This is a genomic window from Haliscomenobacter sp., assembly GCF_033763495.1.
Taxonomy (GTDB): domain Bacteria; phylum Bacteroidota; class Bacteroidia; order Chitinophagales; family Saprospiraceae; genus Haliscomenobacter.
In genome coordinates this window covers 1-57,671 of sequence record NZ_JANRKL010000022.1, presented here as the reverse complement: position 1 = coordinate 57,671, position 57,671 = coordinate 1, and the positions used below count along the sequence as shown (strand labels likewise).

The 57,671-nt window shown below is 47.4% G+C and carries 40 protein-coding genes (1 of these 40 running past the window's edge); 23 read left to right on the top strand and 17 right to left on the bottom strand.

Annotated features, from left to right (window positions below; all coding sequences use genetic code 11):
- Both SFV55_RS01950 and SFV55_RS01945 read left to right on the top strand, forming a co-directional pair.
- A protein-coding gene (locus SFV55_RS01950; protein ID WP_320027765.1) for a SusC/RagA family TonB-linked outer membrane protein crosses the window boundary here: on the top strand, nucleotides 1-1,593 show its 3' portion. It extends 1,383 nt beyond the left edge of the window; 1,593 of the gene's 2,976 nt are visible here — the last part of the coding sequence; its start codon lies off the left edge, out of view; its stop codon occupies nucleotides 1,591-1,593.
- 37 nt (nucleotides 1,594-1,630) lie between these two features.
- Complete coding sequence (locus SFV55_RS01945) at nucleotides 1,631-3,190, top strand: RagB/SusD family nutrient uptake outer membrane protein (RefSeq protein ID WP_320027764.1); 1,560 nt, start codon at nucleotides 1,631-1,633, stop codon at nucleotides 3,188-3,190.
- Nucleotides 3,191-3,464: 274 nt separating this feature from the next.
- Here SFV55_RS01945 and SFV55_RS01940 read toward each other — a convergent pair whose 3' ends face one another.
- Together SFV55_RS01940 and SFV55_RS01935 are read right to left on the bottom strand one after the other, a co-directional pair.
- Nucleotides 3,465-4,070: an outer membrane beta-barrel protein gene (locus tag SFV55_RS01940; RefSeq protein WP_320027763.1), complete on the bottom strand. Its 606-nt coding sequence runs from the start codon at nucleotides 4,068-4,070 to the stop codon at nucleotides 3,465-3,467.
- Nucleotides 4,071-4,288: 218 nt separating this feature from the next.
- Nucleotides 4,289-5,131: a M12 family metallopeptidase gene (locus SFV55_RS01935; protein ID WP_320027762.1), complete on the bottom strand. Its 843-nt coding sequence runs from the start codon at nucleotides 5,129-5,131 to the stop codon at nucleotides 4,289-4,291.
- Nucleotides 5,132-5,318: 187 nt separating this feature from the next.
- Between SFV55_RS01935 and SFV55_RS01930 the strand changes: the two genes are divergently transcribed.
- Complete coding sequence (locus tag SFV55_RS01930) at nucleotides 5,319-6,563, top strand: T9SS type A sorting domain-containing protein (protein ID WP_320027761.1); 1,245 nt, start codon at nucleotides 5,319-5,321, stop codon at nucleotides 6,561-6,563.
- A gap of 125 nt (nucleotides 6,564-6,688) precedes the next feature.
- On the opposite strand, the gene SFV55_RS01925 is transcribed toward SFV55_RS01930, so the two are convergent.
- The 4 genes from SFV55_RS01925 to SFV55_RS01910 all read right to left on the bottom strand — a co-directional run bounded on the left by SFV55_RS01925 (nucleotide 6,689) and on the right by SFV55_RS01910 (nucleotide 16,686).
- Nucleotides 6,689-7,699 carry a GntR family transcriptional regulator gene (locus tag SFV55_RS01925; protein WP_320027760.1) on the bottom strand — a complete coding sequence of 337 codons (1,011 nt, stop codon included), beginning with the start codon at nucleotides 7,697-7,699 and terminating at the stop codon, nucleotides 6,689-6,691.
- 90 nt (nucleotides 7,700-7,789) lie between these two features.
- Complete coding sequence (locus tag SFV55_RS01920) at nucleotides 7,790-9,883, bottom strand: bifunctional aldolase/short-chain dehydrogenase (protein ID WP_320027759.1); 2,094 nt, start codon at nucleotides 9,881-9,883, stop codon at nucleotides 7,790-7,792.
- Between the two features lie 211 nt (nucleotides 9,884-10,094).
- Nucleotides 10,095-14,237, bottom strand: a complete 4,143-nt coding sequence (locus tag SFV55_RS01915) for a two-component regulator propeller domain-containing protein (RefSeq protein ID WP_320027758.1) — start codon at nucleotides 14,235-14,237, stop codon at nucleotides 10,095-10,097.
- A gap of 46 nt (nucleotides 14,238-14,283) precedes the next feature.
- On the bottom strand, nucleotides 14,284-16,686 hold the full coding sequence (locus SFV55_RS01910; protein WP_320027757.1) for a DUF5060 domain-containing protein: 2,403 nt from the start codon (nucleotides 16,684-16,686) through the stop codon (nucleotides 14,284-14,286).
- Nucleotides 16,687-16,923: 237 nt separating this feature from the next.
- Here SFV55_RS01910 and SFV55_RS01905 point away from each other — a divergent pair, with 237 nt between their 5' ends.
- The 4 genes from SFV55_RS01905 (at nucleotide 16,924) to SFV55_RS01890 (ending at nucleotide 22,408) form a co-directional block, all read left to right on the top strand.
- Entirely contained in the window at nucleotides 16,924-17,406 is a 483-nt protein-coding gene (locus SFV55_RS01905) for an RDD family protein (RefSeq protein ID WP_320027756.1), read from the top strand.
- 120 nt (nucleotides 17,407-17,526) lie between these two features.
- Nucleotides 17,527-18,669, top strand: coding sequence for a formylglycine-generating enzyme family protein (locus SFV55_RS01900; protein ID WP_320027755.1), 1,143 nt, complete (start codon nucleotides 17,527-17,529; stop codon nucleotides 18,667-18,669).
- Between the two features lie 103 nt (nucleotides 18,670-18,772).
- Nucleotides 18,773-19,255 carry a DinB family protein gene (locus tag SFV55_RS01895; RefSeq protein WP_320027754.1) on the top strand — a complete coding sequence of 161 codons (483 nt, stop codon included), beginning with the start codon at nucleotides 18,773-18,775 and terminating at the stop codon, nucleotides 19,253-19,255.
- Between the two features lie 306 nt (nucleotides 19,256-19,561).
- On the top strand, nucleotides 19,562-22,408 hold the full coding sequence (locus SFV55_RS01890) for a pitrilysin family protein (protein WP_320027753.1): 2,847 nt from the start codon (nucleotides 19,562-19,564) through the stop codon (nucleotides 22,406-22,408).
- Between the two features lie 187 nt (nucleotides 22,409-22,595).
- Here the strand turns inward: SFV55_RS01890 and SFV55_RS01885 are convergent, their stop codons facing one another.
- The gene (locus SFV55_RS01885) at nucleotides 22,596-23,993 is read right to left on the bottom strand and encodes a Gfo/Idh/MocA family oxidoreductase (RefSeq protein ID WP_320027752.1); all 1,398 of its coding nucleotides are present in this window, start codon (nucleotides 23,991-23,993) and stop codon (nucleotides 22,596-22,598) included.
- A 150-nt stretch (nucleotides 23,994-24,143) separates the two neighbouring features.
- Between SFV55_RS01885 and SFV55_RS01880 the strand changes: the two genes are divergently transcribed.
- The 4 genes from SFV55_RS01880 (at nucleotide 24,144) to SFV55_RS01865 (ending at nucleotide 30,000) form a co-directional block, all read left to right on the top strand.
- Nucleotides 24,144-24,494, top strand: coding sequence for a hypothetical protein (locus SFV55_RS01880; protein WP_320027751.1), 351 nt, complete (start codon nucleotides 24,144-24,146; stop codon nucleotides 24,492-24,494).
- Nucleotides 24,495-25,211, top strand: a complete 717-nt coding sequence (locus tag SFV55_RS01875; protein WP_320027750.1) for an RNA ligase family protein — start codon at nucleotides 24,495-24,497, stop codon at nucleotides 25,209-25,211.
- A gap of 262 nt (nucleotides 25,212-25,473) precedes the next feature.
- The gene (locus tag SFV55_RS01870) at nucleotides 25,474-28,665 is read left to right on the top strand and encodes a SusC/RagA family TonB-linked outer membrane protein (RefSeq protein ID WP_320027749.1); all 3,192 of its coding nucleotides are present in this window, start codon (nucleotides 25,474-25,476) and stop codon (nucleotides 28,663-28,665) included.
- Between the two features lie 18 nt (nucleotides 28,666-28,683).
- The gene (locus SFV55_RS01865; protein WP_320027748.1) at nucleotides 28,684-30,000 is read left to right on the top strand and encodes a RagB/SusD family nutrient uptake outer membrane protein; all 1,317 of its coding nucleotides are present in this window, start codon (nucleotides 28,684-28,686) and stop codon (nucleotides 29,998-30,000) included.
- Nucleotides 30,001-30,103: 103 nt separating this feature from the next.
- Here SFV55_RS01865 and pafA read toward each other — a convergent pair whose 3' ends face one another.
- A complete protein-coding gene (pafA, locus tag SFV55_RS01860) occupies nucleotides 30,104-31,723 on the bottom strand; it encodes an alkaline phosphatase PafA (RefSeq protein WP_320027747.1) in 1,620 nt (539 codons plus the stop codon).
- A gap of 227 nt (nucleotides 31,724-31,950) precedes the next feature.
- Here pafA and SFV55_RS01855 point away from each other — a divergent pair, with 227 nt between their 5' ends.
- The 3 genes from SFV55_RS01855 to SFV55_RS01845 all read left to right on the top strand — a co-directional run bounded on the left by SFV55_RS01855 (nucleotide 31,951) and on the right by SFV55_RS01845 (nucleotide 34,789).
- Nucleotides 31,951-32,352 (top strand): BlaI/MecI/CopY family transcriptional regulator, encoded by a 402-nt coding sequence (locus tag SFV55_RS01855; protein WP_320027746.1) that lies wholly within the window; start codon nucleotides 31,951-31,953, stop codon nucleotides 32,350-32,352.
- Entirely contained in the window at nucleotides 32,345-34,168 is a 1,824-nt protein-coding gene (locus tag SFV55_RS01850; RefSeq protein WP_320027745.1) for a M56 family metallopeptidase, read from the top strand. Before SFV55_RS01855 ends, SFV55_RS01850 begins: the two co-directional genes overlap by 8 nt.
- 210 nt (nucleotides 34,169-34,378) lie before the next feature.
- On the top strand, nucleotides 34,379-34,789 hold the full coding sequence (locus SFV55_RS01845) for a GldM family protein (protein WP_320027744.1): 411 nt from the start codon (nucleotides 34,379-34,381) through the stop codon (nucleotides 34,787-34,789).
- Between the two features lie 51 nt (nucleotides 34,790-34,840).
- On the opposite strand, the gene SFV55_RS01840 is transcribed toward SFV55_RS01845, so the two are convergent.
- The 3 genes from SFV55_RS01840 to SFV55_RS01830 all read right to left on the bottom strand — a co-directional run bounded on the left by SFV55_RS01840 (nucleotide 34,841) and on the right by SFV55_RS01830 (nucleotide 36,587).
- The gene (locus tag SFV55_RS01840) at nucleotides 34,841-35,509 is read right to left on the bottom strand and encodes a hypothetical protein (RefSeq protein WP_320027743.1); all 669 of its coding nucleotides are present in this window, start codon (nucleotides 35,507-35,509) and stop codon (nucleotides 34,841-34,843) included.
- Between the two features lie 58 nt (nucleotides 35,510-35,567).
- Nucleotides 35,568-36,143: a hypothetical protein gene (locus SFV55_RS01835; RefSeq protein ID WP_320027742.1), complete on the bottom strand. Its 576-nt coding sequence runs from the start codon at nucleotides 36,141-36,143 to the stop codon at nucleotides 35,568-35,570.
- Between the two features lie 78 nt (nucleotides 36,144-36,221).
- Nucleotides 36,222-36,587 carry a DUF2237 domain-containing protein gene (locus SFV55_RS01830; RefSeq protein ID WP_320027741.1) on the bottom strand — a complete coding sequence of 122 codons (366 nt, stop codon included), beginning with the start codon at nucleotides 36,585-36,587 and terminating at the stop codon, nucleotides 36,222-36,224.
- Nucleotides 36,588-36,860: 273 nt separating this feature from the next.
- Here SFV55_RS01830 and SFV55_RS01825 point away from each other — a divergent pair, with 273 nt between their 5' ends.
- The gene (locus tag SFV55_RS01825) at nucleotides 36,861-37,316 is read left to right on the top strand and encodes an RDD family protein (protein WP_320027740.1); all 456 of its coding nucleotides are present in this window, start codon (nucleotides 36,861-36,863) and stop codon (nucleotides 37,314-37,316) included.
- 151 nt (nucleotides 37,317-37,467) lie between these two features.
- On the opposite strand, the gene SFV55_RS01820 is transcribed toward SFV55_RS01825, so the two are convergent.
- The 5 genes from SFV55_RS01820 to SFV55_RS01800 all read right to left on the bottom strand — a co-directional run bounded on the left by SFV55_RS01820 (nucleotide 37,468) and on the right by SFV55_RS01800 (nucleotide 46,008).
- Nucleotides 37,468-38,154 (bottom strand): hypothetical protein, encoded by a 687-nt coding sequence (locus tag SFV55_RS01820; protein ID WP_320027739.1) that lies wholly within the window; start codon nucleotides 38,152-38,154, stop codon nucleotides 37,468-37,470.
- A 24-nt stretch (nucleotides 38,155-38,178) separates the two neighbouring features.
- Nucleotides 38,179-38,802, bottom strand: a complete 624-nt coding sequence (locus SFV55_RS01815; RefSeq protein WP_320027738.1) for a hypothetical protein — start codon at nucleotides 38,800-38,802, stop codon at nucleotides 38,179-38,181.
- A 121-nt stretch (nucleotides 38,803-38,923) separates the two neighbouring features.
- Nucleotides 38,924-40,726, bottom strand: a complete 1,803-nt coding sequence (locus tag SFV55_RS01810) for a hypothetical protein (RefSeq protein WP_320027737.1) — start codon at nucleotides 40,724-40,726, stop codon at nucleotides 38,924-38,926.
- A 163-nt stretch (nucleotides 40,727-40,889) separates the two neighbouring features.
- Nucleotides 40,890-41,960 (bottom strand): alkene reductase, encoded by a 1,071-nt coding sequence (locus SFV55_RS01805; protein WP_320027736.1) that lies wholly within the window; start codon nucleotides 41,958-41,960, stop codon nucleotides 40,890-40,892.
- Between the two features lie 271 nt (nucleotides 41,961-42,231).
- A complete protein-coding gene (locus SFV55_RS01800; RefSeq protein ID WP_320027735.1) occupies nucleotides 42,232-46,008 on the bottom strand; it encodes a ThuA domain-containing protein in 3,777 nt (1,258 codons plus the stop codon).
- Between the two features lie 116 nt (nucleotides 46,009-46,124).
- Between SFV55_RS01800 and SFV55_RS30150 the strand changes: the two genes are divergently transcribed.
- Genes SFV55_RS30150 through SFV55_RS01795 form a run of 3 tightly spaced genes read left to right on the top strand, consistent with a single transcriptional unit; the run spans nucleotide 46,125 to nucleotide 46,931 of the window.
- Nucleotides 46,125-46,367: an element excision factor XisH family protein gene (locus SFV55_RS30150; RefSeq protein WP_413776681.1), complete on the top strand. Its 243-nt coding sequence runs from the start codon at nucleotides 46,125-46,127 to the stop codon at nucleotides 46,365-46,367.
- A 7-nt stretch (nucleotides 46,368-46,374) separates the two neighbouring features.
- Nucleotides 46,375-46,596 (top strand): element excision factor XisH family protein, encoded by a 222-nt coding sequence (locus SFV55_RS30145; protein ID WP_413776680.1) that lies wholly within the window; start codon nucleotides 46,375-46,377, stop codon nucleotides 46,594-46,596.
- Entirely contained in the window at nucleotides 46,581-46,931 is a 351-nt protein-coding gene (locus tag SFV55_RS01795) for a XisI protein (RefSeq protein WP_320027734.1), read from the top strand. The genes SFV55_RS30145 and SFV55_RS01795 overlap by 16 nt, the downstream gene beginning before the upstream one ends.
- A gap of 30 nt (nucleotides 46,932-46,961) precedes the next feature.
- Here the strand turns inward: SFV55_RS01795 and SFV55_RS01790 are convergent, their stop codons facing one another.
- Entirely contained in the window at nucleotides 46,962-47,870 is a 909-nt protein-coding gene (locus tag SFV55_RS01790) for a hypothetical protein (RefSeq protein WP_320027733.1), read from the bottom strand.
- A gap of 332 nt (nucleotides 47,871-48,202) precedes the next feature.
- Between SFV55_RS01790 and SFV55_RS01785 the strand changes: the two genes are divergently transcribed.
- The 5 genes from SFV55_RS01785 to SFV55_RS01765 form a co-directional block, all read left to right on the top strand.
- Entirely contained in the window at nucleotides 48,203-48,607 is a 405-nt protein-coding gene (locus SFV55_RS01785) for a hypothetical protein (protein WP_320027732.1), read from the top strand.
- Nucleotides 48,591-51,221 carry a caspase family protein gene (locus SFV55_RS01780; RefSeq protein WP_320027731.1) on the top strand — a complete coding sequence of 877 codons (2,631 nt, stop codon included), beginning with the start codon at nucleotides 48,591-48,593 and terminating at the stop codon, nucleotides 51,219-51,221. Before SFV55_RS01785 ends, SFV55_RS01780 begins: the two co-directional genes overlap by 17 nt.
- 21 nt (nucleotides 51,222-51,242) lie before the next feature.
- On the top strand, nucleotides 51,243-53,786 hold the full coding sequence (locus SFV55_RS01775) for a caspase family protein (protein ID WP_320027730.1): 2,544 nt from the start codon (nucleotides 51,243-51,245) through the stop codon (nucleotides 53,784-53,786).
- 41 nt (nucleotides 53,787-53,827) lie between these two features.
- Entirely contained in the window at nucleotides 53,828-56,395 is a 2,568-nt protein-coding gene (locus SFV55_RS01770; protein WP_320027729.1) for a caspase family protein, read from the top strand.
- Nucleotides 56,382-57,671: histidine kinase dimerization/phospho-acceptor domain-containing protein (locus tag SFV55_RS01765; protein ID WP_320027728.1), on the top strand; the 1,290-nt coding region annotated here is incomplete at its 3' end. The genes SFV55_RS01770 and SFV55_RS01765, both read left to right, overlap by 14 nt.

The window sequence follows — 57,671 nt, the reverse complement described above, 5'->3', positions numbered from 1 at the left end:
TTTGGTGGTGGTGCTGACAGCCGTGGTATTGCCAACCGCCTTACCAACCAGCAAACGACTCAACAAGCAACTTTCACTGCTACTTATTCCAAAGATTTTGGCAAACTTGATTTCCGTCTTTTGGCTGGTTACGAATACCAAAGTGCTGACTTTCAAGGATTGGGCTCCAGCGCATTCAACTTTTTGACTGATGTGTTTGGGTATAACCGCTTGGGCGACGCCTTATCTTATTCTACAGGACAGAGTTCAGCTTATTCCTACCGCAATGGTTTTGAAGGGGTGGCAATGTTCTCTCGTTTGAACCTGAGCTTTGACGATACTTACAATCTGATGGTGAGTGTACGCCGTGAGGGTAACTCTCGTTTTGGTGAAGGCAATAAATATGCAGTATTCCCAGGCTTTGGTATTGGCGCAGACTTGGTAAAAGCTATGGGCCTTGACTTTGCCGATGCCTTGAAACTGCGGGTAAGCTACGGGGTAGCGGGTAACCTTCCTGGCGAAAGCTACCTTTCAATCCAGCGTTTTGGTCAGGCAGGTCGTTTCTTCTACAACGGAGCATTTGTACCTAGCTACGCACCTGTTTCCAATCCCAATCCAAACTTGAAGTGGGAGAAACAGGCTGACTTGAACATCGGTTTGGACTTCTCGTTCATGAACTACCGCCTGAATGGTTCTTTGGACCTGTTCAACCGTACGACTAGTGACCTGCTGTACTTCGCACCAGTTCCTGTTCCACCAAACCTCTTCCCTAACACTTGGTTGAACCTGGGTGAAATGCAGAACACCGGTTTGGAATTGGCCTTGAACTACAATGTGATCAAAAAGCAGAACTTCTCTTATGATCTATCTTTGACGCCAACCTTCTACTTCTCGAACAAACTGGTGTCTTTGTCTAGCCCAGACTTTGCATTTGGTTCTGAATTGTTCCTGGCTGGAGTTGGTTCTCCAGGTTTGAATGAAACCAACATGATCCGCGTTACTGAAGGTGGTGACATTGGTGATTTCTGGGGTCCAATTTATGATGGCGTAAATGATAATGGTACTTGGAAATTCAAGGATTTGAATGGTGATGGCAAAATTACCCGCGACGACGACACCAAAATTGGCAATGGTTTGCCCGATTTGGAATTAGGTTGGGGCAATAGCTTTAAGGTAGACCAATTGGACATCAACCTGTTCTTCCGTGGAGTATTTGGTCATGACCTGATCAACCAATACCGTATTTTCTACGAAACCCTGAACACTTTGAGCTGGAACCGTGTTAAAGCCGATGATTATTTCAATCCAAAGTTGACTGACGGTGCTCGTTTCTCTAGCTACCAAGTTGAAAAAGGTTCATTCCTCAAGTTGGATAACGCTACAGTTGGTTATACGTTCAACCTCAAGCCTGGCAGCAGCTTCAACAAGGTTCGCTTGTACTTGGCTGGTCAGAACTTGTTTGTATTGACCAAATACAGTGGTGCTGATCCTGAAATTCGTTTGGCTGACATCGAACAAGGAGGTGCAAATGCAATTTTGTCTCCTGGTATCGATCGCCGGAACACTTACTACATGACGAGAACGATGACCTTTGGTTTGAACTTGGGTTTCTAATTGTTTCATAAATCTTAATTTAAAATAAAGAGCAATCATGAAAAAATATTGGTTTAAGGCGCTTTTGGTTAGCCTTTTCGTGATCGCGTTCAATCAATCTTGCTCAGATCTTGAAGAAGAGCTGTACGACCAAATCAAGGCCGACGAGTTTTTCAAATCTGATGAGGAATTTATTGCCGCATTAGGTGCTGCCTACACCCGTTTGTACGGGTATCAAAACCATGGCAGTTACATGTCATTACAAGAAGTGTCTTCTGACGAAGCCATGATCCCCCAACGTGGTGGTGACTGGTATGATGGCGGGGTATGGCTTAACGCCCACCGCGCTGAATATAACCCTGCAGATGGTAACCTGGATAACGCCTGGAATTTCTTATTCGGAGGGGTGAGTACTTGTAATCGTTTGATCTTCCAGTTCAATGAACTGATCAATAACGGATCAGTGGATCCTGCATTGGCAACTCCCTTTATTTCGGAGTTGAGAGCTTTACGTGCCCTCTGGTATTTGTGGCTGATCGATGGTTTTGGAAACGTTCCAATCATTGATCGTTTTGACGTGCCAGAAGGTTTTGCTCCACCAAACGCTACTCGTGCTCAAGTATTCGCCTTTATTGAAAAGGAATTGAATGAAAGCGTGCCCAACTTGCCTAAAGTTAAAGGTGGTAGTGCTTATGCACGTATCAACTACTACACAGGTAAAGCCATCCAGGCCAAATTGTACCTGAACGCGCAAGTGTATAAAGGTGCTGCCGAGTGGGACAAGGCAATTGCTGCTGCTGATGAAATCATCAACTCTGGCCAGTTTGCCCTGACAAGCAACTACTTTGCCAACTTTAACTCTGACAATGCAGGTTCTTCTGAAAGCATCTTTGTGATTCCTTATGACAAAGTAAATGCAACTGGCTTCAACCTTCCTCAAATGACTTTGCACTACGCAAGTCAGGAAACCTTTGAATTGAGGGATCAACCTTGGAATGGCTATTGTTCTTTGGCAGAGTTTTACAATTCTTACGAAGATGGAGATGCTCGTAAAGGCGTACGTGACAATCAGGCTATTCGTGGTAACTTCCTCGCTGGTAAGCAGTTCAAAGCAAATGGCAAGGATCAATTGCAGGATGGTTCTGCTGATGACCCTGATGGCCCAGGCTTGGTGTTTACACCAGAAATTAACGCTCACTTCCCTAACTGTTTCCGCCAGGCTGGTGTACGTATTGGTAAGTTTGAATTCCCAGCTAAGTCTACACCCGACTTAAATACGGATTTCCAAATTTTCCGCTATGCTGATATCCTATTGGTTAAAGCAGAAGCACTCTGGCGTAAGAACAATGCAGATGCAACTGCGTTGGCTTTGGTTAACCAAATCCGTGCTCGTGCTGCGGTGGCTCCATTTACATCTTTGACTGCTGACAACCTTTTGGCAGAGCGTGGTCGTGAGATGTTTTTCGAATCATGGCGTCGTTCGGACTTGATCCGTTTTGGCAAATATGATGAGGCACGTCAATGGAAGCCTGCTTCGCAGCCATGTAAGCAATTGTGGCCAGTGCCACGTGCTCAGTTGGATGCCAACAAAAACTTGAAGCAGAACCCTTGCTATTAATCGGGTTTTGATATAAAGCTTTGGGCTTTAAAAATGGATGCAGGTACCTTGGATGTGCCTGCATCCTATTTTTTTTAGATCGGTTTTCGCTGAAAACAAAAAAGCCACCTGGCGCACTCCGCCAGGTGGTCCCATTTTCGCACACTGATTATTGCCATGATAAATATATCGTAGGGAAGTTGATGAGTTGAGGCTACCGCGAGCGATCCTTAGACTTCGGCTTCGCTCAGTGACCGGCATCGCTCGCGGTAGCCTCAACTTCTCAACATCTCAACTAAAACCGGATTCCCGCGCTCAAAGTCAGCACATTGTTCCGGCCAGTAGTATTCGCAAAGTAGTCGGACATACCAATTTCGTAGTTCAGGTCCACAGTCAGGATGGTGATGTCCATACCTAAACCCACGTTGGCACCCCAGGAGAAAGTCTTGAGGTCATCTTTGCTAAACGGAATGCCTGCTTTCTCATTCACCGCCAGCACCATCGTTGGAGTCACTCCACCTTTCAGGTACAGGTTAAGCAATTGTTTTCTTCCAGTGATGTCGAAGCCAATGTTTACAGGAGCTTTCAGAGCCTGGATAGTGGTTTCATCCTTAAAATTAACCTGAGTATCGGTATCGATATCGTTCAGCAGACGTGCCGTATAGTTGTTGAAATGTAAACCAGGACTGAGGAATAATTTTTTGCCGCCCACCCGGAAATCTACACCAGCGTTCCAGCCTACTTTTGCGGCAGCCTGTAAGTCGCCCAGATTACCATCCACGGCAGAGAGATTTACCCCCACTTTTGGGTTGATCACAGTGTTGTTTTTTTGGGCTTGGCCGTTGTCAATTGAAAAAGTCACCAGCGTCAGGACAGCTACTATTGCTTGCAAAGTTCTCATTGTTATCGTTGTTTTTTGGTTTTGAAATTGAATATGCCCCTAGAACGTTTGGGCGAATTCATTTTAGCACTTCTGAATGCCACTTAAACATAACTTTAAAGTTTCCTTCAGAAATCCTTAACGAATGGAACAAGTGACGAATTTCTCGAATAACGAATGACGAATAGAGACAACGCTTCAAAAATTCGTCATTCGTCATTCGAATAAATCGTCATTTATCAAGGACAGCTAGTCAGCCGTGGTCCTTTAAAAGGATACATGCGCCCGATGAAGCTCTTATCTTCCGCTGAAAGCTGAAAATTCCAGCGCACTTCAAATCCATCCAGGGTCAATTGTTTGGGAACGGAATAATGCATAATGGACAATGGATCGTAGCGGCAGAACTGAGTCTGGCTGCTGCTGTATTTGCGGAAGAGGTTTTGATCCACATCCTGCCGACTCCAACCCTGGGTTTGCGCATAATAGGTATAGACCTTTTCGACGTTCCACTGAATGTTTTGCAGAGGGTTTTGGTGCTCATGGATCAAGCCCAGAGCATGCCCAAACTCATGGAGCGTGGTGCGCCGGATTTCATAATCAGGTGTCCGGTCGGTAAACCAACCAAAATTCATCGTTTTGGACAAAGAATCCAGATACAAGGCGTCCCGCCCCATGTAGGACCAGGATCCTTCACGCGGGTTTAAGCCGATGCGGATTTCCGCTTTCCCCCTGCGTACAAATTGCAAGCGTACATTGGCATACAATTCCCATTCGCGCGCTGCTTTTTCGATGCGCAAGCGGAGCGTACTGCTCAAACTATCCATGAATTTTACCCGAAGCACTTGCCCTACTGGCCAGAGTTTGGTGCGTAGAGCGGCTACTCCCTGGTGGGTTTCAACTTTCAAGTCCTTTTCTACACAAGTATAAATGGCGTTTGGGTCATTGCTATTGAGATTGTTGGTTTCCTCCAGCAAGGCATCAATGTCTTTGCCCGGATCTGTCATCAATTCACAAGCAGTGCTTACAAAACAGATGATCAAAGCAAGTATCCAGGGCGCAAAAGCAGCTGTTCGATTTTTCATGGTGTTGTTCTTGATGGATGAACGATTCATTTGATTGATGGATCAAAGTTCGATCAATCCGTTGGGCCAAACATCACCGCAAAACGGGAGGGGGGAAAAATCCTTAGAAATGAGGATGAAGCCTCATGAGTACAAAACCCCAAAAACTGGCTTATCCCCATACCATTAACCCTCAAAACAAAAACCTATGCGCCAAATCCTTACACTCTTAATTACTCTATTTTCCCTTAGCCTTCAAGCCCAAAAAGACTGCTCCATCCAGCCTTCCAGCAACACCCCTCTCATCGACTTACAAGGCCAAAACTACCGAGGTTACCTCGGCGGCCTGTATGCCAATGGCCGCAACGAACGCCCTGCTGCCCAACTCCGCACCATCCAGCAGCAAATTGCTCAGGTAAAACCACTGAACCTCCAGGGACAAAGTGATGCCAAAGGAAAAATCGTGATGATCGGAGTGGGTGCCTCCAATCCCCGCACCGAGTTTGAACGTTTCAAACAAAAAGCCATGGCCTTTGCGGGCATCAACCCCAATTTGGTACTCGTCAACACCTGCATTGGCGGCCAGGGGGTACAAAAAATGAACGATGCCGCCGACAATTACTGGCAAAGCGCTGCCAATACGCTAAAAACCAGCGGCCTGAGCGACAAACAGGTGCAACTCGCCTGGGTGGAAACCGACAATACCCAAACGGGCGACACCCTCTTCCCCCGTGCTCCCCTGCAACTGATGGAAGATTACCGCTTGCTTCTGGAAGTCCTGCACGACAAATACCCCAACCTGAAACTGGTGTATTTTTCAGCCCGGGCTTTTTCGGGCTATGCCACTCCAGTGCCGGGTGGGGTAGGGAAGGGGCTGCTTTTTCCAAGGGATTATTACTCTGGTTGGGCGATCAAATGGCTGATTGAGAATGCGGATCAACAAAAGCCGGGCTACATTACCACTGGCACAGCTGCCAATATTCCCCACGTCACCTGGGGGTCTTACCACTGGAGCAATGCTGGCTTACCACGCAGTGACGGGTTCAAACTGGATTGCCAGTTTGATGTGGGCGAAGATGGCCTGCACCTGACCAGCCTGGGCGAGGACAAAATTGGGCAGTTGATGTTTGACTATTTTCAAAAAGACCCAACGGCGCAGGCCTGGTTTTTGAAATCAACCACCACGCCAACATTTTCCATCACGAGTGACCTACCCCAAATTCAGGTCTACCCCAATCCAGTTGCGGAATCCTTACACTTACGCGTGGCACAACCGTTATCGGAAGTCACTCTGATCCTGCGTAACCTGCAAGGCCTCAGCGTATGGAAAAAACAAGGAGATTTGAGCACAGAAAATGAAATCTCCGATTTGCCTGACCTGCCTGCCGGGATTTATCTGTTGGAGTGCCAATGGGAGCAAGAACGGCGTATATTGAAAGTATTGAAAAATTGAGGGCCTTGAGCAAATGATACAATGCATGATCATTCTGGCAAAACATCTTTTGGATAGGAATTAAAAAAGATGAGGACATGTATGTTGAAAATGGGGAAAGGAGAAATTTGGAATAATTAGGCGCCTCACAAACTCCCCCGGCGCACCAAATAAAACGGATTTTTCACTTTTTCCTGTTTTCTTTCCAAAAGGAGTTGTGCCGCAGTTCTTCCCATGGCCTCAAAATCAGTAGTAATCACGGTTATGTCCAATACCTCTTTGAGTGTGGTATCATTAAATGAAATCAGGCCAATGTTTTGACCCATTTGGAGCTTGGTCTGGCGGATTTTTTTGATCAATTCCGCCAGATCGGTTTCTTCAATCACACAGTACACCGTACCCACCTGAATGGGGTCATCCGTAGCTGTTTCGATGATGCGGTAGGTCTTTTTGTAGTTGACGCAATAGTTGTGGAAACCCCGGGCAATTCCGGTGGGATAGTTGCCGTCGCTGGGCATCACCAGCACCATTTGCTGGTATTTTTGCAGTAGTTCATTGGCCGAGAGCAGGGCGTTAAAAATGTCGCGTTGGAAATCCTGGAAAACCGCGCTGTGTTTGGTGGGTAAGTTGGGATAATCTTTGTCCAAAAAGAACAGCTCCTCCGCAGGGATAGTCTGCATCACCGCTTCCAGGTTCACTTTGTCCAGGTCGTGTACAAAGTGGGGCATCACCACGTAGTGATTGTACTTGCCCAGGTTGCGGTCGATGATGTCGGCAAACAATTTGGCGTTGTAATGGTGTACCTGGAGATCTACTTGTGCCCGTTCGCCCAGCTCTTGCAGGAAGGAGTAATAAATGAGTCGTTTGTAGGAGCTGAGTTTGTTAAAAATGAGTAGGATGCGCAGTTTACCATCGTTCCCACCTGACACGTAATAGCCCTTGCCTTGCACCGAGACAATGAATCCCCGTTCCCGTAGTTCGCGGTAGGCTTTTTCTACGGTATCCCGGGCCAAATCGTAGTGGGCGCTCATCTCACTGATCGAAGGCAATTGGTCGTTTTTTTTCAACAATCCCCGTTCAATATCCGTGATGATAGACTCTACGATTTGTTTGTATTTGGGCGTTTTGGACTTGTGATTGAGGTGGAGGTGGTACATACTTTAGCTATCAGCTATCAGCTATGAGCAGTCAGCTATCAGAATTTCAGGCGTAAAGCTGGCTGATAGCTGACTGCTGATGGCTCATTGCTATCTCGTAAACGCCATCGCCACGCCCCCATCCACGTTCAACATATTCCCGGTGGATTTAGAGAGACTACCATCCACAAATACGAGGACGGCTTTGGCAATGTCTTCTGGTAAAATTTCTTCGTTGAGCAGGGTGCGCGCTGCGTACATTTTGGGCAGGTCTTCCACGGCGATGCCATAGGCTTTGGCACGACCTTCGGCCCAGTCACCTTCCCAAATTTTGCTGCCGCGCAAAACCGCATCAGGGTTCACGGAATTCACCCGGATTTTGTCCTTGCCCAGTTCAGCAGCTAACAAGCGACTCATGTGCAATTGGGCGGCTTTGGCAGTACCATAAGCCACATTATTTGGTCCCGCGAACAAGCCATTTTTGCTGGCAATATTCACAATGTCCCCATCCAGGCCCTGCGCACGCATGATGGCTACAGCCTGCTGGCTTACCAGGAATTGCCCTTTGACCAACACGTCTTGCAGGATGTCCCAATCCTTAATTTCGGTACTTTCCAGCGGCTTGGAGATCGACAAACCCGCACAGTTCACTACGATGTCTACCCCTCCGAAGGCCAAAATGGTCTTTTGCAGCGAATCGGCAATCGCGTCCGGCTTCGTCACGTCGATGGCAACGGCCACTGCGGCGTCTTTGCCGTATTTTTTCTTCAGTTCGGTTTCCGTTTCTTCCAGGCGATCGCGGTCAGCGACTACGGCGACCACACCTTGCTGGATGAGGATTTCGGCGATGGCTTTGCCGATACCTCCCGTGCCCCCGGTGATGTAGGCGATTTTGGCCGAAAGGGCCTTAGGCTTGGGCATCCGCTGGAGCTTGGCTTCTTCCAGCAACCAGTATTCGATGTTGAAAGCTTCCTGTTCGGCCAGCCCCACGTACTTGGATACCGCTTCGGCGCCCTTCATCACGTTGATGGCGTTGATGTAAAACTCGGCAGCTACCCGGGCCGTTTGTTTGTCTTTGGCAAAAGTGAATAGGCCTACCCCAGGGTACAAAATCACCACTGGGTTGGGGTCGCGCATGGCCGGGCTATTCGGGTGTTTGCAACGCTCATAGTAGGCCGCATAATCGGCGCGATACGCCTCAAATTGCTGGAGGATGTGCGCCTTCAAATCCGCCGTTTCAGCCGGAACATCCAGTACCAGCGGGCGGATTTTGGTGCGCAAAAAGTGATCGGGGCAGCTGGTGCCCAGCGGTGCCAATACCTCCAAATCATTGGAATTGATGAACTCCAAAACCCGGGGGTCATCAGTAAAATGCCCCACCATCCGGCGGTAGCTGGAAGCCAGCCCCCGCAAGGTTGGCATTACTGCAGCGGCTTTTTCAGCGCGATCGGCAGGGGCATAAGACTCCCGCTTGGCCCCACCAAAGACAGGACGTTTTTTGCCGTAATTTTTTTCCAAATACAAGGAAGCCGCTTCGATTACTTCCAGCGTATTGACATAAGACTCATAGGCAGTGTCGCCCCAGGTAAACAAACCGTGTCCACCCAAAATCAAGCCGCGCAAGTTGGGATTAGCTTTAATTGCCGCTTCCAATTGCAGGCCGAGGTCAAAACCTGGGCGTTGCCAGGGAATCCAGGTCATGGTATCACCCCAGATTTCGTGCATGATGGCCTCACCGTCTTTGCTGGCCGCCAGGGCGATCAGGGCATCGGGGTGCAAGTGGTCGATGTGCTTGAAAGGCAAAAGGCCGTGTAAGGGGGTATCGATGGAAGGAGTTGCGCATTTTGGGTCAAAAAGGCAATAGTTGAACAAGTCCACCATTTCATCTTCAAACTCCAGTCCCCGGTAGCGGCGCTTGAGGGTATGCAGTTTTTCTACATAGAGATTGGCGCAGCCCGATTTGGTCAAGGTGCCAATGTCGCCACCCGAACCTTTGACCCACATCACTTCTACTTTTTCGCCCGTGAGGGGATCGGTTTCGTCAATTTTGACCGAAGTATTGCCGCCTGCGTAGTTGGTAAGGCGCAGGTCAGCTCCCAGCAGGTTGGAGCGATAAATGAACAGGTCGACCTCATTTCCTGCCAGGGATGCAGCGTGTGCTTCATCCCAGAGGTAGCTTACGTGTTTGAATGTGGTGGTGGACATCTCTTGCTTTTGTTTGTTGAGCTTTGTCCGACAAAGGTAAACAAAAGGGGAATAGTGGCCTTCCTGAACTCTCCTGCGAAAAGTGTTTTTAACCTATGGTGTATCTACGCTTAGGTGTGTCTTCGGTTTCTTAGGTGGTGAAAATCTTGCTTCGCAAGGAGCTTATTTCACCACCTAAGAAACCGAAGACACCGAAGACACATCTAAGCCATCAATTCAAGCCACTCGAAATTTTCGGAATCTGTTGCACAAACTCTGAAGGATTCATCCCAAATTGCTTTTTAAAACACTCCCGGAAATACTTCAAGTCCTGGAAGCCAACTTTGTAGGTGGTTTCTGCTACGGAGTAGCCCTTTTCCAGCAGTTGGGCCGCCCGTTTGACCCGGATGGTGCGGATAAAATGATTGGGCGATTCGCCAGTGATGGCTTTGATTTTGCGGTAGAGTTGCATGCGGCTTACCAGCAGTTCATGGCTCATTTGCTCTACGGAGTAGTCCGGGTTTTCGATGTGTTTTTCCACCAGGGCGATGCATTTTTCCAAAAACTGCTTGTCGAGGTGGTTGATGCTGAGTTCGGCGGGAGAGATGTCCACTTCGTGTTTGCGGGCAAACTCCTGATCAAAATGCCGTTGGATGCGTTCCCGGTTGTTGAGCAGGTTGCGGATGCGCGCCTGCATGAGGTCGATGCTGAAGGGTTTGCTGATGTAGTCATCCGCACCGGTGTCGTAACCCTCCACCTGATACATTTGGGATGAGCGCGCCGACAGCAAAATAACCGGGATATGCGCCGTTGCTTCTTCCTGTTTTACGGTACGGCACAATTCAAAGCCGTCCATTTCCGGCATGATCACATCCGAGATAATGATATCAGGGATGTACTTGCGGGTTTTTTCCAAACCTTCCTGACCATTTTCTGCTTCGATCACTTCGTAATCGGGATGCAGGCTGCGGCGGATGTAGGTGCGGATATCGGCATTGTCTTCTACCACCAGCACCAATGGATTATCGGATTGGATGATTTCTTCCTGTGGGGTTTCAAGCAGTACTCCGTTTTCATCGTAAGGATAATGATCGGAATCCTCTGGATCGCGGTAATTGAGTCGGATGACCTCTGCCGGGAAGTGGTCTTTACCCAGTGGCAATTTCACCACAAACACCGATCCCCGGTGGATCATACTGAAAGCCTCGATGCTTCCTTTGTGCAACTCTACAATACTTTTGGCCAGGGCCAGGCCGATTCCGGTTCCTTGTCTGCGACTGCCGTGCTGGCTCGATCGGGCCCGGTAAAACTGTTCAAAAATATGAGGCAGTTCTTCTGTAGATATCCCGATCCCATCGTCTTCTAGGGAGAAAATTACTTGTTTGCCATCGCTCTCCAGCTTCATTTGAATATTTCCTCCATCATCACTGTACTTGAAGGCATTGGAAAGTAGATTAAAGAGCACCTTTTCCAGTAGATCGCGATCCACCCAGGCCCTCAGTTCGTCTACACTGGTGACAAAATTGAACTGGATGTTGCGATGCCGTGCCAAATCGCGAAAGGCAATGGCAATGTTTTTGAAAAAACGGACCAAATCCATTTCCACCACTTCCAGGTGCATCAAACCTTCCTCAATTTTGCGGAACTCCAACAATTGATCGATCATCCCCTTCAATCGTTCGGCGTTGCGGTACATCAGGGTATACATCTCATGGGTGGAGGGATCGGTCTGTTCACGCTTGAGTAGGTCTTCCAGGGGCGAAAACAACAAAGTTAGCGGCGTGCGCAGTTCGTGCGAGATATTGGTAAAAAAATGGATTTTCATTTGCCCGAGCTCTTCCGTTTTTTCCCGTTTGAAGGTCTCCATTTTCACCTGGTTGCGCAATTTTTCCCGCAGTAGAATGCTTTGACGGTACATCAGTATGGCCCCAGCAATCAGTCCGGCATAGATGAGGTAAGCCCACCAAGTCAACCAAAATGGCGGCAGGATGCGAATTTTGAGCACTGCGGGTTCTTTGGCCCAAAGCCCGTCGTTGTTGGCTGCCTGAACTTCAAAGGTGTAGCGTCCCGGAGAAAGATTGCTGAAATGTGCAACTCGCTCCTTGGCAGTTGATGGAATCCATTCCCCGTTGAAACCCAGCAAGCGGAATTTGTATTGATTTTTATACGGTTCCAAAAAGTGCATGGCCGCGAACTCGATGGAAAACAAGTTCTCATTGTAGCGCAGCACCAATTCAGGCGTAGATCCAATATTTTGCTGAAGAATCACCCGATTGTTCACTTTGTCCCCCACCCCGATGGAATGGTTAAAGAGTCGAAAATCAACCAATTCTACGGTGGGCGCGATGGGGTTTTCACGAATCTGGTGCGGTTGAAAATACAAAATCCCGCTGTTGCTCCCAAAAAACACATGGCGATCCTGGGTGTACACACTCACATTGGAGTTGAAAAAATTAGAAGGCAATCCATCCTGAGTATCGAATACCCGGGCGTAGTCCTTTTTGTCCATTTCTGGCGAAAAGCGGCTCAGCCCCCGAGTGGAGGAAACCCAAAGATGACCATTTTCATCCTCGGCCAGCGATTGAATGATGTCGTCGGGCAGGCCATCAGCTTTGAAGTATTGTTTAAAGGTCCCTTTTTTTTGATTCCACAAATTGAGACCATCTTCAGTACCAACCCAACTACGGCCAAATGCATCTTTCCAATAACAATTGATAAAATTGCTGGAAATGGTGTTGGCCTGGGTAGGGTTATTGGTGGATTTGCGCAAGAGTTTTTGAGGAAACCCTTCCTTATCCAACAACAATTCGAGCAAACCTCCTCCACGCGTGCCCACACAGAGGACATTTTCGCCTGCTTCATTTTTGTATTCAAAAGTCAGTACTATCGGGAATTGGTCCAGATTCCCGCCACCCTTGACCTTGCGGTAGATGTGGAAGGTCCCTTTTGCAGGGTCATGCCGGATGAGTCCACCAGCCCAGGAGCCTATCCAAATCAAACCTCGTGCATCGCCCCACACACTCATCAGGTAATTGTGACTCAAGCCATTGGCTACAGTGTATTGTTTGCGTTGGGACGGGTTGTCAGCATTGAATACAATGAGGCCTTCGCCACGAGTACCCGCCCAAATGTTGCCTTGTTTATCGGCGTGTAAAGCATGGATAAAATCTGCCTGGCCGCCCAAGGAAATCCGCCGGGTGCTTACTTGTCCCTGCTTGCGAATGATTTCAAAAATGCCTTGCCCAAAACTTCCAGCCCAAACCCGATTGTTGGCGTAGGCCATACTGTTGATGCTCACATCTTCTGGAAAGTGGATGGCGGCAAAGGGATTGCGTTGGAAATTCATTTTTCCCACCCCTTTATTCGTACCTACCCAAATCTGGCCAACCCGGTCTTCACATAAAGTCAGCACCGTACTGGCGTGGAGGGAGCCACTTTGTTGGGGGATATGGAAATAACGTTTAAAAATCCCTTTCTCCGGGATGTAGTAGTTCAAGCCATAATCAGAGCCAATAAAAAAACCGCCATCGCCATACTGGGAAGGAAATACAATGCTGGTCGTCAAATTATTGGATAGCCCATTGGGGGAAGCCTGGATGTGTTGAATTTGGTTGTTGGCAAAATCCAGTCGTTTGAGCCCACCCCGGGTAGCAATCCAAAAAAGATTGTCTTTGCGGGGGTCTTCTACAATGTCGTAAACGTGGTTGTGGGCAGCCTCTTGACTAGCCTCTGCTTTTGCAGGAACGACGTCCATTCGGGTGATGGAAAACCGCCCTTTGGTACTCAATATTCCTCGGTACACGCCGTAGGTTGTAGCGAACCAATAGGAACCATCCCGCCCACGAATGGTTTTTACAATTTCTGTGTTTGAAATGGGTGAGTCTTTTTGGTGGGTAAAAGTATGGTCTTGGTTCAAAACACATAAACCGCGCCCAGTACCCACCCAGATTTTTCCCTGGTCATCCTGAAAGATGCTGCCTACCCGATTGTCGAGCAAGGAATTTTTTTGATTGTGGTCGTGTTGGTAGACTTTGAATTTTTCAGTAGTTCGATCCAGCCGATACAAGCCAGTATTTTCAGTCCCCACCCAGAGGTAAGCTTCCCGGTCTTCGTACAAGGCGATGATTTTTTCGCCCTTGATTTCGTCTGGGGAAGTGATGGTGAGTTTGAATTTTTTCAAATTGTATCCATCATAGCGGTACAAACCATTCCAGGTGCCAATCCACAAAAAACCTTGTTTGTCCTGGTACATGGCAGTGGCAGCCACATTGGACACGACCATGTCTTCGGGCAAACGACTGAAGGTGGGCTCTTGCGCAAATGCAATCCTTGCTGAAAGCATCAAAAAAAGCAGCAAAATACCTATACGTTGCATGATCGACGATGTAGATTCAAAAAATATAAAATGGGCAGTAAACCTGTTATTGCACCACAAAACGCACTACCGTAGCCCTATCCCCTTGACTCAATCGCAACAAATACGCACCTGGCATCAACCCTACTGTAGGAATTGCCTCAATTTGTCCCATTGCATTGATGATTTTTTGGCTCGTCAATTGGCCACTCACATTGAATACATCAATTCGATACTCCCCATTGGGCAAATTGCGGGTATCCACTTGTAAAACTGCGCCAATGGCTACCGGGTTAGGGTAAATGTTGATGGAAACATCGAGGGAAACTTCCAGGGTGGGAACAGTGCTGTCGTCTTTTTCAACGATGAAAGCCAAGTTCCATAAAAAATCGGGAACGCCAAAATTAAGTTTCCCCCCCTGGGTTTTGAGCCCTTTGAGGGTCGTCGTCAAATTCCCGGTAGTGCAATCGTAAAAACTGACTTTATAAGTTCCTTCGAGAATGTCGTTCAGGGTTAGCCCACCATTTATGATTGCAGTGGGAACACCCAGATCGCGCGCATAGCGCCAGTTGTACTTGGCATTGTGCACCCAACCCGCAGCCATATCCCGATTGGCAGACTGCACGGCGTATACGTTGTGGGGCGAGGTGGCCACACCTTCAATTTGGTAGGCACCGATGTTGATCCAGTCTGTACCCAGGTTATCCACCTTGATGCGGTGCGGCCCGGCTGGTACATCGATGCTAAACGTGGTATTGATGGCGGCATTGGGATTGTCTTTGATCAATTTGTCGTCGAGGTAAATGGCTACCGAGGGATTCTGCCCCTTGCCACTGCCTGTCAGCACTTTGAATTTACCTCCTGAAGGCAAAAATACTTCAAAAGTGGGCGGATTGCGCAATTGGGTGTTGTATGAGGAACCATAAAGGAAGCGCCCGAGACGGGCATTGTCGGGCTTAACCGCACCCGTTTCATCCACCACAATTTTATTGTCCGTAGCCTGTGCCCAGTCCGATACCGGGGGAATAGAGAGTTCGCCGCTACCGCCACCTGTACTGCGGGCACTGGCCGGTTTGAAGTTGCCTTGCAACAAGGGGACTTTGGCCAAAACTTTGCTCAAGGGTGTAAACAAAGGGTACAAATTGCGGGGTTCCACGTAATTGTCCCACCACCAGGTAGCGGCCGCCCCCAAAGCTCCGGAAAAAGCCGAAGCCCACATGGTATTGTGGACATGAATGCCATTGGGGTCGATATTCGACAGGCCCTCGCCGCCTACACTGATGCCGAATTCACCACCGTAAGTGGGTTTTCCAAAAGCACTCAGGTTATCGATGCCTTTGCCCGACACCGCTTTTTCGATGTTGTCTACTTCAGCATAGAGGTGATTTTGGGTAAAATCCATCGAACTCAAGCGCCACAATTCAGGGTCTTCGTCACCGCCGTAACTCGTGGTGACGAGGTGTTTGCGGGCATCGAGTTTTTTGAGGTATTGACCCATCTCATCGTGCCAGGTGCGTACGGCATTACGCACCGAAGGGGTGGTAAACTGATCGGTAAAACTCACTTCGTTGAACAACTCCCAGGCCATCACATGGGTACTGAAGCCCCAACGAGCTACGATGTAACGGAGACGGTTTTTGTGTAGGTTCTTTGCGGCAGGAAGGTCGAAAAAATTCCAGGTTTGGGCACAAGGGCCGCCATTGGCGGCATTGTAGGGGTTTTCACTCCAGTTGGGGTTCACATTGGACGAAACTTGGCCGTGGTGATTGATGCAAAACATCATGTAAATCCCCTGTCTGGCGCATTCTTCCAACATCCAGTCGATGTACCAGGCATTGTTTTGGCGGTAGCGCTTCAGGCCCTCGAAGCCATTGCCATTGCGCCACTCAATGCCTAGTCCCCAATGGGCTAGCCAGAGTCGCATAAAATTGGCTTGAGCTGCCCCCATGGAGCCCAGCCATTTTTTATAGTCCAAGTAGGCATTGCTGCGTTGCCAGCATAGGTTTTGGCCTACTGGGATGTAAGGCGCTCCGCTATCGAAGGAAAGGTAGTTGGTGGTATTTTTGCGCACAAAGCCCGGATTGTTCGAGTCAGTACATTCAAAGGTTCCGTTGACGGTTGCACTTTCGCTAGAGGGGGTTTTGATTTTTAAGCTAAAATTCCAGATACCCGTTTCGGTGGGTGAAAACCGGATCCGAAAACCAGCATTACCCATTGCGTTTAGGTTACCCGTAGAGGTGTTTAGGCTAAAATCCTGCATGTAAAAGCCGTCTACAGTATCTTGTTTGCCGCTAGGTGCTACAAAAATGCCACTCAGTACAATTTGATCGTAATCATAGGGGTTGGAAAACATTGCACTCAGATCGACCAAAGCTTCAAATTTTTGAAACTTGCCCACGCTGTTGCTCAGCGGGTTGATGCTGTTGATGATAGGTACTTGCGCACCAAGAAACATTGATGTCAGAATCATGAAAGCCAATGTAAGTATTCCTTTCATAAGCAGTGGAGCTTTTTGCGATCTTTAAGCTTGGTGTTAATCTAGGCAAAGATAACAGCTAAGCTTGTTCTTGCGCAGGGGGAATGTTGCAAGGATGAGGGGGAAATGGAACATAAAATGATCAACACGGGAATTTTTTAGCTGTTTTGTGAGTTACATTCCGTCAAAAGATAAAGTGAAATCTTATTTTTGCCATTAAAAACAATAATCATGCAAAACGAAGAACTCCTGGACGATTTTCATTTCACCCCAACAGAAGAATCAATTACTGACTTAGTATCTGCATCTGTGGGACAACGTTTAGCCAATTACATCATCGATAGCATTGTGATGCAAACATTGCTTTACTTTGCAATCATAGCAATAGATCAATCTACTTATCTCGCTAAAAATGCCGAGTCTTCATTCGTCTTTGTATTTTTAGGTTTAGCCCTACTTCCTTTTGGTTATTTATGGGGATGTGAATATTTTATAGGGCGTACCCTAGGAAAATTAATCACTGGAACCAGAGTAGTTTACGATGATGGAACTCGACCTTCTGTAATTAGTATTCTGGTGCGCACTTTAGCAAGAGCGGTTCCGTTTGAGCCTTTCTCCATTTTTTTCAATGAAGATAGAATAATGTGGCATGACCAATGGTCCCATACCATGGTGGTAGATGTGAAAAAATCTGTTTTGTCGCAAGACGTATAAGCAAATGGAACTTGGAAGAAAAGCCCAGGGAAATGCACAAATTTAAATGATTGCGCTAAAGGTTTAGTCCATATTAAAGGCGCAATTTCCTAATTTTGGGCTTTTCACCAATTGTTCATTATGCGCGTTCACCTCTTTGCAATAGTGGGTCTTCTTGGTTTTGGGGCATGCCAATCCTCCAGCTCCCCCAAAACCAACGGAGTACCCCCCATCACTGCCGATGAGCATTGCTACTCCGGTGCTTCCCCCTACGGTACCCATGCTGATTTCCTCATCGCTGATTTTTTGAAGGCCATCGACGACATCAAACCCGACCCGGAAATGGCCAAAAGCCTGGAAGGTATGGTTGAAGTCAAGGGCGGGCAATTCGACATGGGTGGCGACAATGAACAAGCACGCGCCGATGAATTTCCCAAACACCCGGTAGCAGTGCAGGATTTTTGGATGGACGCCACCGAGGTTACCAATGCCCAGTTTCAAATATTTGTGGCTGCTACGGGATACATCACGGTAGCTGAGCGGGCGATTGATTTGGAGGAACTGAAAAAACAAGTGCCGCCAGGTACCGAATTACCCAGTGCGGAAGAACTGCAACCCTTCTCTTTGGTTTTCAAATCCCCCAGCAGCGGCAACTTACAGACCCTTGGGCCAGGTGATTGGTGGCAGATGGTCAAAGGGGCCAGTTGGCAACACCCACAAGGGCCTGCATCGAATATAAAAGGCAAAGAAAATCTCCCGGTAGTACACGTTTGTTGGTACGACGCAGTGGCTTATTGCAAATGGGCAGGCAAACGACTGCCCAGCGAAGCAGAGTGGGAATACGCAGCACGGGCTGGGGAAAGCAGCAGCATTTATCCTTGGGGTAAAGAACCCGTCAGCGTAAAAATGGCCAATTTTTTCCAGGGTGAATTTCCGGTTAAACAAGTTAATGAGGATGGGTACATGCGGGTAGCGCCCGTCAAATCCTTCCCGGCCAATGCCTTAGGATTATACGACATGGCTGGCAATGTCTGGGAATGGTGCGCCGATTGGTACCGCCCGGATTATTATGCCCAAAAAACGCAGTTGTTGCGGAACCCGCAAGGACCTTCCGATAGTTATGATCCTGAAGAACCCAGCACACCTAAAAAAGTAGTCCGCGGTGGGTCCTTCCTCTGCAACGATACCTATTGCTCAGGCTATCGGGTAGCAGCACGGATGAAAACCAGCCCGGATACGGGTTTGGAACATACTGGATTTAGGTGTGTGCGGGATAAAAAATAGTGAATAAGTTGAGGAGTTGAGAAGTTGACCCCCCAGGCTTCGGCTCCGCTCAGCGACCGGAGGTTCAACTTCTCAACTTCTCAACGCCTCAACTTCTCAACTCATGACAGAAGTATCCGACCATCTTCTCTCCGTGCTCAGCGCCGCCGAACCACTCCTGCGGCAATTGAGCCCGGCCTTAGCTCAACAAAAACCTCGACCCGAAAAATGGTCGCCCAAAGAAATCATTGGGCATCTGATCGATTCTGCTTGCAACAACCAGCAGAAATTTGTGCGCACCATGGCCACGCCAAAACTAGAATTCCCTGGCTATGCGCAGGATTTCTGGGTCAGTGCACAACACTACCAGGAAGCTGAGTGGTCAACTTTGATTGATTTATGGATCGCCTACAATCGGCATCTTGCGCATGTGATCCGACAGGTGGACCCTGCCACGCTCCAAAATGCCATTTTGATCCAGGGTGCGGTTCCTTTCACTTTGGGTTTTATTATGGTTGATTATGTGGAGCATTTGAAGCATCACTTGTTGCAGATTTTCCCGGAGGGGCCTTTTGAGAGTAAGTTCGCTAATGTGTACAACGCGTAACCAAAGCGGCATTTTTTTTACCACAAAGGTCAAAAACAAGGACACAAAGGACACAAAGTTAGACGTTGACATGTCATAATCTAACTTTGTGTCCTTTGTGTCCTCTTATTTTTTCCTCTGTGATAATAAAATGTCGCTTTAGCAATTCTAGAAAACCACCGAGCCCTCCATACTTCCTTTTTTTGACAAATCCTCGTTTTCCCACTCCCTGATCATTCCCTCCTCTTCAAAAAGACTTACCTTTCCCCTCCATACATTTCTACCAAAACAACACCTCTCAGGAGGATCTAAACGCACACTTAACCAATGAAAAAAGCCATCTTACGCAGCTTGTATTGCTGTTTGTTACTGATTTTGAGCATCCAAACTTTTGCCCAAAGCAAACTAGTTGAAAAAGTAGAACGCAATGGTAGCGAGCTACTCATCCCTTACGAAAAATACGTCCTGGCCAATGGCCTGACGGTGGTTGTTCACGAAGACCATTCCGATCCAGTAGTGCACGTCGATGTCACCTACCACGTTGGCTCGGCCCGGGAAGAAATTGGCAAGTCTGGTTTCGCCCACTTCTTTGAACACATGATGTTCCAAGGCTCCGACAATGTGGCCGACGAAGAACATTTCAAACTCGTCACCGAAGCAGGTGGCACCCTCAATGGCTCCACCAACCGCGACCGCACCAACTACTACGAAACCTTGCCCAGCAACCAACTGGAAATCGGCATCTGGCTCGAAGCCGACCGCATGGGTTTTTTGTTGGACGCCGTAACGCAGAAAAAATTCGAAATCCAGCGCGCCACCGTGAAAAACGAGCGCGGCCAAAACTACGACAACCGCCCTTATGGGCTAGCGGGTGAAGTGAGCAGCAAAAACCTCTACCCTTATGGCCATCCTTATTCCTGGCTGACCATTGGCTACCTGGAAGACCTCAATCGGGTGGATGTTAACGACCTCAAACGTTTTTTCCTGCGCTGGTATGGGCCCAATAATGCCACTTTGACCGTGGGCGGCGACGTCACCCCTGCTCAGGTGCTCAAATTGGCGGAGAAATACTTTGGCAGCATTCCCCGTGGGCCAGAGGTGCTAAACATGCCCAAAATGGTACCTGCACTGGAAGGAGACCGCTACATTTCTTACGTGGACAATTACATCCGTTTCCCCCGTTTACAAATGACCTTGCCCGGTGTACCCAATTACCACCCTGACAAGGCTGCACTGGATTGTTTAGCGGCTTTGATGGTCCAGGTCAAAAGCTCCGTTTTTTACCAAAACTTCATCAAAACCCAAAAAGCACAGCAGGTCAATGCATTCAACTCGGCGTTCGAACTGAGTGGGGAATTCAACATCAGCATCCAGCCCACTCCAGGCCAAAGCTTGCCAGAAATAGAAGCCTTGATCCGCAAATCCATCGTCGATTTCGAAACCAAGGGGGTAACTGACGAAGAAGTAGAACGTTTCAAAGCACAATACGAAGCGGGGCGTATCAACGCTTTGGCTAGTGTATCTGGAAAGGTATCTCAATTGGCTGCTTACCAAACTTTTACAGGCAATCCGAACCAATTCCCTGCCGAATTGGCTAACGTACGTGCCCTCAGCAAAGCCGACGTTCTGCGCGTATTCAACCAATACATCAAAAACAAACCAGCGGTCATTTTGAGCATTCTGCCCAAGGCTGGCGAGGTTAAACCCGCAGCCGCCGACAACTATAAAATTGACGAAAGCAAATACGTTGCGCCACCTGATCAATATGCGGGTTTGACCTATGTAAAAGCCAAAGACAATTTTGACCGTAGCAAAAAGCCGGTTGCAACGACCAATCCAAGCATTACTGTACCCACCCTTTGGCGCTCCAAACTAGCCAACGGCATCCAGATCATTGGCACGCAGAATACAGAAGTCCCTACGGTCACTTTGTCTTTGAGCATCAAAGGGGGACAAATGCTCGATCCGATTGAAAAAGCGGGCTTAGCCAACTTGTGTAGCCAGATGTTGCGGGAAGGCACCGAAAACTATACGGCAGAAGTTTTTGAAGACGAACTGCGCAACCTCGGGGCCAGCATCAACGTAAGTGTCAGCGAAACAGCCCTGACTTTTTCCATGAATACCCTGGTCAAAAACCTGGACAAAAGTTTACAACTTTTTGAAGAACGATTGTTGCGGTCCAAATTAAAAGAGGAAGACTTCAACCGCATCAAACAAAACACCATGCGGGGCATCATCAACAGCTCTACCCAGGCCGCTGCTGTGGCATCGGATTTGTTCAACACCATGATTTATGGCAAAAAGGACATCCGGGGTTATGCCGTTGAAGGCACGGAAGAAACCGTTGCCAAAATCACTCTGGCGGATGTAGAACAATTCTACAAAAACAACCTCTCCGCTCCCTTGAGCAACGTGGTGATTGTAGGCGACGTGAAACAGGCGGATATCCTGCCCAAGCTGTCGTTTTTGAATAAAATGTCGACCAAAGCAGTGGCACTCCCGGTATTTAAACCAGTGGTCAAAACCGAAAAAGCCAAAATCTATCTTGTCGACCAACCCAAGGCCGCCCAATCGGAAATCCGCATCGGTTACCCTGCCATGGCCTATGATGCTACTGGCGAATACTTCAAAGCAGGTCTGATGAACTACAACCTGGGCGGTTCTTTCAACAGCCGCATCAACCTGAATTTGCGCGAAGACAAGGGTTATACCTACGGGGCTCGTTCCAGTTTTTCCGGCGATCTGGCCTGGGGGACTTTTGTGGCGAGTGCTGGTGTAAAAGCCACGGCAACCGATAGCTCGGTGGTGGAATTCATGAAGGAAATCACCAAGTTCCGCAATACAGGCATGACCGATGCTGAATTGGCTTTTATGAAAAGTTCCATTGGGCAGCGGGATGCGCTGCGTTATGAAACAGGCTTCCAAAAGGCTGGGTTTTTGAGCCAAATCGCCAAATACAACCTGCCCGTTGACTTTACGAAAAAACAAAGCGACATCATCAAGTCGATCACCAAAACGGAGTTGAACACCCTGGCTAAAAAGGTATTGAAGCCGGAGAGTGCCTATATTTTGGTAGTTGGTGACAAAGCACTAATCAAGCCAGGTTTGGAAAAACTGGGCTATGAAGTGGTGGAGTTGGACAAGAAGGGGAATGAAGTGGTGATTAAACCGTAAAACCTTCAAGTGCTTTCTTGTAATTCCTGAGGTGCCCCTAAAGTGCCTTTGGTGTCTAAGGTGGTTAAAATAAAAACTCTTGCGCGCAAGCGCGAAGAGCACATATTTTCTTCACCACCTTAGACACCAAAGGCACTTTAGGGACACCTCAGAAATGTTTCATCCAAAGGACTAAGTCGTTCTCAACTTATTTAAGCCTGATGTTCACCGGGTCCCAATTGATCACCCGCTTCTGCTCCGCGCTCATATTCGCCGCTAATGAAGGCCCGGCAGCGCGGAAACCAAACACCGCGTCTTCCAAAATTTTCCCTTGCCCACGCACCGCATTAAAGAAGACCACCATGTGATCGTAACGGTCATCGTAGCCGTCGGCAGGCATGTAGGTTACTTTTTCCTGGAATTCTACATCGTGGGTGTATTTATCCTTCGGATACTTTTCGTCGTATTGTTTCAAAAATTTCTTTTGTTCTGCTTCTGAGTAGGTGAACAACGAATCGTAGTATGGGCTGTACATTGGCGCTGTGGGCCGCTTGAGGGTTTTGAGCGTGGCGTCGTTCCAGCCCAATTCAATCACTCCGTCAGAGCCCACCAGTCGCGTCACGCCACCACCGCCACCGCCATCAGCCAGGTTGACCCGGGTCATAAAGGTGAAGGAGGCGTGTTTGTCAGTTTTAGGGTAATCCATCAGGGCCGTAACCAAATCCAGGGCATCGCGGCCATCCTTCCAATAATTGAGATCACCCGTAGCAAAAATGCGATTGGGGCCAACGGAACCGGTGATGGTATGTAAGGCTGTGATCAGGTGTACAAACAAATCGCCAGCTACTCCCGTGCCGTATTCTTTAAAATTGCGCCAACGGAAAAAACGTACGGCGTCAAATGAACGTTTGGGGGCGTCGCCCAGAAAACGATCCCAATCGATGGCTTTGGCGTCGATGTCAAAAGGCATGGTGTAATTCCAGGCCCCCAATGCGTCACAACGGTCCATGGCCGCCTCGACGTAATTGATCTCGCCAATCAAGCCCTTTTCGTACCATTCCCGGGCTTTGTGAATCCCCGCGGAACTAGCGCGTTGGCTGCCTACCTGGAAGGTTTTACCACTTTTTTTCGCCGCTGCAATCACTGCTGCGCCTTCTTCGATGTGGTGTACCATCGGTTTTTCGCAGTACACGTGTTTTCCTGCATTGAGGGCGTCGATGGAGATGCGGTCGTGCCAATGGTCTGGCGTACAGATGAGCACGGCATCGATGTCTTTGCGTTGCAGGATTTCACGGTAATCGCGGGTGGTGTAGATTTGATTGCCCCATTTTTCTTTGGCCCGCACCAGACGGTCATCGTAAAGGTCACATACTGCGGCCAATTCGGTGCCGGGCACCTTTAAGGCTGTATCGGTATCAAAATGGCCGATGATGCCACAACCGATCAGCCCGATACGGATGTTATCGAGCGGCGAAACGGGTTTGGCGTAAGGTTCCAAAATTTGGGTGGAGGTTTGTCCTTTGGCAAATGTTTGCTGGGACAATCCGGTGAGCAGCGTAGTGGCCGCTGCGGCTTTTTTCAAAAACTTGCGACGATTGGTAGACATAGACTATGCTGATTTTTTACACAATTTAAACAAATAAACGAGTGAATTCCAACGGGCACGACAAACAATTCATTTGCTTTTTTGTCTTAAAAAAACTACATTTGTACAAAAGCTAAACATCGAAGTGCCCCTTGGTGTTATTTTTGCATCATGATCAAGTTACTCACCATTTTATTGCTATTTATTGGTAACATTTGCCTGCTCCACGGGCAAAACGACTGGCGCATTGCGGGTAAATCCATTCCCGCTCTCCAGCAAAAAGTCACCACTGCTTCTACCTTATCTTTTTGGAACCGAACGCCTCTTGTCGCTGTTACAGACAAGCAAAAACGCCAAAACTTTACTTCTGCCGCCAGCTTTCCCCAATGGTATTCTGTAGAGCAGCTTCCTTTTTTTTGCAAAATGGAGGTAAAAATGGAAAAGGCTGTTAAATTTCCGGTGAAGGTCCGCCTGGGCGAAGTACAGTATGTCGAAAAAATGGAAGGTAAACCGTATTATTAGATGGCAAAGCCGCTCGGTCACAAATCTTATGGCTCTATCCCACACCTACCCGGTTCAAGACTGGGCAGTGGAGATCATCATTGTCCGGAGGGCCAGGCACGGATCGCTACCGAACAAACTCGCGATGCCAAAGACCTGGTGATCGTCCAGGAAAAACTCGATGGTTCCAATGTAGGCATCGCCAAACTACATGGCGAGATCATTCCTTTGGTTCGTTCCGGGCACCACGCCGCCTCTTCACCTTATGAGCAACACCATCACTTTGCCAATTGGGTGCAACAACGCCACAAACTATTCGATGCCGTGCTGTTGGAAGGGGAACGCCTTTGTGGTGAATGGTTGTTGCAGGCTCACGGCACCCGTTATGATTTGCAAAACCGGGAGCCCTTTGTTGCTTTCGATTTGTTGTACAACCGGCACGAACGGGTGATTTTTGCCGAGTTTCAAAGTCGACTGGCCTCCAGTGAAATTGCCCTAGTCCCAACCGTATATGTTGGCGCGCAAGCTTTACCCATCCAGGATGCTATGCAACTGCTAAGCGAAAGTCACTACGGCGCTTTGGACCCCGTGGAGGGTGCCATTTGGCGCATTGAGCGAGATGATAAGGTTGAATTTTTGGTCAAATACGTTCGTCCAGACAAGTTAGATGGTGTTTATTTGCCCGAAGTAACGGGCAATGGCCATACGGTTTGGAATCAGGCTGTATTAACTATTTAGCCACCAATTTTTTCTAAAAAGAAGTTCACAATCTGCACAGCCTTGCTTTCCTCCAAAAGCAACAGGGCATTTTTTGCAAAAATCTCAAGGGTACTTTGTGTAAATTTTGCAAATTATCGAAAAATAAGCTGCAAATTGTAGTAAATGCAGGAATTAAAACTAATTTAGCTGCAATTATTGCAAATACCAGCATCAAAACTTGCAAAAATGCTCGCAAGAAATGGCTGGATCACGATTACTCAACTATAAAAAACTTAAGCGTATGAACAAAAAGTACGTGTTCAGGTACATAAGCGGCATGGCTTTGCTCTTGCTGCTTCCCTGGGTCGGCTATGCTCAAGGCAAGGTAATGCTCAAGGTCAATGGAATGGTCAAAGATGAGACTGGGGAACCACTCATTGGTGTGAACATTCAACTGAAGGGCACCCCTGTTGCCAGTATCACCGATCTGGATGGCAATTATACCCTCAGCGGAGAAGTGGCTGAAGGGGAATACACCGTGGTGACCAGTTACATTGGTTACGCCAACAGTAGCCAAACGGTGCAGGTTTCGACCAGCAACGCTACTTTTCAATTGAATTTTGACATGTCGCCTGACATGCTCAACCTGGATGAAGTAGTGGTTACGGGTAACACATCCACAACCACTCGTAAGTCCTTGGGGAACAACATTTCCGTGCTCAATTCGGACAAGATCAAAAACTCGGCAACCACAAACTCGCTTGGTGCACTTCAGGGCAAGGTAATGGGGGCCCAAATCACCCAAAACTCGGGTGACCCTGCCGGAGGGATCAGTGTGCGTTTGCGGGGCGCGTCTTCCATCAACGGTTCCAGCGACCCGCTCTATATCGTAGACGGGATTATCGTAGACAACTCTTCCCAAAACGTGATCAACCGCAATGCTGACGCCCAAACTACCGGTTTTCAAGCGGGGCAAAACCGCCTTGTAGACCTCAATAGTTCTGATATCGAACGCATTGAAGTGCTGAATGGTGCCTCTGCCGCAGCCTTATATGGTGCTCGTGCTGCCAATGGGGTAATCCAAATTTTCACCAAACGTGGCAAATCCGAAAAATTGCGGGTTGAATTTTCAACCAGCCTTGTTACCAGTGCCTTACGCAAGGAAATCCCCATGACCACCATTGGTGAGCGCTTTGGCAAAAAAGGGAACGATCGTTTGGAAACAGCGCAGGACCGCTTGACGATTCTGCTGACCGTTGGTTTACCTGATGCCACTTTAACTTCACAAGGTGTAAAATTTGTCAAAGCAGGTTACACGCCACGTACCCTGGTCACCGACAAATACGCGGTGAAACGTTACAATTATTGGGATGATATTTTCCAAAGCGCCATGGGAACGGAAAACAACCTTTCCTTTAGTGGGGGCAACGACAAAACCCAATTTTACGCTTCCCTTGGCTATTTTGACAATGAAGGTATCCTGAAAAATACCAACTTCAAACGCTACAACCTCCGCCTCAACCTTGACCAAACACTGGCCTCCTGGGCAAAATTGTCCTTTGGCCTGGGAGCTAACCTCTCCCGCTCACAAGACATGCCCAACGGCAACAACTTTTTCAACCCCATCTCCGGTGTGTTCATCATCGACAACGTATGGGACCTCAACGAACGGGACGCCAACGGCAACCTGCGCCAGGTGGAACAAGTGCGCATCAACCCACTCAGCATTATCGAAACCTTTGACATTAGCCAGCAGACTTACCGCACCATGGGTAATGTTAAGCTAAGCCTCTTCCCCGTCAAAGGTTTGAACATCGATTTGATTGGAGGTGGCGACATCTACTCATTACAAGGGAACGAATACCACCCACGCTTGCCTTATAGTGGGGTAAGTGCCGACTTCTTCCCCGATGGTTACGTGAGTTTGGCCACCGACAACCTGATGCTCTTCAACAACGACTTGAACATCACCTACAACCGCAACCTGGGCAAGTCCCTGAATTCAACCACCATGGCAGGCTATCAAATCCAGTACAACCGCCGGCAGTACGCTGCACAGGATGGAAGGGACCTGGCACCTTTTGGCAAAACCATTGCTGCGGCCAACAACCTGTTCAACCGTCCGGTGCAAAGCATCTCTGAACGTTTCATTTCTGGTGCGTTCATCCAGCAGACCTTTGGCTGGAAAGAACAGGTCTTCATCACCCTGGCCGGGCGGATTGACAAGTCTTCCGTTTTTGCCGAAGACAACCAAAACAACTTCTACCCCAAGGTTTCGGGGAGCTGGGTATTGTCTGATTACATCAAAAACAAAGATCTGATTTCCTCAGCTAAACTGCGGGCAGCTTACGGCCAGGCGGGTAACCTGACCGGGATTGGTGCTTATGATCGTTTTGACAATTACCTCTTGTCTTCGATTGGAGGTTTGGCCTCTATTACCCCGTCTACCACCTTCGCCAACCCTTCGGTACGGCCTGAAAAGATGACCGAATTTGAATTTGGCGGCGATTTTGCGTTTTTGAAAAACCGCCTCAGCCTGAGTGTGAACATTTACAGTCAAAAGATCACTGACTTGTTGTTGACCAAGCCCGTTCCTCCTTCTGTAGGCGGTACCAGCATTGTAACCAACGTGGGTGACAATACCTACATGGACAACAAAGGCTTTGAATTGATGCTGAATGCTGCCCTGGTGCGTACCAAAAATTTCAAGTGGGACCTTGGGCTGCTCTACAACCAAAACCGCAACCGCGTGTACGGCATCGATGGTGACTTCTTCTACCTGCGCACAGGTGGCCCACAAGCAGTGCTGAATGGCCAATCCTTTGGCGCTTTTTATGGCACTTATTACGCTCGCGACAACAATGGCAACCCATTAAAAACCACCCAGGGCTTGTTCCAACCTGAACGTGGGGTACAAACCACTGCGCTGCAAGGCACTCCCGACCGTGGAGCAGATGGCCAACCCAAAACCACCGGGGTAGGCAGTACTGAATTGCGCAAGGTAATAGGAGATCCAACGCCCGATTGGACCGGGTCATTCAATACCAATCTTGCTTACAAAAAACTGAGCTTTTACGTCTTGTTCGACGCTGTGATTGGCGGCGATGTATACAACTGGAACCGCATCACCTCCAACAACGTAGGCTGGGGACCCTTGGCTGAGCAGGAAATCCGGGGTGAAGTGCCTCGGGGTACTGTAGCTTCAGTAGCTGGGGGGATCAACGGTGGCCGGATTCAGGAAGAACACGTGGAGGATGGATCATTTGTCAAAATCCGTGAAGTAGCCCTAAGCTACGAATTGGGCAAAGTAAAGGGTCTTTTCGACAATTTCAACATCAGCATCATTGGTCGCAACTTGTATTCCTTTGACAACTATCAGGGTTTTGACCCAGAGGCCAACTCTGCTGGCCAGAGTGACCGGGTTCGCGGCGATGATTTTGGCGCAGTACCCATTCCTCGTACCCTGATGGTTCGTTTGAATGGTCGTTTCTAACTCTAAAAAAGGTAAACAATGAAACTAAAATACATCATTTGTAGCTTTTTAGGCTTGGCTGCGCTCCTGCATTCGAGCAGCTGTACCAAAGAATACGTAAACCCCAATGCCGCCACCAAAACGGAGGTATTGAGTTCTGCGGATGGTTTGATGGGCCTGGCAGTCGGTATCCGGCGGGAATGGTCGGTTGGTGCCACCAGCGCCCTGTACAACACCGTAATTTGTAATGGACTTGCCACCAAGGAGTTGACCGTATTGAATACAGGTAACAACACCCTGGCTTCCCTCGAAGCAGGTAAAGGATCACTTAACGGTGCCAATTCAACCATGGCCAACCTTTGGACGAGTGCCAACCTGGTCAAAGCTTATGCGCAGCAACTGATCGATAATTCTTCGGTCGTTGGTGATCCTGGCACCAAAGCGGGAGTGGAAGCCTATGGCCTGTTTTTTAAGGCATTGGCGATTGGTACCCTTTGTCAGTTTTGGGAGCAGGTGCCTACCGAGGTGGTTTCTTCCACCGAGTACATTGACGGCAAACGCCCCGGATTCAAACCCCGTGCCGCCGCACTGGATGAAGCCATTGCCATCCTCAAACAAGCCGATGCAACCATCAAGGCAAATGCGCTTTCGGCTACCTTTAATGCCAAAGTGGGTACGGACATCAGCTTGACCAATGCGATCCAGGCCATGATCGCCCGTTTCAGTTTGATGAATGGCAAATTGGATGATGCACTAACGGCTGCCAATGCAGTTAGCCCTACGGTCCTTTCGGTATTCAAATACGATGCGGTGAATCAGAACCCGGTCTACCGTTCCGGTTTTGTGAGCAACAACGTGGTGGCTGGAGTAGCCAACTTTGGCCTTACTGGCACTTTGGCTCCTGAAGCAGCAGATGCCCGGATCGCCTTTTACCTGGGTGGAACTACACTGAGCAAAGCAACCGGCTTTTTCAAAAGTGACCTGGACGTGATTCCGGTATACCTGCCCAGCGAAATGACCTTGATCAAAGCAGAGGTTTTGGCCCGCCAAAACAAAATCACAGAGGCCATTGCCGAGTTGAATAAAATCCGTACCAAAGCCACCGACCCACTCAATGTGACCGCAAAATTAGCGGCTTACAGCGGTGCTGAAACGCAAGGGGCGGTATTGGAGGAAATTTACAAGCAGCGTTGTATCGAGTTGTATTTGTCGGGTTTAAAGTTGGATGATTGCCGTCGTTTCGGTCGCCCCGGTCCCAACGATGCCAATTTTGAGCGCAACCGCAATTTTTTCCCATATCCTAACGTGGAACGGGACAACAATCAGGCGAATACGCCTGCGGATCCAGCGGTTTGAGAAAGATGAAACAGGAAAGATGAGAGATGAAAGATGCTACCGCAGAGACTTAGACAAGGTCATTGTCAAAAACGCTGCGGTAGCATCTTTCATCTCTCATCTTTCATCTCTTCAGCACAATTCCCTGCACCGGCTTCCCCGAAGCGCCATTCGGTGCATTGATGCTCAGCCAATCGGACACGGTGGGTGCTATGTCATTGACAAAAGTGGGTTGGTTTGTTGAACCTGGTTCGATTTTCCAACCGTAGAAAAGCAGGGGGACGTGCGTATCATATTCGTAGGCAACCCCATGCGTCACTCCCTTAGGATAGTCTGAATTGAGAAAACCTGGCTCCAAACTAAACATGACATCACCCGAACGTTTGGAATAATAGTTGTTTTGCAATAGTTCCCTTCTGAAACCGCTACAGGTACTGATATCCGCATTCAGAGGCACAAATGCACAGGCAATCTCTGGCCGAGTCAGTAAAAATTCTACCGTAGCACGTTCCACATCTGGCTTGTACAATTTATACTCCTGAATGAGTTTGTGGTCAAAAAACAGCTCTTGCTCATTGTAGATAGACACCAGTTTTTTGGCACCAAACAATTTAGCCAAATGCTGATTCAGCGAGTCCTGAATGGCAGGGCCCATCACTGCCCATTTGGTGTAGCGACGATCGCTCATGTAACTCCGATTGTAAGGGGCACCGTGGTCAGCACTTAGGAAAACCAGGTATTGATCTTTACCCACTTCCTGATCAAGAAAGTTCAGCAAGCCAGCTAGTTCCAAATCCAAACGCAGGTAAGTGTCCTCTGCTTCGATGGAGCTGGTTCCAAAAAGGTGGCCCACATAGTCGGTAGAGGAATAACTAACCGCCAAAAGATCAGTAATGGCGTCCTTGCCCAATTGTTCATTCAATAAGGCTGCCTTGGCCATTTCGGTGGTGAGGGTGCTGCCCCAGGGTGAGTAAGGCAAGTTGCGAATTTCCTCGGGTTTGTGAGGAAAGACAGGTTTATCCTCATTGGTATATTTGCCTTCATAAGGGGTATCATCTGCGTCACTTTCGGTATACTGCTCAATCGGCAACAACGGAGTCCAGCTTTTTTTAACCAATTCCCTGGCCATCTTTTGCTCGTTGAAATTTTCAACCCACTTGGGCAAGGCCTTGGTGTAAAAATCGCTGGTGACAAAATTTCCGGTTTTGATGTCCAGCCAATACGTGCCATTGGAGAAATATCCGGCAGGAAAAATAGAAGAGCGATCCTTGAGTGCCACGCCAACTACTTTCGACTGGTGATTGGTAGCCAGTTTGAGCTCATCCCCCAGGGTGGTTACCATCAGGTTGCGGGGTGACATTTGCAATGCAGCGTTGCTCGGAGCTCCTACTGCTGTTACAGATTTGTCTTCTGCACAATACACCATCCGTTCCTGGAATTTATCGTACCACATATTCCCAACAATGCCATGCACAGAAGGAGTGGTTCCGGTGTAAATGGTGGCGTGCCCAGGGCCGGTTTCGGTAAAAGCGTAGGGATAATGGTTGTTGCGGCAGTTAAAGCCCTGGGTAATCAGGCGTTTGAAGCCTCCACTGGAATATTTGTCCCAATAGCGATAAAGGTAGTCATAGCGCATCTGGTCTACCACAATACCAACCACCAACTTGGGGCGATCTGAGGGCGTTTGCGCAACTACAAAATTGGCAAGGAAAAGTAGAGCAAAAAAAGCAAGGTAGCTTCTCATTCTGGCAAGTTTTTGTGCAAAAATAAGTTGGGGAAAGGGCTTTAGGTGTTTTCGAAGTGAAAATTAGACGATTTTTTGGGAATCCGCCGCCTGGGGCAATCAATTTGCCATTTATTAACCTTAAAATCACTTTTATGAACCTTCAGTTAAATTATTACGACAAATGTCGTAGAAAAACTTGCACTTCATCAAAAAGGTCAATATATTTACGACAAATGTCGTAGATTATGTCCAATGATGCTTTTACCCAGCCTTCAGAAGGCGAACTGGAGATCCTGCAAATCCTCTGGAAAATTGAGCCAGCTACGGTGCGGCAAATCCACGAAGCTTTGAGTGCAAGCAAAGCAGTGGGTTATACAACTACCTTGAAACAAATCCAGCGCATGCTGGACGACAAAAAAAACCTGCTCATCCGGGAAGAGCGAGAGGGGATCCACTATTACCGCAGTTTGGTACCCCAGCAACAAGCCCGGCAAAACCTGGTGGATAAACTAGCTCAACAACTGTTTGAAGGTTCGGGCACCCAATTGGCCATTCAAGCCCTGGGTTCCGGTAAAGTCAGCCAGGCAGAACTGGCGGAATTGGAAAAATTGCTTCAAAACCTCAAAGACCAGCAATCCCATGAATGATACCCTGATCCTCAGTTTGGGCTGGACCCTCTTACATTCCCTTTGGCAAATCGGGTTGCTCGGCCTTTGCACGCTTGGCCTGGAGCGACTCTTGCGTACCTATTCCGCACAATTGCGGCATCAGGTCATATTGTTTATGCTCGGTGGCATGGTGCTGGCCAGTGCTTTTACCCTATTCCTGGAATGGCAGTATTTCGCACAGGTGCAGCATCTTGCTCCGAACTTGACGACTGATTTTAACTCAATTTCGGCCAACCCTGTTTATACTCATTCGGTTGATAGTGGCCAAACCCCAGTTCCCTTTCTTCAACGCTGCAAATGGTGGATCGAAAGCCACTTGTACTGGCTCGTGGGCATTTGGGTGCTGGGGACGGCCTTTTTTAGCCTGCGTTTTGCCTGGAATTACCTGGCTTTGAGTGTGCTGCGGCAAAAGAGTAGCCGCGTAATTGATCCGCAGGTTTTACAATTGGTTCAACAGGTAAAAACGAGCCTGGGCTTGCGTCAAAAAGTTTGGTTTTACAGCAGTTCCAGCCTGAGTTCACCTCTCACTTTTGGGCATTTTTCCCCGGTGGTCATCCTGCCTGTGGCCTTGCTGTGTCAAACTCCTCCGGCATTGTTGGAAGCCTTAATTCGCCACGAGTTGATTCACATTCGCAGGGCCGATTTTTTGGTCAACCTGTTGCTGGCGTCCTTGCAAATCCTCTTTTTTTATCACCCCCTGGTTTGGGTACTCAGCCGCCGCATCCAGGAGTTGCGGGAAGAGGCTTGTGACGAAGCTGTCCTGCTTTCTGGTTGCCACAAACTCGTGTACGCCGAGGCGCTCCTGCACTTGCAACGATTACATCACCATCAAAATATACCCTTGGTTATGCAAGCTCAAAATCATGCTTCTCATTTTGCCACGCGGGTACGTCAGATATTGGCCGGCCCTTCTGCCACCAAGCCTCAATTGTTTACCCAGCGCTGGAGTAGTGCGGTTCTGTTGATGCCCCTCTTGCTCCTTGCCCTGGGGCTCTTCGCCCCAGTGGTGCAAGCAGAAAAGAAAACACCTGCTCCCAAAGTGAAACCTACCGTTGTATTGCCAGAAAGATCTGAAACCGCAGTGACAAAGACAACAACTAAGCCATTGGTGAAAGATCCAGAACCAATTTCCCCCGCAACAGTTGAAGAAAATCCTCCCCCAAGCATAACGACCGCCACTATTGACAGCCTGCCCCAAAGCAGCAATGATGCCGTGCTCAGTGTAGCCGCCGACCGAATGAATGTGTTGTACATGGGAGTGGATAACCCGATTAGTGTGGCCATTTCGGGTGTTCCCGCTGATCAGGTAAAGGCGAGTAGCCGGGATGTTCAGTTGATAGAAACAGGAAAAGGGAAATTCATCGCCAAAGCGGTTAGACCAGGAAAGGCAACAATTCTGGTGGAGGCACCAAATTATCGGCAGGAGGTGGAGTTTCGGGTGAAGCCGATTCCTGATCCCACTGCAGTATTGCAAGGATCATATCAAAGCAATGGAGAGGTAAGTGTCTCCAAAATCAAATCCCTAAAAAGTATTGATCTTTTTATTCCAGTTGATTTTGAAACGGGATGTAAACTATTGGGATTCAACTTGATTTACATCAGCAAAGACAGGACGAAATTGCCCGTTCAGGTGGTAAATCCTGGTCATGAATTAGTCCAGGCTGCTCAAGATATCCTGGCAAATGCTGAAGTAGGCGATATGATAATATTTGACAATCCCAGGGCTAAATGCCCAGGAGACGAAGCAAGTCGAAAAATAAACTCCATGTCTTTCAAGGTGACTGAAGGCAATTAATATAATGACCAGATCATTTTTGACAACATTCGGGCCAAATGCCCTGGAGATGAAAAAGGGCGAAAAATCAATAACATGATGTTCAAAATCGTTGCCGATCCAGAGAAAAAGGAATAGCCGCTTAATACAGATGGTTACAGCAGCTCGAACAAAGCTCAGTTGCTGTAACCAATCTCCACTTTCCACATTATACTAGAAAAATCCACAACAATGTTCAACCCACTCCAACTACTCCGTCATTACATGCTTTGCCTGGGCTTCATTTTTTTGATATTCCCAGCAGTGAATTATAGTAAACTCCTATTTCCCGTCGCTACCGTTGAAGCCGACATCACTTTTTCCGCCCTACAAAAGTTAAAAGTGTTGGACCAGTCCGCACCGGGCTTCAAATACCAGGCAGGCTGCCAGGTACGGGGTTTTAATTTGTTTCTGCTACGAAAAAAACAGGATTCAATAGGCTCCAATAATCCTGGCGCGCAAATAAACGCGAGTAATCAACAGCTGATCAGTATGGCCAAAGTAGGCGACCGCCTGATTTTTGACAACATCCGCCTGGATTGTGAAGGAGGTGCACAGGGACTCAAATGGGGCTCTTTGGGCTTGACGGTGGTACCGGATTAGCCTTAGCCCTCGCTTAGCTTGGCTTAATTTAAATTTTGGTTTGACGCGAAATTACCGTTTTCGCAATGCCAATCCCAAGGTCACACGCATGGCCTTCGTAATTTTGGGAAACTCCCTGAATTCATTGGATAAACCAAAATAATACATGCAATAAGGGGAGACCATCAGCGATGGTGAAAGTGGCCAATCGTAACTCAGGTTTGCACCCAGACCCAGGTAAATCTGGCGGCTGTAACGGGGATATTTTTCCTTTAGGGCACCCGCTTGAGGTGTTTGTCCACCTATCCAACTGCCGTATTTACCCTGTAATCGCTCAGCCAACAAGTAGGATATTTCCGTGCCTAAGCTTAGTTTGAAATTTGGCTTGATGCGAAAATTCAAGGGATAAATCCCCAAGGTGAGAATGGACTTGTCCACCCGGGCATCTACCCAATAACTGCCACCCAAGCCACCGTCGATGGCGTACAATTGAGCACCGTAGCGTTCCAATTTAATATTGAAGGGGATGTTCCACCAAAACCAATCGATGCTGTCAACCCCAATGCCCAGGCTATAGCCCAAACCCGGTTGGTAGGATGAATTGTAATACCCCTCGAAGGAATGGTAATCATGGAGGGTGGTTCCATTGAGGCCGGCAAAAAAAGAGAGGTTTTGGCCGGGTAGGTTGGTGTGAATGAATAGGATGAATAGGAAAAGGATTGTTTTTGGGGAGGTTTTCATTGGCTTTTGCACCTTCCTCTTAGTCATTGGAATGTTTATCAATAAGCATTTGGATACCCTAAAAAGCCCGCATATTTGCCACATCTGCTTCAAAATGATCTCCTTGAACCTCCAATACAATGATCCCTGCTGCCTTTGCACTATCTTTAACCGCTTCATTTTCAAAAGTAAAACCTCCAATGCCTAAATAGATTTTAGCATCGGCGTATTCGGGATTAAGGGTTCTGAAGTTTTGCAACTTGCTTTGCAACAATTGAGTGACATTGGCTGCTTTGACGGTATTTTTGATTTCGAGTAAGCCGACACTATCGCCATTGTACAGTACGATGTCAAATTCATCCGTCAGGTTGCGTACCCTTCTTTTGACATTGCGCTCAATGTAATCGAATTTTACTCCGCCGAGTTGCATTTTGTTGGAAAGTGAGGAATAAAAGAAGTTCTCGGCAAATTCACCATTGGTGTTGCCAATACCTCCCAACTGACGTTGCATTTCTTTTTGCGACTCGGCAAGTTCGGCAAACTTGATGTCCACCATTTTACGCGACTCACTTAACTCAGCCAACTGCTCGTCCGTTTTCTTTTGTGAGGCGACCAGTTCTTCAATCGCTTTTTCAATTCGATCTATTCGCTCCATATGTAACGTTTGTACAAATTTACGAAAAATTTTGAATCAAAGTCAAGGCAATTTTTTGTTTTAATTTATTCAATTGCACTATTGCAGAATAGCTTGTAAGTCGGCCAAAGCCACATGACGCAGGGTGGATTCGTGTGTAGCCTCCAACACTACGGGTGGCGCCACCCCAGCCTCGTAAGCCTCCTTCCAGCGCAGCACGCAGAGGCACCAGCGGTCGCCTGCTTTTAGCCCTGGAAAGCGCCACTCTGGCCTGGGCGTAATAAGGTCGTTGCCCTGGCTGAGCGAATAAGCCAGAAAGGCCGAGGTCATAATGGCGCAGACCAGGTGGCGACCGGAGTCTTCCGGGCCGCTGTCGCAGAAGCCATCGCGGTGAAAACCAGTCAGGGGATCTAGACTACAGGGCTGGAGCGGATTGCCCAGGACGTTGCGTGCAGCTTGGCTCATGGTTGTTGTGTTTATATTAGGAACAATGCCGTTTGGCCTGAAATTGTTGTGAAGAGGGTGAAGGGATAATTCGTCCACTTCAAAACTCGCAAGTTTTGAAGTGGACGGAAAAGGGACGAGTTTTGAAGTGAGGGTGTAGCTTATGAGGGATAGCTAAATGATTTACAAATTATAGCCTTGCCATGGAACCAAACGTGGCTCTTGGCAGTTAACGCAATAGTATTTCAACAAATATGTTTGAATTAAATTGATTTAAAAACTAAATTCATTAAAATGCAAGAAGTTCTTGACGATTTTGCCTCACAGGACAACCATGATTATGATGTAGAAAACTTGGTTTACGCTAATTTTTGGCGCCGAGTAGCCGCCTCTTTAATCGATGGAATCATCATTACTTTTCCTTTGCGTTTGTTGAGGTATGCGGTAGGCAACTCGCCCGCTGAGCAAATTGTGATTTCCCTTTTATTCATCGTGGTTCGATGGCTTTATTTCGCCTTCCAGGAAGGCGGCATTCAGCAAGCCACCATTGGAAAACGGGCCATGAAACTCAAAGTGACTAACCTACAAGGCGAAGCCATTTCTTTCGGACAAGCCACTGGGCGGCATTTCGCCAAAATCATTTCCGCAATGATTTTACTGATCGGTTATTTTATGGCTGCATTCACTGAAAAAAAACAGGCACTGCACGACATGATAGCAGGAACTTTGGTTGTGGAGGATGAAGACTAGGATATCGTAATTGATGAGCCAGGACTATTTTAAGCCAGGTTGTTCCATTTGAAAAGTACGGATAGCCTGGTTTTAATTTTTCTTTTTGTTCAAAAAACCTGAATTTGCCCATGCAGAATGGGTAGAAAACAGCTCGATTGTCGCATTAAGTCTACTTAAAAAAGTAACTCAACCCAATCCCCAACACCCCGCTCGTAGAAAAATTCCCCGAAACAGCTGACGCAGAATTATTGTCCGATTTGGGCTCTACCTGCAAGTTGAAGCCTCCGAAATACCCTCCCAAACCAAAACGTGGACTCAAAAAATAGATCAAACCCGGGTTCAATTTTAGGGCATAATACTGTCTTTTGCTGGAAATGTTTAACGCAGCTTTACCTGTGACTTGTTCGGTATAATCATTGTTTTGAAAAGTGGCGACAAGATTCCCGGACAATACCAATGCCAATCTTTCTTTTAGACTGATGTACCGATTGAGCCCTATGGATAGATCGGTACTAGTATACTCGTTTTTTGTTGCGGCTTGCTCACTGATGAACAAGGGTTGACCATTTGGCCGGGAATCTACGGCAGTATAGATGAGACTGAAGCCCTCGTCTTTGTAGGAGTAAAGGTTGGCCCCTAAGGTATAAGCCATCTTGTCGGTGAAGAAGCGCCCTCCACCAATGCTCATGCCCATGTTGTTGGAACTGGTTTTTGTACCTGTGATGCTCTGATCATTTTTGTTGTAAAAGGAAAGGCTACCATTTAGAAAGCCTTGCCCTTTGCTCAATTGCCCAAAGAGCGGCTGGTAAAAACTACTTGAACCAATCAGGCAGAGGATAAGTATGTTATTTTTCATGGTCGATTAATTTTGGGTGGATGATTATTTGGATGTTGTAGGGTGGGGTAAATAATACCGTAGGCTAAAAATCGGGATGGCACGCAATTCCAGTTTATTAGAACGGGACGTAAAGTCTTGATTGCTAAAATTAAAACGGGTAGAAGAATAGAGGAACTCTCCCAGCCCTGCCTCAAATGCAAAGTGTGGACTAAAGAAATAACTGATCACAGGGCTGAGTTGAACCTGAATGGAAGGATTGCTTTCAATGTTCTCACCAAGATTGAATCTGCTAGTCACTTGAGCGTGCACAATTCCATAAAATCCAGCCTTTAAATCAATATAATGGCGGATAAATGGCCCTATTCCGAGCTGATAAAAGTGTTCGCTAATTGTGAAACTTCTGTATTGAAAAGGCAAACTTAAACCCATACTCCATCGAGGGGAAAGCATTATCCCTATTTCGGGCTGAATGGTTGTGGAGAAGTTGCGCTGACTTTGTTGTTGCTGAATGTCAAAAGAAAACTGCCCACCCAAATGGAATTGCCCACGCTGAACTTGTGCCACAAGCTGCGTGGATAAGCAAAAACAGATGAAAAGCAGAGGGCTAATGGGCCAGGGCGGAGCTTTGTATCCAGCCCTTCGATATAAGATTGAAATGGAAATCATGCTTTGTGCTTGAAAGGTGTAAAGCAAAATTACTTTCTTTCAAGACGCGGTTAGCAATACAATTGCGGCCTTACCATTTGCTAATGTTTTGTTAAAAACACCCCGCTCGCCCCGCTTAAACTCACTCAAACGAATACGTTTCCTTGATGCCCGCCAAGGCCACCTCAGCCTTTGCCAATTCCGCATCAAAACAGGGCCGATTCACTACCGCACCCTCAGGCAGATTTTGGTAATAAACGATTGCATCCGCCAAATTCCCAATGAAGGACCGGAAGTAATTTTTAGTTTTTCTATCCTCCAGTTCAGCGAATTTACTGATCAATTGTTCCTTTAAATAATTGAGGTACAATTTCATTTCCGCCATAAACATATGGGGGCGGCTTGGGTTGTTTACCAGGTTGGTTCGACCATAAATGTGGTCTATCATGGTTTTTAAAGAGACAATCTTCGAAAAGTTCACAATATTGGGCCCAGGGCAAATGTTCACCGCCTGGTATTTTTCCAAAAAAGTAACCCCGTGCGCCAGTGCAGCTGAATTACTCAATCCGATGCACAAACATTCTTTTTCCAGGACTACCGTTTGTTGCTTCTCAAATTCAGCTTCGGTCAAATCCATGGTTTTTAACTGCTTCAGTTTTAATTTCTGGTATTTACTCGATGCCGTACAAATGGGCTCTTTGGTGAATTCGGTATTAAAACTCAGCAATTTTTCGGGACAAGGGCTGCCTGGTTTGCCTTTGACAATCCGGGTTTGTTTCTCAACGTCTGCCGTGGTTCCCCTCAAATAATGAAAGCGTACACCCAATGGAGAACTATTGCTCAAAACCAGATCCTGCTCTTTGGCCTGGCACAACAAATTGAGTGTATGTTCATCTACGGTTGTTGCTTCGGGTACCAACAAAAATGGAGTTCCCCATCCCGTGCTGGCCACCCCATAATGAGCGTGCAAAAACACATCTTCCTCAAAGGTGCCAATTCCGCCCTGGACGGTGATGTCTACTGCTGGACTTTGAGTGAGTTCTCTACCCAGCTTTTGGTGGATGGCGGTTTTGTAGAGTTCAAAAATGCCTTCGGTCAGTTCCTGGCGTTTTGATTTGAATTCTTCCAGGATTGGCCCCAGTAAAAAACCATCGCTGGCAAAAGCATGGCCCCCGCAGTTCAACCCTGATTCAATTCTAAATTCACTTACCCAAATTCCTTTTTTGGCCAAAAACTTGCCCTGAATCAAGGCCGAGCGGTAATCACTCACTTTGATCACTATTTTTTTGCGGAATTGCAGGTTTTCATCCGGATCAAAAGCATCAACCTGTTCCAGGTAGGTGTATAACCTGGGGTTCATCCCTGCCGAAAAAACAATCGCAGAATGATCAAGGTTACTATTGATGTAGCCCCGCAAGGCGGTCACAGCATCTGATCCATTGGGAATGATGTCTCCTTGTTTGTCCCACTTGTCGCCGTCAACCTTGGTCATGATATTGACCAGAATACTTCCCGCTACCAATTGTGTCCTGAGGTGATTTTGAAGTGCCAAACGCTCTTGCTCATCAGGACAGGTTACCATATCCTGATAGCTTTTTTTTAAGGGACTACCTTCAGGAAGCATTTCAAAATATTGGACAATCTCACTGCCTTCCACAAATGCATCAGCCCGCATTTTTTGCATTTGTTCCCCCACAATGGCATTCATCAGGTTCAAATAGGCCGTAATTCTTTTGGCCCGGTAGTCCGGGTCCTTTTGGGTAATGGGCTCATAATGCCTGTTCGTTGTTTGGCAATAATGCTCGCGTATGATTTCAATCAAATGGTCCTCCATAATGGAAACAACCGATGAAATACCAAATCGTGCCACTTTGATCGGAGAATCAATCGTATAGGAAAGTCCCATCACCGGAATGTGGAAGGTATGCGCTGTGCGTAGGTTCATTGTGCGTTTTTAAGATGCAATCTGGCTATTCAGGGGCTGAGTGCTGGAACTAGGGAAAGGAAAGAACAATGATACAATTTTAAAAAATGGAATTCCTAAAGGTGAGGTTTTTATTGCTTCCTGAAAATGACTTTTTACAACTTGTAAGGTCAGGATGGCTGCATCATAAAAAAGAATAGTCGGTATACCCCCGTTCATCCCCCCCATAAAAACTACTCCGATCTGGTACCGCCAACTCCGCCTCCTTTTCAAAACGCTCCACCAAATCCGGATTGGCAATAAACAACTGCCCAAAAGCAATCAAATCCGCCTGCCCCGATTCAATCAGGAAATTCCCCCTAGCCTGGTTGATGCCACCATTGGTGATCAAAGTCCCCTGGTACAAAGGCCGGAAATGATCGGATACATCGTAGATGAAATTAGGATTGGGGTGCTCTTTGGCAAAGGCTTCCATCACCGACAAATAGGCCAGATTGAGGGCATTCAGTTTTTCAACCAAATGACCATATAGGGCTGGTGGGTTGGAATCTAGTACGCTATTGTACACATTGCTGGGCGCAATCCGGATGCCTACCCGCTGGGAGCCCCATACGCTACACAGTGCATCCAATACCTCCAATACAAAACGCGTTCGGTTCTGGATGCTGCCACCGTATTCATCCTGGCGTTGATTGGCGGCATCGCTCAGGAATTGATTGGGCAGGTACCCAAAGGCGGCGTGCAATTCAACCCCGTCAAAACCAGCTATTTTGGCCTGCTCAGCAGCTTGACGGTACTCTTCAATGATGGTCTGAATTTCGGCAATGCTCAATTCTCTCGGGGTCACGTATTCCTTAAAGCCGTCGGCGGTGAAAGCTTTACCTTCTGCTTTGATGGGGGAGGGGGCCACGGGTTGTTCGCCTCCGATGTTGTCGGGGTGGGCTACCCGGCCAGCGTGCCAGAGTTGTAGGAAAATTTTGCCACCACGCTCGTGTACTGCTGCGGTGACTTGTTTCCAGCCTTCGGCTTGTGCTGGGGAAAAAATGCCGGGCGTAAAAGGACCACCCATGCCATAGCTGTTGATGTTGGTGGATTCGGCTACAATCAATCCAGCGCTGGCTCTTTGGCTGTAGTACAATACATTCAGCGCATTGGGCACGGTATCGGGAGTGCGACTGCGCGTCATCGGCGCCATCACTACGCGGTTTTTCAGTTCCAGGTTCCCTAAGGTGTAGGGCGTCAATAATGGTTGCATATTTTTAATCTTCAAAACTTGCAAGGAGAACAAATTTTTTGGGAAAAAGATCAAATATGCCTGGGAACTAAAAAACACGTTCATTCAATTTGTATCAAAAGTTGCAATAAGTGGCTGAAACCATGTCAATATGTGTAGTTTCAGCCACGAAAGCTGCATAAGTGGCTGAAACTATAGTTTTGGGGGTGGTTTCAGCCACTTATAAAATAAATAAAGGCAAAGGAAGATTAACCTCCTTTGCCCCTATGTAAGTCCATTAAGTCTGAAACCTTTATGGATTCATCTTCTGTCCTTCAAAACTTGCACCCATTGCACCTAGTTTGATGGAAATTACTTTCCCTTGGCCATCGCGTACAAATTCAAAAGTAGCCTGACCACCTGCATCAAACTTATCGGGGGCGGCTAGTGGGGTCAATTCCCCGCCTTGTGTTCCGGCCATGACCATTAGTTTACCCTCTTTTACACTGATTTCGATGTTTTCAAAAGGTAAACCCGTCATTTTGTATTTTCCGGCATATTGCTCGTACTTGCTAGCGGCTGGAGAGGCTGCGGGGGTGGCACTGCTACTTGCACCTGTATTTGGCGTTACATCCGCATGGTACATCAAGCCAGTGATGACAAATAGCCTGCGACCAGCTTCTGCTTTGTCGTTTTTGGCCACGTAATAAATGTCATGCACTCCGGTAGTCGGTTTAATGGTGACCAATGTAGGTGGCGGTGGAGCAAAACCTGCACTTGGAGCACTGGGTTCAAGTTTTGCTGAAGTACCAATTAAAGTGCCAGTAGGACTATCCAAGCGGATTTCAACGATCCCCCCGACAGCATTCATTTGGGACGGCACTGAAAGGCGGAGCCCAATTTCTGCTACCCCCGTCAAGTCAATTTGTTTGTACCCGATGTAACTACCGCTGGCACTGGCAATGGCCAAATGATTGCCACCGAATTTCATCTTGTTAATGTCCTTCATGTAGTCGATTTCGGCCATGTCTACGTTCGGGTTGCGGAGTACATAAGTTTGCTCAGAACTCAGGGATGGGATACCTTTTACTCCACGGTCTTTATAGGCTGCGCGAAGCAGGTATACACCGATACCCTTGTCACCACGGGAAGGAACGGTGGTATTGAAAGTACCTTCTGCTGGCAAAGTCAATTCAACTGCAGAAGCATCTTCGTGGCGCATGATGTAGCGCACAATCACTTCCGCATCGTCTTTGCTCAGCGCAGGGTGAGCTGCCATGGCCGTTTGTCCCCATACACCACTGCTGCCATTGATGACCCGGCCAGCCAGGGTGGCGACCGCATCAGCCTGCCCCCGATAACGCAAGGCAATGTCGCGGAAGCTTGGCCCGATCGACTTGTCAGCCGATTTGTGGCAAGCTTTACAGTCGGTGCCGTCGATCAATTTGATGGCGCGGGCAAAGCGTGTGGATTGATCTGCACTGCGGTGACCCTGGGCAATGGCGATTTTGTCATAGCCTTCGGGCAGGTAATCAATGTTGACGGCTACCTCTGCTGGATCAATTTTGCCGTTGGCAATAGTGCCGTCCTCTTTGTCGGTAACAGCTACTTTGTAGGAGATGTCTTTATTGGGGAAAAAGAAGGTCTTGTTCCCTTTGGTCAAGGTGAAATCGAGTTTCGGTGGCTCGTTGCCCACGATCAGCTCCAGTGAGCGGGTGGCACTTTCCCCTTTACCGTCTTTTACCGTCAATGTAGCGTTGTAGACCCCGGCTGTGCTCAAGGTCAGTTTAGGATTGGGGGTGGTAAAGGTCAGTGGCTTGACGGAACCCGTTTTTGGAGCAATTACCCATTCGTAGGTGAGTGGGTCGCTGTCGTAATCCTTGGTTCCTGCGGAAGACAATTGCACGGTAAGTGGTTTTGCTCCGGCAGGTTTGTCGGCAGCTATCTCGATTACTGGTTTGCGGTTGCCGCCATTGTATTCGATGCGGATCAGGCGGGCGTCGTCGTTGCCCTGGAACCAGCCGGTACCGTATTCCAGCATGTACAAGTCGCCGTCGGAGTTGAACTCCATGTCGATCGGATTGCTGAACTTGTGGCTGGGCATAAAGCGCTCCATCGAAACAAAGTTACCCTCAGCATCCATAGTCACTGCCATGATCCAGCCGCGCATCCACTCGTATTCAAAGAACTTGCCGTCGTAATACTCTGGGAAAGCACGTTTGGCATTTTTGAAATCGTCCTTGTAATATACTGGTCCAGCCATGGCGTTACGGCCACCAGTGCCCACCAGCGGGAATTCTTTGGACTCCGCGTAGGGATACCATACAAAAGCTTTTTGAGCTGGAGGTAAGGTAGTCAAACCTGTGTTGTTCGGTGATTTGTTGATGGGGGCGTTCACATCATACATCGGCCCTGACTGATTTTTCTCAAAATCGTAATAATAGTATGGCTTGTTGTCACCAATGAAATAAGGCCAACCAAAGTTGCCCGCTTTGCGTGCCTGACCTACTTCATCAAAACCTTGTGGGCCACGGTTGGCAATTGGTGCATTGCCATCAGGGCCAACGTCGCCCCAGTACAGGTAACCCGTTTTTTGATCGATCGAAATCCGGTAGGGGTTGCGGTGCCCCATGGTGTAAATTTCCGGGCGGGTTTTGTCCGTGCCTGGAGGGAACAAGTTGCCTTCGGGAATGGTGTAAGTCCCATCGGGCTGAGGCTTGATGCGGATGATTTTGCCCCGCAAATCGTTGGTGTTACCGGATGATTTTTGCGCATCCCAAGGTGCCCGTCCGGGCCGCTCATCAATGGGGTTCATACCATTGGAACCGTGTGGATTGGTATTGTCACCCGTAGACAAGAACAAGTTACCCTTGGCGTCAAAGGCAATTGAGCCGCCGGTATGGCAGCATTGCTCGCGTTGTACTGGAATTTCAAGCAGTACTTTTTTGGAATCCAAAACCAGTTCTTCACCGCGCAATTCATAGCGGGTCAGGATGTTTTTGGGCTCATCCCCGGCTGGAGAATAGTACAGATAAATCCAGTTGTTCTGGGCAAAGTTGGGGTCTTTCGCCAAGCCCAGAAGACCGTCTTCTGCCTCGGCACGATTGCCTTTTGCATCAGGTAGATATTTGGTGCTGACCGGAATGTTAGCTATGGTTTTCGACTTTCCTGCTTTTGGGTCGAAAATTTTGACAGCGCCTCGGCGTTGAATGTACAACACTCGGTTGTTGTCCAGCATCGTGAGTTCAACGTGCTCTTCCAGTTTTTCTTCCAAAACCACTTTGGTAAAGCGATTTTCTTCAGGCATTGGTTTGCTGCGCGCTTTGGAATAATCCAGGGGCTTTGTGCCAATGGCGTATTTTAAACCTGCGGCCAGGTGGCGCAGGAAAAGGTCTTCTGAAAAAGTCTCGTGCGTATGACCCATTGCAGTGTAAAAAGCACGACCACCATCGTAGTCGTGGTACCAGCTCATGGGGTGTTTGGGTACCCCCATTTTGGCCCCGAAGTACGATTTTTCATCAATGCTCACCAGTACTTTTACGTTTGGGTTGATGTCGCGAAAATCGTAAAATTCATCGGTGCGTTCCCATGGATCGGGCAGGAAGTTGGTACTTGGGTGGTTTTTGTCCTCAATGTGGAAAACCCCTTTTTGCACATTGCTTGGTGTGCTGGGGTGACTGGTGAAATATCCGCCAGCCAACTTGCCGTACCAGGGCCAGTCGTATTCGGTATCGGTAGCGGAGTGGATGCCCACATAACCACCACCTGCCTGGATGAAGCGTTCAAAGGCGTTTTGTTGCAGGCCGTCGAGTACGTCGCCTGTGGTGCAAAGGAAAACCACCGCAGCGTAGCGCTTCAGGTTGGCTTCGTTAAATTTACTGGCGTCTTCGGTGGTATCCACCGCGAAGCCCTGGGCTTGGCCCATCTTGAGCAGGGCAATTTTGCCAGGATCGATAGAAGTATGACGGAAAACCGTCGTTTTGCTAAACACCAGAATCCGTGGTGTTTGTGCATGAATTAATCCTCCAAACAACAAAAAAACAAGCAGTACAGTAGTCCGTTGCAGGAGGGACTGAAAAATTGGGTGCATGATGTAGATTTTATTATACAAAACTCTTTGTGTAGAAATTACACAATGATAAGAAAGGCCAGGGATTTTTACAAATTTCTGACAGTAGGAATTCGACGGATGGGGGAAATAAATGGATGGTTGGCTTGACTTTTGGGGTTATAAATCATTACATTTGTTTCTTATTACACTGTATGGCCAGAGATAAATTACATTATAATGCGCGGGAAGCTCTGATAAAGGACGGTTGGAGCATTACTGCTGACCCTTTACGTATACGCATTGATGGAAGCTACTTGGAAGTAGACTTATCGGCAGAAAAAGTTTTTGCTGCTGAACGCGCCGGGAAATGCAGTAGAGGTGAAAAGCTTCTTGAGTAAATCTTTTATGTCGGACTTTCATGAAGCGATGGGGCAATATCTCGATTACTGTAGTGCCCTGGAAGATGTGGAGCCTGATCGAGAAGTATACCTAGCTATACCAGAAAGTGCTTTCAATCATTATCTATTCCAAGGGCGGTTTATTCAGAAACGACTTAAAGAGGAGTCAACTAGATTGGTTGTTTTTAATTCACTTCAGAATCTTATTACACAATGGATAAACTACTAAAATACCGCCAGGTTTTAAAAGAAGTGCTTACGGAGTACGCAACAAATAGCGACTCCCATAAATCACAATCTCCTGATGAGGTGCAGATAAAGGTTTTGTTTGACGAGCAAAATGACCATTATCAGGTACTTGATATTGGGTGGAGCAATGGAAAACAGATTTTCTTAGTGATTTTTCACTTCGACTTGATTGATGGAAAAATCTGGGTGCAGCGTAACATTTCTGATTACGATATAGTGGAAGACATTGAGGCTAAAGGCGTACCTAAGTCGGATATTGTGCTGGCTTTTCATTCGCCGGAGATGCGGAAGTATACGGATTATGCGGCGGCGTGAGGTAATTTTCAGATGGCTGAATTAGTCTTTTTATTCAATCCTTTTTAACTCCAACTCAGCCGTAATAAACGCAAAACTCGCCCACTGATTTCCACCTGTAATCACCCTGAACAATCGCTCCGCTTCCTCTTTTTGCCCATTGAGCAAATAATAATTCGCCAAGCCCAAGGCCAGAGTGGTATTGCTCAAGGAACTGGTTTGGGTAATTGCTTCCTTGAATTTAGTGGCATTTAGGCCATCTTTGTGCAGCATTAATATTTTCAGGTAATCGAAATTTTCGATCAAGGCCATATCAGGCTCAATACTTTTCAATAATTTTTGGGCTTTGGAGTCCGCACCAAGCCGCCGATAACAGAGGTACAACCAATTGGCCGAAGCTACGTACATATCAGGATTTGCGGCTTTGCGGAGGTCTTCTTTATAGTAGCGGGCCGCTTCTTTGTATTGCCCTTTTAGGTACAAACAAAGCCCAAGATGATACCTGATATTCGATTGCAAGGTACTGGTGGGAATCCCTTTGGCATTGGGCATGCCGTCGGGCTCTATCTCATCGGGCTTTCCTCGGGTGAGTGCATAAGCTTGTTTGAAATCCTCCAGTGCTTTATCCAGGCAACGAATGCTCAGGTAGCGGTGCCCTCGGTGTCGGTAGAGGCGAGCATCATTGGGATGTTGGGATAGGCCTCGGGTATAGAGTTCAATTGCCTCGGAGTAAAGCCCCAGATAGGCCGTTCGGCGGCCATACCAAATGAGTGCGTCAGCACTATTGGGGGCCAATTCGTAGCCTGCTTTGGCCGTGGCCAGTTTTTCTTCCATACTGGTACGGGCGGCAACACTCAATACAGGGGGGACGATTTGAGTGGCGCAATCCTGTCCTGATACGCTAGAAAAACTGATGATGGCAAGGCCGCAGGCTAGGATGATTTTGTAGGATGTTTGCATAGCTTGATGAAAATTGGGATGATGTATCGTTGATGTTCCTTTGATAAGACTAAAGGTAGCGCTTAAATCAAAAAACGATAAATTTTAAGACAATGAACTAGAAGTGACCCTGGATGCGCTGACGTTTTGGGTGCTACGGGTAAAACGGTAGTAAAATTTCATTCGGAGTCTATTTCGTTCTATTCGGAGGAAAAAAACAACCATTGGGAAAGCCGAGCTAGCACCCTCAGGCTTTCCCCTTCATCTTTGTAGCATCAGGAGTTGAACATCCATCAATCCACCCGGCAAAGGGGGTTTCCTTAAACCTTATAACTGGGCTAAAATGCAAACAGATGAAAACGTCGAAGAATTTTTTTGCCAATTTGGTGTGTATCTATAGCCTTTGTTTGGGAGTATCCATGTTTTCTTGTGAAAAAGCTGATTTCACACTCACCAAATCTGTTCCCTCCACACTTGGACTGAACGCAGAGGCCAAAACTACTCAAAGCATCCCTTTTCACTTCGCGTTAATCACTAGCCATTGTATTGCAGGAGGGATTGGTCTTACTGTTGATATTGAAAATCCGAGTGAGTATGCATTCCTTTGGGAAGTAAACGGTAACCACGGGGGGCACGATATTTCGACTTTGCCTTGCCTTTGTGGCGATAGTGCCACAGTGCATGTCATGCGCCTCGCTGATGGTGTAAGCATAAGTAAAACCGTTGCATTGCCCGGATGTAATGTGGACAAAAAATAACACCTGCTTTTCAAAAAAATCGAATTTTAAAATGAAACGCTCAATCATTCAAGTTATGAAACTCAGTTTTTTTTGTATTTGCTTGGTTGCTTTTACAAACGTCAGTGCCCAAAACACCTACGCCCTTATCGTTGGCATTTCTCAATACAAGGAGATGCCTGCATTGCAGTACGCTGATCGTGACGCCATCGCCTTTGCGGAGTTTGTCAAAGGCCAGGGCGTGCCCGATCAAAACATCAGCCTCTTCCTCAATGAAGATGCTACCCGCATGAACATCGTGGATGAACTCTACCGCCTGAGCCGCAACCTGAAACCCCAGGATCGTTTTTACTTTTACTTTGGAGGGCATGGTGACCTTGAGGCCAATGTTTCCAATGAAAACACTTTGCCCCTGCTTCATGATGCGCCAATAAAAAGTTACTTCAAAGGTGATGCATTCCTGCAAATTTCAGAGCTTAAAAACTGGCTCAGTGCCCTCAGCAAAAAACAGGTGCAGGTCGTTTTTATTGCTGATGCTTGTCACTCGGGCGGCTTGATTGGTGGAAATGAAGGGCAGGTACGCACTCAACAAGTATTGGAAGAAAATTGGGGCAATATGACCAAAATACTCTCTAGCCAAGCCAACGAACTCTCTTTGGAAGGCCAGCAATGGGGCGGCGGCAGGGGGCTGTTTTCCTTTCATTTGGTCAACGGATTGATCGGGAAAGCCGATGCCAACCAAAACAAGCTGCTTAGCCTTGAAGAACTGAATACGTATCTGCTAAACAATGTGACCAAAGAAGCTAGTCCGAACCTACAAACTCCGCTTGTACTGGGCGAAAAAAAATTCTTGTTAGCTAAAGTGAACCCGGAGGCTCTGAAAAAATTAATCGATGCCGAACGTTTAAGTTTCCCCATCATCAGTAGTGCTAATTTCAAGGCTAACCTGGAAGATTTACTGGCACAACTAAATCCAGGTTTGGTAGAAACTTACAAGAAATTCACGCAAGCATTGAAAGATAAACGCATCAACGTTTTTGACGATGAGACAGATTATGCCCTGTTGCATTATCAAATCTTAGCTAATGCCAAAGTTCCTGAGCATTTACTACAGATTATGAAACGAAATCTCGGAGCGGGATTGATGGAACGCGAATTGCTGATCATGCAAAACGCCCGTGAAAAAGCCTACGGTGGAGGCTTTTTTGCGGAACCTGACCTAATTCGAGCCATTCAAAACATAGAAGAAATTCAAAAGTTATTTGGCAAGACGCACTATCTAAGTCCTTTGCTGGAAGCAAGGAGTCTGGTATTGCAATCCAAAATTGGTTTGAGAAAAGCACCTACCAACCTCGACGTTGATCAAACGCTGGAGATGATCCGCACAGTTGCAAAAGAAGAAAAAGCGTTGCTTCTCCGATCCCTTCAACTAGAACCCAAAATGGTTTCCACCTACCTATTGCTGGGTTTTGTTTATCAAAGAACCCGTCAAATCGATTCGTCGCGCTACTATCAGGAAAAAGTAATGGAATTAATGCCGAATGAAAGTCGTGCACATTTTGCGTTGGGAAACAACTACTTGCGCATCAATTACAAAGACAGTACGGGGAGAGTAATACCCCATCCCAAGGCCATTGATCATTTAGAAAAGGCCCTCAGGCTAGAGCCTACTGCTCTTAATGTCTTAAGGTCCTTAGGCGCGGTTCATTTTGATGCATTTCGTGAGACCTACACGAATTATCACAAAGCTATTCCCTATTATGAAAAGCATTTACAACAGTTGCAGGCTCCTCATCGTGAATTGATGAAAAAGAATCTTTCCTATGCAGAAGAAGGCGCCTACAGCGATTTAGAGGGACATATTGATTCGGTGGCTGAAAAATTTGTTAGTCAAATTGTGGATCACGCAGTACTATACCTGTTGTACAAAAATACAGGGGATCGTGTACTCGCAGACCAGCATCGACAGCGCCTCCGTCTGATTAGCGACAGTGTAGGTACCGTTCTGGCTTACATGACTGTGGCATTGCGCATGTATCGTTTAGCCGCACGCGATAATTTTAGTTTTTTTGAGCGGCACCTTAGCGATGCGCTGTTTTTTCAACAAAAGGCACTGCAAAAAGTGGAAGCGGATCTGAAAACTTTGGACTCAGCTGAAAAACTGGATGCGATGCTCGTACACCGGGAGATTCTCAAATCATTAGGGGTTACCTACCGCTTGCTGAAAAACTATGCTCAATCCGAAAAACACTTGCAACAGGCGCTCAATCACCCGGTTAAAACCTCTGAGCCAAAACATTTCAGGTATATTGGTAGCTCCTGCTCAATTCTCGACAGTTTAAACACACAAGTTACCCAGCCATCGGGTATAGATAAATATGACGCAGACAATTGCGATTACCGCGTAGAGCCCAACGAAGAAATGTTCCATTTGAAGTGGGCACAAGGTGATGTTGAGGCTGCTTTTAGCTGGCTGGAAAAAGCATTTCAACAATCGGTGGCTGAATTTGGGAATGACATCTCTACTGAGGCTTTTGAAGCGACCGTATTCCAACTTTACCCTATCCTCGACCAAGCCCGCTTCAAAACCCTCAAAGCCAAATATTTTCCCCCTATAAACGCCGAAAAAAAGTAAACCCCCACAACCATTTCGCCTATGAAAAAGCTTCAATTTTTAACCTTGATCACCTGTGCCTGGGTTTTGTGCCCGTTTAAAATACAGGCGCAAAATACCTACGCCCTCATCGTCGGCATTTCGCAATACAAAGAAATGCCTGCCTTGCAGTACGCCGACCGCGATGCCATCGCCTTTGCGGAGTTCGTCAAAAATCAGGGTGCCCCAACTGAAAACATTCGCCTCTTCCTCAATGAAGATGCCACCCGCATGAACATCGTGGACGAACTCTACCGCCTGAGCCGCACCCTGAAACCCCAGGATCGTTTTTACTTCTACTTTGGAGGGCATGGCGACCTGGAAGCCAAAATTGGCTACGAAAACGCCATGCTCCTCCTGCACGGCTCCTTTAAAACTGGTTATTTCCAAGGGAAGGAATTCCTGCAACTTTCTGAGCTAAAAACCTGGCTCACGGCCCTAAGTAAAACCCAAACCCAAGTTGTTTTTATTGCCGACGCCTGCCACTCTGGAGGTCTAATTGGTGGCAGCGAAGGCCAAACCAAAACCCAACGCGCCTTACAGGAAAGCTGGGCCAATGTCACCAAAATTCTCTCCAGCCAGGCCAATGAATTCTCCCTCGAAGGCCAGCAGTGGGGCGGAGGACGCGGGCTGTTCTCCTTCCACCTGGTGAATGGCCTGACTGGGCGAGCCGACGTCAACAAAAACAAACTGGTATCCGTCAAAGAACTCGATGAGTATTTGCGCTATCACGTACGTAGCGAGGCCAGTCCGAATGTACAAACCCCTCTGGTGGTGGGTGAGCCCACGCTTGCGCTGTCCAAAAGCAGCGCAAGTGGCCTGGCTCTATTGGCCGAAGCAGAAAAACGCAATTTCCCGGTCATCAGCACAGTGAATTTTAAGGGTGGCAATCCAGTTGAAAAGCTGCTGGCCAAGCTGGATACGGGTATCGTTGAGCTGTACAAACGTTTTTCCAAAGCGGTCAAGGAGCGCCGCCTGGCTGACCACGACAATACCCAGGACAATGCACTACTACACTTCCAGGCCATGGCCGGGCGCAATATTCCCGACACCTTGCTGAACATCATGAAGCGGAATTTGGGAGCGGCTTTGATGGAGCGGGAGCTCACCTTGATGAAAGCACTAAGAGAAAAAGGCAACGGATATGGTTTGATTGAAAAAGAAACAATCTTGCCTGCTATTGCCAATTTAGATGAAGTAGTGAACTTATTTGGGGAAAAGCATTATTTTTACAATCTACTGCAAGCTAGAAAGTTAGCCCTTGAATCGCGAATTCCATTATATAACTCTGGAATGAAAATGGCCATAGACGAATCAAAAAAATTGGCAGTAGAATATTCCCTCAAGCAGCGAAGCTCTTTATTAAAAAGCCTACTATTAGAACCCAATATGATTTCTACTTATGCCCTGCTTGCTTCATCCTACGAAGGAAGTATGCCGGATTCAGCCATTTATTACCAGGAGAAAGTGGTGGACCTCCTGCCCAATCAAGCGTTTGCTTATTTTAATATAGGCCTCAAATATATCGATGTAGAATATACCGATGCCAACAAGCGTCTCGCCCCACATCCCAAAGCCATTGAATACCTAGAGAAGACCATTCAATTGGACTCTACCTTACAATCAGCATACGAAATCCTTGCTAATATATACAATGGGGAAACCTATGAAGACTACCAAGACTACCCCAAAGCCATACCCTATTTGGAAAAAACACTTGGTTTTTATGAAAAATCTGATGAAGAATTACTGCGACTGGGCTTAAATAAAGAGCCTGCTTATACAGAAATCTTTAAGTTTAACCGGGACAAATCAATTTTTGCCCAACAATTGCATTCTTATGCGCAACTTCTGTTCTATTACAAAGAAATCGGCAATTTACCCCAATCAGAAGTCTGTTTCAAAAAACTACATCAGAAAGTCACACTCCTGGGTACTGTTCATGCTTACCTGAATGCGGGTTTGAAAATGTTCGAAATATTCAGATTGTCTGAGGATGATTTGTATCTGGCATATGCACTTGATTTTTTTGAACTTGCTTTTAAAAAGGGAGAGACTGAACTTAGATTAGCCTCCCCGGAAGGCCGGCCCTTTTTGGGCTTGCAATACCGTGAACTGCTAAAAGCCCTGGGTGTAGCCCATCGAGTTACAAAAAAATATGACGAGGCCGAAAAATTCTTTCAACAGGCGCTGGATTATCCCATAACAGACTCTCTCGCTCACGGCCGATTAAAATACCAGGGGTCTTTAGGAATAGTGGTTAAAGAGAGGATAATTTGGTTACCCATGGCTATTCGCCAAAATGGGCCTGATTACAATTATCACATTGAGGCAAACGTCGAAATGTTTATTTTAAAATTAGAGCAAAACAGGCTGGATGAAGCCCTGACTTGGTATGAAAAAGCAATGCAGGTTTCGGTTGCGGAATATGGCAATGACTCATCCAGCAAAATATTTATAGAGATCATGCTAAAGACTTACAAAAATCTAGATAAGGGAAAATTCATGGCTCTGCGCAATAAATACTTTCCCGAAACTACAAAGTAATGGGGCGATAAAAAAATAAATGCCCCTTAAATCTCTTGCTTATGAAAAATTTAAATAACCTAAAGGCTATTCATTTTCTGGCTTTTTTCTGGGTAATGGCTATTCCACTAAACGCTCAATCCACCTACGCCCTCATCGTCGGCATTGCTCAATACAAGGAGATGCCTGCACTGCAGTACGCTGACCGGGATGCCATCGCCTTTGCGGAGTTTGTCAAAGGACAGGGCGTGCCCGATCAAAACATCAGCCTCTTCCTCAATGAAGATGCCACCCGCATGAACATCGTGGATGAACTCTACCGCCTGAGCCGCAACCTGAAACCCCAGGATCGTTTTTACTTCTACTTTGGAGGGCATGGTGACCTCGAAGCCAAAATTGGCTACGAAAACGCCATGCTCCTCCTACACGGCTCCTTTAAAACTGGTTATTTTCAAGGGAAGGAATTCCTGCAACTTTCTGAGCTAAAAACCTGGCTCACGGCCCTAAGTAAAACCCAAACCCAGGTTATTTTTATTGCCGACGCCTGCCACTCTGGAGGTTTAATTGGTGGCAGCGAAGGCCAAACCAAAACCCAACGCGCCTTACAGGAAAGTTGGGCCAATGTCACCAAAATTCTCTCCAGCCAGGCCAATGAATTCTCCCTCGAAGGCCAGCAGTGGGGTGGAGGACGCGGGCTGTTCTCCTTCCATCTGGTGAATGGCCTGACCGGGCGAGCCGATGTCAACAAAAACAAACTGGTATCAGTCAAAGAACTCGACGAGTATTTGCGCTACCACGTACGCCGCGAAGCCAGCCCTAATGTACAAACACCCCTGGTGGTGGGCGAGCCCACGCTTGCGCTGTCCAAAAGCAGCGCAAGCGGCCTGGCGCAATTGGCAGTAGCCGAAAAGCGCAATTTCCCGGTCATTAGCGCAGTGAATTTTAAGGGTGGCAATCCGGTTGAAAAAATGTTGGCCAAGTTGGATACGGGCATCGTTGAATTGTACAAACGTTTTTCCAAAGCGGTCAAAGAACGCCGCCTGGCTGATCACGACAATGCGCAGGATAATGCACTGCTGCATTTCAGGGCCATGGCCGGGCGCAGTATTCCCGACACCTTGTTGAATATCATGAAGCGGAATTTGGGTGCGGCATTAATGGAGCGGGAATTGCAGATTATGCGAAATCCTCGGGAGAAAGGGCAGAATCCACCAGCCTTCCCAAATCAACTTGAACCAGCCATCCAGAACCTAGAGACAACTGCCAATCTCTTTGGACCTGACCATTATTTCTATAACCTTCTTCAGGCTAGAAAAATGGTTTTACAATCAATGAGTAGTAGACCCAAGATCGACAATATGAATACTTCAGTTGACAATGCATTGGATGAACTCAAAGCCAATCAAAGAAGGAAGATTGCGCTATTGAAACAAAGTCTTGCGCTTGAACCCAACATGGTGTCTACATATTTGATTCTTGCTATGACCTATCAAAGTAGCAACCGAGATTCCTCCGCATACTATCTGGAAAAAGTAGTTGAGCTACTGCCCAATCACGTTGAAGCTTTTACCAGTATAGGCTTCACTTATCACAATTTTGAATACAAGGACGCGGAAGGCTTAGTTGCTCCTCATCCCAGGGCTATCTATTACCTCAAGAAAGTGATCGAACTGGACAGTACTTCCACAATAGCGCACGACTTATTGGCCACCAACTATAAAGCCATAGGTAAGGACAAAAAATACCGAGACCTCGCTCAGGCAATTTATTACCAGAAAAAACTCCTTGGGTTTGTTGAAAAACCGCTGGATACTTTAATAAAACTCCAACTGAATCAAACCATAAATAAGGGAAATTTTTTAAAAAATAGCATTGCAAAAGCCGAATTTGCTCAGCAAATCAGGCATTATGTATATTTGGCTTATATGTATCAAAAATTGGGCGATACCACTGAGGCAAGCCATTACCAGCGTAAATTACAAACGTATTGCCAGGGGATCGGTTCCTACCAGGTCTTCATGAATGTCGCCGGGAATATTTATCGCATCTTCGACGACTTTGAAGAAGACTTTTCTTTTTTGAATGGGGTTCAAGACTACTATTTGTTGGCACAAAAAAGCTTGGAAAAGGAAATGGTGAATGCCGCGCCTGCCGACCTGCCCTACATCAAGGTCATGTATTACGAAATCCTCAAGGCCCTGGGCACTCATTACCGCAATATTCAGGATTATGACCAGGCTGAGATGTATTTGCTGCAAGCCTTAAGTTATCCGATCGATGATTTTAAGGCCGAAAATCGGATGAAACTAACCGGATCTGCATCTTACCTACGTGAAAACCGCATGTTGACGCTAATTGCACTGATGGCTCGCGTAGGAGGCGCAAACAATTTTCACTACCGCATGGATCCAAATGAAGAAATGTTTTTGCTTAACTTGGAGCAAAACAAAATGGAAGCAGCCATGCAGTGGTTGGAAAAGGCACTACAAGTATCGGTAAATGAAAAAGGCAATGATACCTCGGGTACGCCCTACCGCAATATTGTGCTGGAAACTTATAAAAACCTTGATGTTAACGCCTTCAATGCGCTATATGAAAAGTACTTTCCAAAGACAGATGAAAAGAAGTAGGCACACTTATCGCTCTACTTTTTCCCTTAGAAAGTTGGGATTGTTCTTGCTCTGTTTCTGGGTTTGCACACTGCTGCAAGCCCAGAAACCTGATTCAATCAAGAAGCCTGCCCCGACCAACCTCAACCCCTTCATCCTGCCCGGCGACACTTCCGATTTCCTGGACAAATACATCATTTCGGAACTGGAAAAAGTACAATACGCCAAGTACTCCGAAGACCTGAAAAAACAAACCCTCCAAAAACTGCTCGAAAACCAAAAGCTTCAAAACGTCAGCCTCCAACAAAAACTGCTCAACCAACAAATCAAAGCCGAGGCTGATCGCAAACAAGCCGAGGCTGAGCGCAAAGCAATCCAGGCCAAAGAGCAGCAGGCAGCCCAAAAACAAAAAATCCGCCAACTCGAAGTCAAAGAACTGAACCAGCGTTTGCAATTGGAAAACCGTACCCGTAATTTTTTGCTCATCGGTGTGCTGCTCCTCACTCTGTTGGGCATTTCCTTGTTTTGGTCCAATCAACAACTCAAAAAACGCAACCGCGCCATCCAAAAACTTTCGGAAGAAAACCTGCTTCAGGAACAGGAGAAGCAACAAATTTTGGCCACCCAAAACGAAACCCTGGAACTCCAGGTAAACGAGCGCACTCAAGAACTCAATCAATCCCTGACCGAACTCAAAGCGACCCAAAATCAACTCATCCAGTCCGAAAAACTCGCCTCCCTCGGTGAACTCACCGCGGGCATCGCCCATGAAATCCAGAACCCGCTCAACTTCGTCAACAACTTCGCCGAAGTCAGCGCGGAGATGATCGACGAGTTGAAAGAAGAACTGGAAAAAGGGGATATAGAAGAGGTAAAAGCCATAGCTGAAGATTTACAATTGAACCTCAGCAAAATCAACCACCACGGCGGGCGAGCCTCCTCCATCGTCAAAGGGATGCTCGAACATTCGCGGACCAGTTCAGGTGTAAAAGAACCCACCAACCTCAATGCGCTGGCGGATGAATTCCTGCGCTTGGCTTATCACGGCTTACGGGCGAAGGACAGTAGTTTCAACTGCAAAATGGAGACGCATTTTGATCCTGATCTACCCCTGGTTTCGGTTATTTCACAGGACATTGGGCGGGTACTGTTGAATTTGATCAACAATGCATTTTATGCGGTTGCTGAGCGCAGCCGAAGCACGGTGCAGCAGCAGGCGAGTGTCGGGGGGGGGGGGCGTGACCCCCCCCCCAAAAAAACAACCACCCCCCCCCCAAAAAACCAAAAAAAAAAAAAA

Coding starts and splice junctions, on each gene's coding strand:
- SFV55_RS01925 (WP_320027760.1), bottom strand. CDS start 7,699: ATGTACCACCTCCACCTCAATCACAAGTCCAAAACGCCCAAATACAAA.
- SFV55_RS01800 (WP_320027735.1), bottom strand. CDS start 46,008: ATGCACCCAATTTTTCAGTCCCTCCTGCAACGGACTACTGTACTGCTT.
- SFV55_RS01940 (WP_320027763.1), bottom strand. CDS start 4,070: ATGAGAACTTTGCAAGCAATAGTAGCTGTCCTGACGCTGGTGACTTTT.
- SFV55_RS01795 (WP_320027734.1), top strand. CDS start 46,581: ATGGATAAACTACTAAAATACCGCCAGGTTTTAAAAGAAGTGCTTACG.
- SFV55_RS01780 (WP_320027731.1), top strand. CDS start 48,591: ATGTGGACAAAAAATAACACCTGCTTTTCAAAAAAATCGAATTTTAAA.
- SFV55_RS01840 (WP_320027743.1), bottom strand. CDS start 35,509: ATGAAAACCTCCCCAAAAACAATCCTTTTCCTATTCATCCTATTCATT.
- SFV55_RS01895 (WP_320027754.1), top strand. CDS start 18,773: ATGACAGAAGTATCCGACCATCTTCTCTCCGTGCTCAGCGCCGCCGAA.
- SFV55_RS01785 (WP_320027732.1), top strand. CDS start 48,203: ATGAAAACGTCGAAGAATTTTTTTGCCAATTTGGTGTGTATCTATAGC.
- SFV55_RS01930 (WP_320027761.1), top strand. CDS start 5,319: ATGCGCCAAATCCTTACACTCTTAATTACTCTATTTTCCCTTAGCCTT.
- SFV55_RS01790 (WP_320027733.1), bottom strand. CDS start 47,870: ATGCAAACATCCTACAAAATCATCCTAGCCTGCGGCCTTGCCATCATC.
- SFV55_RS01805 (WP_320027736.1), bottom strand. CDS start 41,960: ATGCAACCATTATTGACGCCCTACACCTTAGGGAACCTGGAACTGAAA.
- SFV55_RS01935 (WP_320027762.1), bottom strand. CDS start 5,131: ATGAAAAATCGAACAGCTGCTTTTGCGCCCTGGATACTTGCTTTGATC.
- SFV55_RS01915 (WP_320027758.1), bottom strand. CDS start 14,237: ATGCAACGTATAGGTATTTTGCTGCTTTTTTTGATGCTTTCAGCAAGG.
- SFV55_RS01910 (WP_320027757.1), bottom strand. CDS start 16,686: ATGATTCTGACATCAATGTTTCTTGGTGCGCAAGTACCTATCATCAAC.
- SFV55_RS01825 (WP_320027740.1), top strand. CDS start 36,861: ATGCAAGAAGTTCTTGACGATTTTGCCTCACAGGACAACCATGATTAT.
- pafA (WP_320027747.1), bottom strand. CDS start 31,723: ATGAGAAGCTACCTTGCTTTTTTTGCTCTACTTTTCCTTGCCAATTTT.
- SFV55_RS01865 (WP_320027748.1), top strand. CDS start 28,684: ATGAAACTAAAATACATCATTTGTAGCTTTTTAGGCTTGGCTGCGCTC.
- SFV55_RS01885 (WP_320027752.1), bottom strand. CDS start 23,993: ATGTCTACCAATCGTCGCAAGTTTTTGAAAAAAGCCGCAGCGGCCACT.
- SFV55_RS01890 (WP_320027753.1), top strand. CDS start 19,562: ATGAAAAAAGCCATCTTACGCAGCTTGTATTGCTGTTTGTTACTGATT.
- SFV55_RS01820 (WP_320027739.1), bottom strand. CDS start 38,154: ATGAAAAATAACATACTTATCCTCTGCCTGATTGGTTCAAGTAGTTTT.
- SFV55_RS01875 (WP_320027750.1), top strand. CDS start 24,495: ATGGCAAAGCCGCTCGGTCACAAATCTTATGGCTCTATCCCACACCTA.
- SFV55_RS01945 (WP_320027764.1), top strand. CDS start 1,631: ATGAAAAAATATTGGTTTAAGGCGCTTTTGGTTAGCCTTTTCGTGATC.
- SFV55_RS01850 (WP_320027745.1), top strand. CDS start 32,345: ATGAATGATACCCTGATCCTCAGTTTGGGCTGGACCCTCTTACATTCC.
- SFV55_RS01810 (WP_320027737.1), bottom strand. CDS start 40,726: ATGAACCTACGCACAGCGCATACCTTCCACATTCCGGTGATGGGACTT.
- SFV55_RS01880 (WP_320027751.1), top strand. CDS start 24,144: ATGATCAAGTTACTCACCATTTTATTGCTATTTATTGGTAACATTTGC.
- SFV55_RS01815 (WP_320027738.1), bottom strand. CDS start 38,802: ATGATTTCCATTTCAATCTTATATCGAAGGGCTGGATACAAAGCTCCG.
- SFV55_RS01830 (WP_320027741.1), bottom strand. CDS start 36,587: ATGAGCCAAGCTGCACGCAACGTCCTGGGCAATCCGCTCCAGCCCTGT.
- SFV55_RS30145 (WP_413776680.1), top strand. CDS start 46,375: ATGTCGGACTTTCATGAAGCGATGGGGCAATATCTCGATTACTGTAGT.
- SFV55_RS01775 (WP_320027730.1), top strand. CDS start 51,243: ATGAAAAAGCTTCAATTTTTAACCTTGATCACCTGTGCCTGGGTTTTG.
- SFV55_RS01920 (WP_320027759.1), bottom strand. CDS start 9,883: ATGTCCACCACCACATTCAAACACGTAAGCTACCTCTGGGATGAAGCA.
- SFV55_RS01870 (WP_320027749.1), top strand. CDS start 25,474: ATGAACAAAAAGTACGTGTTCAGGTACATAAGCGGCATGGCTTTGCTC.
- SFV55_RS01835 (WP_320027742.1), bottom strand. CDS start 36,143: ATGGAGCGAATAGATCGAATTGAAAAAGCGATTGAAGAACTGGTCGCC.
- SFV55_RS30150 (WP_413776681.1), top strand. CDS start 46,125: ATGGTTGGCTTGACTTTTGGGGTTATAAATCATTACATTTGTTTCTTA.
- SFV55_RS01855 (WP_320027746.1), top strand. CDS start 31,951: ATGTCCAATGATGCTTTTACCCAGCCTTCAGAAGGCGAACTGGAGATC.
- SFV55_RS01900 (WP_320027755.1), top strand. CDS start 17,527: ATGCGCGTTCACCTCTTTGCAATAGTGGGTCTTCTTGGTTTTGGGGCA.
- SFV55_RS01845 (WP_320027744.1), top strand. CDS start 34,379: ATGTTCAACCCACTCCAACTACTCCGTCATTACATGCTTTGCCTGGGC.
- SFV55_RS01905 (WP_320027756.1), top strand. CDS start 16,924: ATGCAAAACGAAGAACTCCTGGACGATTTTCATTTCACCCCAACAGAA.
- SFV55_RS01770 (WP_320027729.1), top strand. CDS start 53,828: ATGAAAAATTTAAATAACCTAAAGGCTATTCATTTTCTGGCTTTTTTC.